Here is a 57671-nt window from a genome sequence, read left to right on the forward strand (position 1 = left end):
ATGTTTTTCTCATCTGTCCAAGTTTGTCCCAATTGGTTGGCACTATTAATTTGTGTAAAGTATTTTGTACCAATTTTCCCATCACGACCAGGATAACGCAAGTACCACAAGAACTGTGTTCCTGTTGCTTCGATTTCCAAGTATTCTCCATCCTCTTCTGGTAAAATAACACTTACAGAATCTTCTGGCAAGTCCAACATAATTTTATTCCAAGCTTGTAATCCACCTACTACCAAGAAAGTCATTACAACAGAAGGAATAATCATCCACACCATTTCTAGTGTTTCATTGTGCGCCCAATAAAGACCAATTTTTCCTTGTTTACCTTTGTATTTCCAAGCAAACCAGAATAATGCAATGTGCGTTAATACAAATACGATAAATGTAAAGAACAACGTAAGATTAAATAAGTAATCTACTTCTGGTCCATGCTTTGATGCAGCAATATTAGGTCCCCATCCTAGAGTTGTTGGGATGTAGTAGATAAAAGAAACCACACACACCGATAAGAAGGTAACCATAAATACCATTCCTAAACCAGTGTGGAACTTATTGATCTCATCTTGTTCTGCTGGGTCGTTACGTACTATAGATGCTAGTTCTCTAGCTTTTCCTACCTGCACGATAAATACAGCCAATAAAATGACACATAATGCCCCGATTGTAAATCCCATGTCTTTTATATTGTTTAAAAGGTATAACCTTTAAATTAAAATATTCATTGTTTTATTAATTACTAATAGATGCTTCTAATATCGCGTTCTATTAGTGTGCGTCTCTTTCTGGTCCGATTCCAGTATCATAATGCTCACTCTCCAAGATATATGGATCGTTTGGTGGATACAATGGTGCACGACTCAATGCAGTGAATGTTACAAATAAGAACAAGCCTAAGAAACCTAACATTGTTCCAATTTCTAGTGCTCCAGGGAAGTGTACTCCTAGCAAGAATTGAGGTTCTGCATGATGTGCATGATCTCCGTGTGCATGATCATCGTGTCCTGCTGCTGCATGACCGTGATTGTCATCATGATCGTGTCCAGCATCTGTTGTAGCATGATCGTCATGGTTATGATTGTCTGTATGTGTATCGTGATTATGCTCTGCATTTGTATTAACATCATCTCCATTGCTATGATCGTTTCCATGGTCATGGCCATGTTGATCGTCTTGATAAGTTGTTAAAACAGCTTTAGGAGCTTCGTTGATGTGGTAAGTGTTCTCACTGTGTGTATCTCCATGGTCACCATGTCCAGCGTGAGACAAGTGTTGAGCATGCTCGTAGTTATACCAAACACCAGGCTTAATCATTTGATAAAAGTCTACCCAATGTCCAATAAATACTAGTCCAGCAACAAACCCTAGTGTCCCCAATGTACGTTTAGAGTTGTTCATCATCAAGATGAAGAAAGGACCAACAAAGTTCATTAATAAATTAGCAAAGAAAACAACTTTGAATTGCTCAAAACGAATAAAGAAGTACTGAGTTTCCTCACCGTTGTTAGCGTACCAAATTAACATAAATTGAGAGAACCACAAATAAGTCCAAAATACGCTAAATCCAAAGATATATTTTCCAATATCATGCATATGCTCATCTGTGAATTTTTGTAGCAAACCTCTTCCTCTCAAGAAGATGATAAGCATAAAAGTCATAGCCATCATAGCTACCCACATAGATACGGTTACGTACCAAGCAAATAGAGTAGAGTACCAGTGAGTATCTACTGACATTACCCATTGCCAGATAACGTAAGCACTAGAAAAACCACCTATTGGCAAAAATGCTGCTGCATAGATACGGTTTTTTCTTACGTTTTCAGGAACAGGATTATCTGTTGTAACAACATAAGGAGTAGAATCCTCATTGATAGAGATTTTTCTAAACATTACAGCAAAGAAAGTCCATGCTAACACAACCACTACAGTCAATAAGTAAGCGATAGGGTTAACAAAAGCAGACTTGTGAAAAGCCAATGGATCAAAGTTCGCACTTTCTACATTTAGATAATCTTGGTTGTTCCACAAGTACAATAATTCTGTACCATTTGCGTGCATGTATATCGCTATTCCTAAGATTAAAAATAAGATAGCTCCTACCCACAAGAAGCTCATAATCGCTTCAGGGATACGTTTAAACATTGCAACCCATCCACCCCATGCCAAAGCATGTGCTGCTAAGAATAGAACTGCTGTAAATGCAATTCCTGTGAAAAACACGGAATTGTGCAAGTAATTAGTCCAAAAACGCATGTGATGCATATCCTCAGGACCACTGATGTAGGACCAGCCTAAACAGACGGCACCAATAACCATCAGTACGATGGTAAACAGCTTGGTTTTTCCGTCAAAGACAAAAGTTTCGTTGTTATGATTGCTCATTGTATATAAAAGTTATACTTGTTTTAATCTTAGATTACGCTTTATTGAAAACTAAATAAATTGTTATTGAACAATCTTTAGCTCTGTTCTTCTATTTTGTTTTTTTCCTTCTTCTGTATCATTCGATGCTACAGGTTGAGTGTCTCCATATCCTTTGTAAGACAAACGCTCTGCAACAATGTTATGATCAAGCAAATACTGGTATACAGCTTGTGCTCTTGCCGTTGACAACTCAAGGTTTTCAGTAGAATCTCCTGAATTATCTGTGTGACCACTAATTTCGATTTTCACAGTAGGGTTAGCTTCCAATAAAGCTACCAAAGTATTTAGTGTCTTTGAAGAAGCAGATTGTAATTCAGCATTCCCTGAATTGTATAATACATTGTCCAAGTTAATTTTCAAATCTTGTACATCATGATTGGCTTTCAATTCGCTAATCATAGCATTAAAAGACTCCTCTAAAGAAGGTTTTGGAGATACATTAACATTACCTGTTGGATTGTATTCTTTTCCAGCTTTAGCTGCCTGCATAGAACGAATATAGTGAATTACTTTCCAACGTTCCATTGGAGACATTTTATCAGCATGAGATTGCATCATACCTTTTCCATGCAAAATAGCGTTTAAGAAGCGACCATCTGTAGCAGTACTAAATTCCTCATTAACTAAGTTAGCAGGTTTAGCACTATATTTTCCTTCTCCCTCATTATACAACACACCATTTCCATCAGCTTCTTCACCATGACATACTTCACAGTTAATAGAGTACAATGTAGCACCGTCTGTCAAAACTCTTTCTAATTCTGCTTTAGAAGTTGGTTTAATTTCATTTTGGATGCTAGCATCTGCCATCATCATATCTCTTACTTTTTCTTGAAGAGCCACGTGAGTTTCGTCAGCAGAAGTTCTATAATCTTCTAAGTTTTGGTATTTAGAAGGCAAGTAACCACGAGCTACGGTTCCTTTCACAGGTTTACGAGGACCAGCATAAGCTCTATAAGCTTCTTCTCCATCCCAAGTATTATTATAATAATAACTACTGTAGTTTGCTTCGTATGCAATGGAATGTGACATATCTGGCATGTATTCACTACCAGTATCATCACCACCAGCACGACCACAGCTCCATAACAAAAGACTAGCCAGACCAACGGTAGCCAATGAATATATGCTTGTTAGATTTTTCATTTCTATTTCGAATTATTCTTTAGTTTTTAATATTAGATATCTTTAGTGTGAACTTCTTCTGCACTAGTTCTTTCCAATAATACAGAAAGTGCCTCTACCTCTTCTTTTGAACTGTGTGATACATCAAAAGCGATGCAAAACTTGTCGTCCGTAATTCTTGGATCTAAATATGGATTCTCAACTCCAAATCCTAATCCACATACAAGGTAGAAGGTAATAACCATTCCCACTGCTGCCATCAATACCGTAAACTCAAACGTAATTGGAATAAATGCAGGAACAGAAAAATAAGGCTTTCCACCAAAAATAATCGGCCAATCACGGGTAAATACCCAAGACATGAAACCAAAGGCTAAAGTTGTACCCGTCATTCCATACAAAAATCCTGCAATATGCAAGCGAGACTCGCTCAAGCCCAATACAGGGTCCAAACCGTGTACTGGAAAAGGAGTGTACACATCCATAATTTCAGCATCTTCTTTTTTGATTTGCTTGATTGCTGACATAAGGATTTCCTCATCATTGTACAAGCCGTATAGCACTTTTTTATTTAATACTCTTTTCATGCTTAATCTATATTTATACTAGGCGTTTGCCTAAGAGATTGCTTAATTGTTTATTTATCGTCTTTTTCAGAATCTTCTCCATCTTCAAAATTCAAATCTTCTTTGAAGTCTTCGATGGTTTTATCTTCAGGATTATCTCCTATCAATACATCTACGTCAGACTCTAAAACTGTAGACGTTTTTGTATCAGGAGCTGTTCCAGTCAAATTTTGAGGAGTTTGAACATGACCGTGTGTCATGTGCTCATCGTGATCATGGTGGTGCAAACCAGCATTGATTTCACCAGTTTTTTCTGCTACAGCAGGACCCACATATTGATCACCAGAAGATTTTAAGATAGACTTAATCTCTGCTACAGCTACTACAGGAGCGACACGCATAAAGATTAGGTAAAGTGTACCAAACAATCCAAAAGTAAATAGATAAATACCAATTTCTACCCAAGATGGAGTGTAGTAACTCCAGCTAGATGGAATGAAATCTCTTGCTAGTGTTGTTGCGATAATTACAAAACGCTCGAACCACATACCAATATTTACAACAATAGATAAAACAAATGTCCACACTAAAGAACGTCTGATTGAGCGGAACCAGAAGAATTGTGGAGAGATTACGTTACATCCCATCATCGCTGCATAAGCCCACCAATAAGGTCCCACAGCACGATTGTAGAATGCGTATTGCTCATAAATATATCCTGAATACCAAGCAACAAACAACTCTGTCAAATAAGCAACCCCTACTATTGATCCTGTCAATACGATTACTTTGTTCATCGACTCGATGTGCTCGATTGTAATATAGTCTTCTAATTTAAGGATAGATCTTGTGATAATCATCAAGGTACATACCATTGCAAATCCTGAGAAGATTGCCCCTGCTACGAAGTAAGGAGGGAAAATAGTTGTATGCCAACCAGGGATTACAGAAGTAGCAAAGTCAAATGATACAATCGTATGTACAGAAAGTACCAAAGGAGTTGCCAAACCTGCCAATACTAAAGATAAAGACTCCCAACGTTGCCAGTGCTTAGCTGAACCAGTCCATCCCATTGACAAGAAATTGTAAATTTTCTTTCTAAATCCTTTTGCACGGTCACGGATGGTGGCAAAATCAGGTACCAAACCAGTATACCAGAACAATAAAGACACTGTAAAATAAGTACTAATCGCAAATACGTCCCACAAAAGAGGAGAGTTAAAGTTTACCCATAAAGGTCCACGTGTATTTGGATAAGGAAATACAAAGAATGCCATCCACATACGTCCCATGTGAATTCCAGGGAAGAATGCTGCACAAATTACAGCAAAAATTGTCATCGCCTCAGCAGCACGGTTTACACCAGTACGCCATTTTTGACGGAATAATAATAAGATGGCAGAAATCAAGGTTCCTGCGTGACCAATACCTACCCACCATACAAAGTTAGTGATATCCCATCCCCAACCAATCGTACGGTTCAAATTCCAAGTACCGATACCAAACCATAAGGTAAAGAAAACGGCAATACCACCAAAGGCCAAAAGCCCTAAGCTACCTAGCAAACAAAGCACCCATCCCATTCCTGGTAATTGCTCCGTAGGAGAACAGATATCCTCTGTTATTTGATGATACGTCTTGCTGCCCGTTACTAATGGTGGGCGAACATTTGATACAACTGCGCTCATAAAATTTATGTTTTTATCTAAATTGTATTTATCTACTTTCTATTCTATTAATTTCTCTTACTAAGCAAAGTTTTCATCTTTGTTTACTACTTTCATTAAGTAGTTCACAGAAGAACGAACGTTGGTTTCTTCCAATGGAATGTACGCACGTTGTGTTCTTTGCAATTTATAAACTTCACTGTTTGGATTGTTGTCATCACCAAAGACAATAGCTCCAGTAGAACAAGCTTGTGCACAAGCTGGAGTTACATCAGAATCTTTTAGTTTACGACCTTCTACCTTCGCAGCCAATTTACCTTCTTGAATACGTTGAATACAGAAGCTACATTTTTCAATTACTCCACGAGTACGAACCGTTACGTCTGGGTTTAAGACCATACGAGTCAAGTTATCGTTCATGTAGTTATAACTTTCTGCATCGTCAATTCCTCTGTTCATGTCTACCTCGTTAGAAGGGAAAATATCCGCAGATGTATAATCCAACCAGTTGAAACGACGTACTTTAAATGGACAGTTGTTCGCACAGTAACGTGTACCTACACAACGGTTATAAGTCATCTGGTTTAAACCTTCTGAACTATGGTTGGTTGCTGCAACTGGACAAACATTCTCACAAGGAGCATTATCACAGTGCTGACACATCATTGGCATATAAACAGCATTTGGTGTTTCTTCATTTCCATAGAAATAACGGTCAATTCTCAACCAAGTCATCTCATGAATGTTATTCACCTCAAATTTACCAACTACAGGAACGTTGTTTTCAGCCATACAAGCTACCGTACAAGCTCCACATCCAGTACAAGAGTTTAAATCTACAGCCATTCCCCAGTGGTGTCCCATTCCGTAGAACTCCTTGCGGTCAGGATATAAACCTTTGCTATTTAGATATTGATAACCTTTGCGTTTTTCTGCTAATTCTTTTACATCCTTAGCTACTTCTTTAGCCGTAGAGTGGAAGAAAACAGAACGATCAATCAAAGCACCTTGGAAACCTTCATTATGCTCATCTACATTGAATGGCTTCTCTTCGCCAGTAGCATAAGTATGCATTTTAGTTTTTCCTGTTGCTTCATCTGTTGTTGTCAAACCATAAGTATGGTGCATTTGCACACAGGCAAACAAACCATCGTGCCCTTCATATTCTGATACAGAACCAGCACCAGCATAACTAAAGCCTTTGATAGCAGGGAACAAGTCTGTTCCTACTCCATTACCCGCCTTACCTGCTCTAGTACGTCCATATCCTAAGGCAATAGAAACAGTGTTGTCCATTTGACCAAATGTACGGAATACAGGCAATTGATAAGGTTTTCCATCTATGGTAATTGTAGCAATATCACCATCTTTCAAGTTATTCAAAGAAGTGTATCCAGAACCACCATCCCATTTTAATGGAATTTGAATGAAGTTATCCCAAGTAGTACGCATAATAGGATCTGGCATTTCTTGCAACCAAGGATTGTTGGCATGCTGTCCAGCTCCTAATTGTACACTTTCGTAGAATGTTACTTCTAGTCCATCTGATTTCTTTTGAGATAAAGCCGCAACTGCTCCAACTATACCCAAGTTACTAGGTTCTGGAGTAGGCTCTACATCTGTAGGAAGCTCTGGAGTGTTCGCATCTACGACAGGCGTTTCGATTATATTTTCAACAATTGGAGAGCTTGTTTTAAACCATCCATTGTGTAATGTATTATTCCAGAAAGATTGGAACGTCATGTAATCACTTTGAGCAGGGAACATTTTGTTCTTCCAAGTCTCTTTCATGAAATCATGATACGTAGTTGATATTCCAGCCCAAGCTAACAAAGACTCTCCTGCTTGACGGGTGCTAAACAAAGGCGCAATAGTTGGTTGAACAACATATATTTCACCTTTTTTAGGTTCAGCATCACCCCAAGCCTCCAAGGTATGGTGGTCTGGTGCTACGTATTTACATAAAGCAGCTGTTTCATTCAAGGTTAAACCTAGAGATACAGACATTCCTACTTTTGGAAGTGCCGTAGCAAAATCAGCAGCCATGCCAGGAATATCATAAGCTGGGTTAGCACCATCGCAAACGATGATTGCATTAACAGCACCACTTTTCATATCGTTTACCAAAGCTTGAACAGCAGCATCGCGCCCCAAACGTTGTTTAGAGTGCATATCTTTTGTCAAAGTCATGGTAGCATTAACAGCACCTAACATTTCGTTGATTGCATTAACGGTCATTTGGATGTTAACATCATTGATACCGCAAACGACCAATGCTTTGCGAGCATTTGCAACTAATTTTTTAGCAGTATCTTTAATTGCTTTAGGAGCTTTTTTCCATGCAAATGATGGTGTAAATCCTAATGCAGCAGCACTGTTTCCAGTTTCTTTTGCTACTTCTGTATACAACATTCCAACAGCAGCCCCCCATTCAGAAGGTTTGATCAATACTCTATGATCTGCGTTAGAACCTGTTAACGACATACGAGATTCAAATTGGATGTGCGTAGACATTGTCTTGTCTGCCCCTACTTTGATATCTTGGTCTGTTACTTTACGATTTTTGATATAATCTTTAGAGTACTCTACTGGAGAAACCCAAGTACCTAAAAAGTCTGCCTCAATTCCGACTACACACATTGCTTTATCAAAGTGGTATGCTGGAATCCAAGGCTTGTTGTACATTTTTTCGTTTGCCTCAATGATTGCAGAGTAAGAAATCGGGTCATATTGCACCAATTGTGCGCTAGGATATTTGCCTTTAAACGCTTCTACTGCTGCTTTAAAAGTAGGACTATTATTAGTATGAGAAACGATGCGAATTTGACCATTCAAACCTGCTTTAACAGCTTTGTCTAAGTCAGCCCAAGACAACATTGCCTTAGCTTCTGCTTCATTTCTTTGTTTTGTATTTTTGATTTTTTCTGCCTCTAACAACTTAGCAACATCTCCAGCCCCTTTAAGACGGTTGGTATCATATAGTTCTAAGATAGAAGCTTGACTTCTAGCACAAGTACCTCCTTCTGTAAAAGTCTTGTCTTTTTTGCTTCCAGGGTTTCCTTCAATCTTAATTGGACGACCTTCACGAGTTTTCACCAATGCAGGTAATACATCGCCCCCCTGCACAACAGCAGAAGCAAAGTAAGTCGCTACACCTGGAACAATTTCTTCCGGTTTAATTACATAAGGAATTGCCGTTTTCACTGGCGTTTCACAACTTGCTACAGTAGCAGCTGTTAGACCAAATCCCATATACTTTAGGAAATCACGACGGCTGTGCTCGCTGTTCTCTGTTCCTTCAGTATGCGCAAATTCATTTTGCTGTAGATCATTAGTAGAAATATCATTGGTTAAGTCTTCTACACTTACCCAAACTTTATTATTGTTTTCCTTCTTATTCATAGTCTTATAAGATATATTGGAAGTAGGGTCTTCCCCCCTTGTTATTGCTAATTTATTATAGAACAGGGCATCTTTTCAACAACTAATTGCTTTGTTGAAAAGATGCTTTATAAATACTGATTAGTAGTGACATTTTTGACACTCCAAACCACCAATTTCTTCAACAGTAACTCCTGTACGTTTACCGTCTTTTAGCTCATTGTGGTATTGCTCATAATATTTGTAATCAGTATAGTAAGCATTTGCTTTATTGTCGTCACCATCATAAGGTGTTTTCTTACCTGCGTTCAAACCATCGCGGAACTGAACTTCTGTTTGTCTATGACAATTGATACACCATCCCATAGACAATGGAGAATGTTGCTTCACGACATCCATTTCAGATACTTCACCGTGACAAGTCTCACATTTCACTTTACCCACAGTTACGTGTTGAGAGTGATTGAAATAAACGTGATCTGGCAAGTTGTGAATACGAACCCACTCGATTGGTTTGTTGTAAGTACCTTTTACAGAAGCCAATTGCTCATCAATCATTCTATTGACAGAAGTTTCATTTTCTTTCCACTCTTTGTCATAAGTTTTTCTCAACCATCTTCTGTATACTTCTGCTCTATCCTCATCGCTCATATCTTCTGGCAAGTAAGAGTTAGACAATGGATTGAAACCTGATGCAGCATATACTTTGATCAACTCTTTAGTACCATCTTTTGATCCTTTTTGGATGTTGGCGTGACAGTTAATACAAGTATTAGAAGCAGGAATAACAGAATGCTTAGAACGACGAGCCCCATCGTGACAGTATTGACAATCAATTCCGTTGTCTCCAGCATGGATTTTGTGTGAGAAGTTAACTGGCTGGGTTGGTGCGTAGTCTTGTTGACGTCCCAAACCAATAGCGTTGTTAACAGTAGTATAACCTCCAATTAAAACAACTACAAAAATTAGCAATTTGATCACAGAAGGTCCTAGTAAAATACCTACAACAGATTTCTCTGGAGTAACAACAGCCCCTTCATTTTGCTGAGACAAACGTGTTAAGCTATTAATATAGCGTCCCAACAAAGCAATCGCTAACAACAACACAAAAATTAAGATATAACCCAACCAAGGGCTACTCTCGTCTTGACTTGTTGTAACAACTTCACCTCCTTCTTGTCCTTCTGTTTTGTCTAGAGCACCCGATCCCTTCAACTCCACAAATTCCAAGATGTCATCAATTTGAGCATCTTCTAAAGATTCAAAGGCTGTCATGGCAGAAGCAGCCCAAGTTACCATTTGCTTAGCACGAGGATTTCCTGCCTCCGCTAAAGCTTCAGAGTTACGTATCCACTCATAGATAGCACCAGGATATTTTTTCCAACGATCCTTTGCTCCATATAGAGCAGGTCCCGTCATGTCACTAACCATGTCGATGTTGTGACAACTGGCACATTTCTCCAAAAATAGAGATTTACCATTATTTGCATCCGCCGCCATTGACCAGTTTGGCAACATTGCAATTAACAAAGTAATTGCGCAAAAGCTTAAAAGTCTTTGATATATCATTTTGTAATTTTTTTGTCAAAAAACAACTCTTGTTGTGTTTGAGGCAAAAATACAACCCACAAACCTTTTTTACAAATGTTCCTAAAAACTCTAAACTATTTAGACCCGATCTAAATAAGATTTCTTTAACTTTTGTTTAACTTGTTTGTAAGTCTTTCCTTTTGCTTAAGCTCAAACTTTAACATAAAAAGCTGATTTTCAAACTTCCTATACGTTATCTTGTTATTCTCAATATATTTTTCCAGAATCTTAACCGCTAAGTTAAAATCCTTCTCCATTTTTTCGCATTTTTTAAAAGAAAAATCAGAGAATTGTCAAAATCTATTGATTTAGTCAAAAGGATAGTTGATATTTGCAAAGCACCAAATCTATCCCCTCCCTTTAAGTGTTGTTTAGAGGTTCCTTTAACAAACAATGCGGTTAATCATTCAAAAAAAAAATAATTAGCATTTTTAGAAAAAATACGTCCCCAAAAAACCTTCTTTTTTTACAGTCAAAATATGAATAAATAAAATGTTTGAGATAGGAGCTAAAATACGGTTCAAATATACAGGAATGCTTGCCGAGATTATTGAAAATCATCAAGATGGTAGCTATACCGTATGGCTAGACGAGGAACAAGAAGATAGCATTGCTTTTGAAGATGATATTGTGCTGGACAAAGATTTTAAAGCAATCGAACAATCTGAACAGCAAAAAGCATTAAAGAAAAAGGTAAAAGGACCTTCTACTGAAGATTTATTTTACAGCAAAAAAGAGTTGGAAGATAGAAAAAGAGCTGCCCTCCGTCCCAAAAACAGAAAAGCTATCATTGACAATCTCTATGAGAATACTGAAGAAACAAACGAAGCAACTTTTATTCCTACTGCTATCATTGAACAGGCTCCAAGTAATAAAGGCTGTTTTTTGGCATTTCACCAAACGTCTAATAGCAATTATACTATTTATCTAGTTAATGATTCTCCTACCTCTTTTAGTTTCACGTTTAAGTTGTTTTTGAATCAAGCACTAGAACACGGTTTTAACAAAATCATTCCTGCCAATACTTTTTTTGCAATTGGAGAATTCACACAAGCACAGTTCAACGATGCTCCATATATAGAATTCACCTGCCCTAAGTTTGGCTTTGAAAAAATAATTAAGCTGAAATATCGTAAATTTATCCGAACAACTCAGCCAATTCCTTTGATGGGAATAAACACATATAGCTTTCTGTTATTTCATAAATTAAATCCATACACAAAAAAAAGTCATTCGATAAAAGATTATACAAACCTTCACAAAAAAGAACGGGCACAGATAATGGCACCAATTAACCGCTTATATCGTTCTTTTGATCTGATGGATGTTGCCTCTTTTGAACCAGAGTTGGATTTGCATGCGGAGAAATTAGTGAATGACACTTCTGAGTTTACGGCAAGAGAGTTGTATGAATTGCAGATACAAGTTTTAGAAGATTTTGTTGCCAAAGCGGTAGAATTTGGTCTAAAAGAAATCTTTATTATCCATGGTCTTGGCAAAGGGAAATTAAAACAAGGAGTAGACGAATTCTTGCGATTTCACGGTGATGTTAAGGCTTATAAAAATGAGTTTCACGAAAAATATGGTTTTGGCGCTACTAAAGTGCTTTTAAAAAAATAAACGTCCCTTCTTTTTCTTTATATTTTTATCGACTCACTTATCATCCATTCGGCTAAAATAGTACAAATAGAAAAAAGATATTTTCCATCTATCAAAAAAATTGAGTTGAAGAACAAACTTTGACTGGCTTATTTTTATTATTCTAAGTACAATAGGTAGAAAAGATAAGCTAATAAAATAGCTTTTTCTTGTTTGGAATAAAAAGAAAAAAATTCACATTTCCCCTTAGCCATTGTGTTCATAGAATCGTAAGTCATCCCTTTTATCGTTTTACAAACACAGTGTATAATTGCATATTATAGTAAAGAAATTAATTTTATGTATTCCCTTAATAAACGTTTATACATCTAATGAACCACTTATTTATTGTTGTTCTACTCTTATTATCGTTGACGACAATTGCTCAAGATTCTGATTATATTATCACCAAAGAAGATGCTACTAAATATGGAAAAATAGAGGGCTTGAATTTGAGTATTAGCTCCAGTGCCATTACATTTATAGATGAGCGTGGAAAAACGAGTAGGTATACTCCCAACGAGTTGTTGGAATGGCGCAAAGATGGCATTATATACCAAACAAAACTCTATCCATTCAAAAACAAGAAGCCAGTACTTACATTTATGCATCTTCTTGCAGAAAATGCAACAGGAATAAGTGTGTATGAATATGCAACTAGGTTTAATCCTAAAGGAGCTACTGATATCTTTTTAGAAAGAGATGGACAATTAACTAAAGTTCGTTTTGGTCGCTTTAGAAAACAGATGATAGAATACTTTAGTGACCGTTCAGAAATTACGGCTCTTCTCAAAAACAGAGAAGTTAAGAAAAAAGATTTATTAAACCTTGTCGAGGAGTACAATGAATTAGTTGCTAATGAATCAGATTATGATGGCACTCCCTTTGGGCAGCAGCGGACAAAGAAGAAACGTATCTGGAATTTGAATGATATGTTGCTAAGTACCGATGAAGCTGCCAAAAAATACATGGCAGCTATTAAAGAAGCAACGAAAGATATTTTAGATAAAAAAATTCAGGCAATCGAAATTGATTATGGGGTTGGTTTGTCTTTTTTTGAACAAAACAAATACGACGAAGCACTTCCTTATCTAAAAAGTGCAAGAGAAGCTATTGATGCAGAGCAAATAAAAACAGACAAATCGCCTCGCATTGCTTCTATGTTAGCAGCAATTTATTTTAGCCAACGAAAATATAATCTTGCCATTAATTATAATAGCAATGCTTTATTGCTTTGGGAGAATGGTTTATCCAATGATTCGGATGCTTTTCACCTCTACAATAGTTACATTACACAAGGGCGAATCATTCAAGCATTGAGAGCTTCTGCCTCTAATGTTGCTTGGTATGAAATGACTGTTAATGATGCTCAAAAGGATTGGGAAGAACAGTTAACGGTTCGAAACTTAGCGCCTATTGTACATGCGAGCAAACCCAATAAATCCGTTGATTATAATTTGGCATTGTTGTTTTACAAAAGTGCAGAAGATATTCTCTACAAACTGCCTAGACAAAAACAAATTGAGAAAAAAATAGACTTGCACATTTTAATTGGAAAATTATATTTTGAAGCGGGAGATTATCCTCTCTCTCAAATTTATTATGAAAAAGCCCTTGAGTCCATTGATAATTATTACAATTACAACAACCCACACCCTAGAAAAGGGGAGGTCAAACGTATTTTGAGTGAAATATATCTGGCCAATCAATTATATTCCGAAGCTTTAAATTATATCGACCAAGCTCAACACAGTCAAGTAGGAGCAGAAATAGAGATTGATTATTCTCTTTTGGATAATATCTATAAGATTCCTTTTCCTTTAGAGCTATTAAATTCAATTACCACTAAGGGGATTATTCTTTATGAAAAAAATAAGCATAATCCATCTGAAGTTGAATTAAAAAAAGTATTGGCACATTATGCTATTGCTACAGAATTACTGTATAAACTTCGGGCAATTCAACGAGATGATGAATCAAAATACCAATTAGGAACGATTACACATCGATTGAGCCAGCATGCTGTAAAAATTTGTAATACACTCTACTTAAAAACTCAAAATCAAGATTACTTGCACGAAGCGTTTTCTTATGCAGAGCTTTCTAAAAGTGCTGTACTGTTTGAGACAATACACAACCTAAACTCAATGCAGATAGCGGGTATTCCTAGAAACTTAACCGTTATGGAAAATGGCTTTAAAGTTCAGATTTCTTACTTAAAGGGAGAAATTTTTTATGAAATGCAACAGGGAAAATACGCTAATAAAGAACGCATCAAACAATTACAAAATAAGGTTGAAGCTATCTCTAAAGAACATACTATCCTATTAAAAAAATTAGAGCGAAATTATCCCGAGTACTATGATTTAAAGTATAGTAATAACAAAGGAGTAACACTTAAACAACTACAAAAAGCATTAAAAAATGATGAAGTTTTTCTAGAATATGTGGTTACAGATACCTTTGTATATGTTTTAGCAATTAGCAACCAAACCATAAAAAGCCAGTTTAAAACTCTTAAACGCCCTCTGCCTTATACTGTCAAAAAGCTTCAACATGCCTTAAGAGACAATAAGGCTGATTTGTATGCGATCCACGGTAATGCGCTTTATGAAAGTGTTATTGGGGAGTTGACCCCCTTCTTGGAAGGCAAAAGGCTTATCATTGCTCCCGATGCAGAGTTAAATTACATCCCATTTGGGGTCTTGCCGACCAATCAACCACAGTTAAAAAGTACTGGGGCTTCTATTTACAGACAAGTACATTTCTTAATTGAAGATCATCCTATTTATTACAATTATTCGGCGGGTATGTTTTTATTAAGCAAACGTCAAAGACCACACAAGAACATCCATAAATCTATTTCTACTTGGGCTCCTAACTTTACTGCAATGGAGACTATTATTAAGGATAAAGGTATTGGAGAAAAGTTGCGTCCCTTGCCTGGTGCTCAGCAAGAAGCACAGCACATAGCGGATATGTTTGCTAGTAATGCTTATATCAATAGTGCTGCCTCTGAATTACAATTTAAATCAAAAGCCCACGATTATAGTGTTTTGCACATTGCTACACATGGTGTTCTCAATGATTTAGATCCGATGTTTTCCAGTCTAATTCTGAAAAACGAAGGCTTAGAGGATGGTATTTTACATGCTTTTGAACTTTATAATATGCGACTAAATGCAGATTTGGCGGTATTAAGTGCTTGCAACTCTGGTATGGGAAAACTTGCCAAAGGAGAAGGTGTCGTGAGTATTGCTCGTGGGTTTTCTTATGCTGGTATTCCTAATATTATTATGAGTAAATGGCCCGTATCTGACTGGTCTACAGAATTGCTAATGAAGCAATTTTATAGAAATCTCAAAAAGGGAATGCCCATCGACGAAGCACTACAAAAGGCAAAAATTAAGTACTTAAATGAAAATAGAGAAAATGCCAATCTCTTAGCTCCTTTTTATTGGGGTGGCTTTGTTTTGTCAGGCAATAGCATGCCAATCAATTCCCTTAAAGATCCTGCTGCTGGTTATCTCTGGTATCTTGGTATTCTCTTAATAGCTGTAGCTCTTATTTCCTTACTAATCAAGGTTAAAGCTAAATTTTTCTAAAACTATTGTCCTTAACATCAATAGTTCGTTAAAAAACTTTATTAGCTTGATAATCAGCAAATTACATTCTTGTTGCATTTTGTGTTAAAACTTTGATTATCAAACTAATATAAATGTGCTTTTTTATCTTTTTGGTAAAAAAGTAAAAAAGCAACGAACTACTATAACATACTATTTGGGTAATATGGTTTGAAGTTTGTTGAATGCATTGATAGAATATAGAACCTCTTTTTTTAAACAATTTGTCTAATTTGTCTATATTCTTTCATTTTATAAAAATTCGTAGTTTGTTAGCCCCCTCTAGCAGCTTTTAAATGATTGACTATGCAACGTTTTCTTATCGTCCTTCTGTTGTTTTCTTTGTATTATTCTAGTAATGCTCAAGATACTATAAAGGTACTCTATGCGCAAGATTCCACTTCTATTATTCAACTGCACAACGCCTCTAAAGTAGTTTATACATTTTCTGATCCAGTCCTTTACAACAACCCAACAGAACTGCCTATTACACTACACCTTGGAGAGGCTACTATCACAGTATTAACTACTGCTCAAACGCAAACAACCGACCAAACAATAACCTCTGGAACATTTCCTTCCCGAATTTTAGACACACAACTAAAAGGGCATATCCTTTTTGGAAAAACATTGTTGCGTGCATTAGATAGTGTTGGTGTTGATTCAACGATTACCCTAAACACGCAAATCCTCCTAAAAGACAAAGTTATCACTGGTCCGTTATACCTAAATTTAAAAGGAGAGACTGGTTCTTATAAAAGATATTGGAATGAAATAGAATATTATGCGCTACTAGAAGAGCAAGCTATTGTACAAGATTCCATTCAAAAACTAACCGCAGATAATCAACGAGCCAAAGCATTAATGGATGCTAGTTACAAGTATGTAGTGGTTACCGCTAATCAAGTAGATGCCAACCAAAAGGAACTGGATAAAAAGTATAGTCAATTTAATACCAATATGGAAAGCCTAAAAAAAATAAATATGCGCATTGATGAGGCTTTCGAAAAATCCAAATCAGGGCAACAGTTAACAGAAGAAGAAAAAAAGCAAATTGCTTACTTAACAACAGATGGTAGTACTCTAAAAAAAGAACTCAAAAAACAGCCCAATGGCGCCGAAGCTTTAAAGGTTTTTGAAAAAATGTCTAAGGCTATGACACAAAATAAATCTGCTGAAAAACAATACAACAAGACCAAACAGGTTTATGACAATCAAACTCAACGATTAAAATCATTTACAAAAAGAGGACAAAAGATAGAACAACGCATCCAAACACTAAAGAAGTTGTTGGAGTTGTAAAAAGTGCTCATTATCTCGAATCACTTTTATGCTTGAAAATGCCTAAGACATCACAATTTGTCTTAGGCATTTTTATTTTTTTGCTTTGATTTACCACGAAACTAACCATAAAATAAAACCAAATAGTATTCATTCCATAACTTTATAGTTAAAATTTAATATTACATATACTAAAATTTATGAAATTTAATTTTTAGTCGTATACTTGTAATATTCAAAAACTCACACGAACTCATTGATTCTAAGTCAACTACTCCTTACCTACCCACTATTATCTTTAATCACATTAAAAATCAACACACATGAACTCCTTCAAGGTCAGAATATCCCTATGCTTATGGGGATGCTTAATTTTGAGTATGCTCTCTCTCAACGCACAAACTATTTCAACGTATCAGTTGCCACCACCTCAGCAGTTAACACCTTTGTTTATTGGACCTATTACAGGGAGTGGTATTTATTATGGTGCCACGCCCACTACGGTAGACCCCAACAAGCCTGTGATTGTCTATGTACATGGTTTTATAGATTTGAACAATGTTTGGTTTCTTCCTGGTAATGATATTTATGAAGATACTTATAATGCTCATCAAAATTGCGCTTTTGTTGCCATGACAAGAGGGCAAGGTATGTGGCAGAACGGACAACTTTTAGCACAAATGTTGGATGATATCACCCGACATTTTGGTGTTAATGATGTTGTCATTGTTGCGCATAGCAATGGAGGGAAAGCTTCAGAAGTTGCCATGATTACCCATAACCGTCGTCATAAAGTAGAACGCGTTATTACCTTAGGAACGCCTTTTTATGGCACAGAGTTAGCAAACTTAGCTGAAATGCCTGGCTTTAATTGGATCGTAGACTTAATTGGCTTGGGAGGAGGAACATCGACCTCTACTACTTACTATATGGGAGGTTATGCCCGCCCGATTTTAGACTGGCATTGGCGCAATCAACCTGGTAAATTCATCAACTTAGGCACTTGGGGATACGATAATGGCTCTAGCTTATTAAGGCCTGTCATGATTACTAGTGGTAACTTATTAAACTGGATGGGATCGGGTTCTTCTGTTGGTGGCAACGATGGCGTTACGCCGTATTGGAGTTCGGCACGTCGCAGAGGTCGCCCTCAATGGACACCAGGACATGGTAATCCTCTATCTAGATTTGACCACCTTGATGTGGCGCTTTCTAGTGCTGTTTGGAATACCATCGAACCTTTATTCATGGCACCACTTTCTTCTTTACGAGAGGATGTGACTCAAACCAATAGTGCAGAATCCGTTAATGCCACTATTTCTAGTCGTTTGCAATTTGTAGACTCTGAAGATGAGAACCGCTCGTTTACGGTAGAAAAAGGAATTAAAGACTTGGCAATGATTATTTTGCATCATTCTGCTAGTGATCAATTTACATTACAACAAATTCTTCCAAATGGCAAGCTAATTCCTGTAGCTATTGATATTAACGACATTCGCACAACATCTGATTTGATGGAAGGGGTATCAAGTTATATTCCTTTAGATCAATTGCCTGTTGGTCAGTACAAAATCAGCAGTCAAAATAAATTTGTTGCTCTTATTAATCATCGAAAAGGTGTAGAATTAGAATACAACAACCGCCACCAATTTGCTTTTGATAATCGTCCTTCTTTTGAGGTCAAACTAAATCACGCTGACCAATACGATTTATCTCAATTATCACTAAAAGCAATTATAACTTATAAGCATCATTTAGATGGCTCTCCTTTGAAAAAAGAGGTCACTACCCTCGAAGCCTTTCAGTCAACAGGAGAAGGTGTGTATACTTTGCGCCCTACAAAACTTCTAGAAAATGGTGTTTACAATATTGTTGTACAAGCACAGCATCCTGACTTTCAGAAATCATTGGTAACTGGATTTGTTGTCAATACAAAAGAAGCCATTCCTGCTAAAAAAACAAGCACCACACTTTCAGCATTATCTATTTATCCCAATCCTGCAAAAGATTTTATTCAAGTTGCTTTTGAAAACAGCCAAGAAGCACAATTGAATATATATGATATTAATGGTAGAGTTGTGCACCAATACACCTGCACAGCAATTGGACAACAGCAAATCCAATTCGATTTGAACGAATTAAAACTAAGCCAAGGTACTTATTTCTTAGAAGTTCAAATGGGAGAAGAAAAAATGACAGAGATATTTGTAAAAATGTAATCCTAGAATCGTTCGTAAAATGATAGTTTAATTTAGTTTGAAGATTAGTACTACTAATCTTCAAACTTTTTTTAGCTGATTCGCTGATTAATATTCTTAGCAGTTCAATTCATTACTCCGTTGAAACCACGCAGTAGCAGCGCAGCTAACTAAAAGCAAAGCGCTCACGCAGCAAATCGTATTAGCTTGATTATCAACTTCACTAAAAGACTAATAATCAACGGCGAAGCCCTCACACGGTAAACTAATGCAAGATACTTTTTTATATTTTTACTTCGTGAGCCTGCGGGTTCGTAAGAAAACTAAAAAACTAAGCTTGCCGAGTAGGCTTGTGCTAGTGGCACAAAAGCCCAAGTTCATGACCAGAGGGAATAATCAACAGAGTATTAAAATTAAAATAACCCTTCTATTAAGGCATCATCAGCTACATTGGGCAATGTAACTTTTAAGTTTGGATTTAAATCCATAGCACGTTGAATAGCAGTTACGGCACCTTCATTTCTAGCCCAATTTCGACGAGCGATTCCATTATTAACATCCCAAAACAACATGGACTTAAGTCGACGGTCAGCTGCTTCTGTGCCATCCAACAACATTCCAAAACCACCATTCATCACTTCTCCCCAGCCAACACCACCACCATTGTGTAGCGAAATCCAAGTTGCTCCTCTAAAAGCATCCCCAACAAAATTTTGCACCGCCATATCTGCTGTAAATTGAGAACCATCATAGATATTAGAAGTCTCTCGATAAGGAGAGTCCGTTCCAGAAACATCGTGATGGTCTCTTCCTAAGACAACAGGACCAGATAACCGACCGTCTTTGATGGCTTGGTTAAAGGCTTCTGCAATACGGATGCGCCCTTCGCTATCTGCATACAAAATACGAGCTTGTGACCCAACGACCATTTTGTTCTCTTCTGCCTGCTTTATCCAATGCAAATTGTCTTCCATTTGCTGGCGAATATCATCAGGTGCATTGTCTAACAATGATTCAATAACTTCTGCCGCAATTTTATCAGTCATTTGCAAGTCTTCTTTTGTTCCAGAAGCACATACCCAACGGAATGGTCCAAATCCATAATCAAAACACATCGGTCCCATGATATCTTGCACATAAGAAGGATACTTAAAATCAACTCCGTTTGCTGCCATTACATCTGCTCCTGCACGAGAAGCTTCTAACAAGAAAGCATTTCCATAATCAAAAAAGTAAGTTCCCTTTTCGGTGTGTTTATTAATGGCTGTGGCATGGCGACGCAACGTCTCTTGTACCTTTTCTTTAAAAGCATCTGGGTCTGAAACCATTAATTCATTGGCTTCCTCATAACTTAGGTCTGCTGGATAATACCCACCAGCCCAAGGATTGTGCAAAGAGGTTTGATCCGATCCCAAATCGACATAGATGCCTTCTGCTTCAAACTTCTCCCAAACATCAACCACATTGCCATCATAAGCAATGGACACCACTTCTTTCTTTTCTTTTGCTTGACGTACTCTAGCACACAATTCATCCAAATCACTAATTACTTCATCGACCCATCCTTGCTCGTGGCGCTTGTAAGTCGCTGCTGGATTTACCTCTGCTGTTACCGAAATCACGCCTGCTATATTTCCAGCTTTGGGCTGGGCTCCCGACATACCGCCTAAGCCTGCTGTAACAAATAATTTTCCAGTCGTTCCTTTGTCGTCAATTTTTCGGCAACCATTTAAAACCGTGATTGTTGTTCCGTGGACAATTCCTTGTGGTCCGATATACATGTAAGACCCCGCTGTCATTTGTCCATATTGAGTAACCCCTAACGCATTAAACTTCTCCCAATCATCTGGCTTAGAGTAGTTAGGAATCATTAGACCATTGGTCACGACTACTCTTGGAGCATCTTTGTGAGAAGGAAACAATCCCAAAGGGTGCCCCGAATACATGACCAAAGTTTGTTCATCCGTCATCGTTGCCAAATACTGCATGGTCAATAAATACTGCCCCCAATTTGAAAAAACGCCACCATTCCCTCCATAGGTAATCAATTCATGCGGATGCTGCGCAACAGCAGGATCCAAGTTATTTTGAATCATCAACATAATAGCTGCCGCTTGCTGGCTTTGGCAAGGATAATCTTGAATCGGTCTAGCATACATCTCGTAATCTGGACGAAATCGATGCATATAGATTCTTCCATATGCCTCTAATTCTTGGGCAAACTCAGGTGCTAATACACGGTGTTGTTCTTTTGGAAAATAGCGCAATGCATTGCGTATCGCCAATTTTTTTTCTTCTTCCGTCAAAATATCTTTGCGTTTAGGAGCGTGGCTTACGGTATTGTCTAACGCTTTAACTGGTGGCAAATCACTTGGAATTCCTGCTAAAATTGCTTGTTGAAAGTCCGTCAAATGGTCAATCGCATTCATAATATTTTGATTTTAGTTTGTGCTGAATTAATAGTAAGATACTAGACATTATCATGAATGAAATAGTATGCCTACAAAAACATCTTTCTCTAATTGACTTCGTCAAAGGCTCTACTTCATAACTTATAGCTATGAGTTTGCGCTTGTCCTTGTCCTTCAAAAAATCTTGCTTTTTCGACAATACAACTCTATTCATGGTCATGTCTACTAATTTCTAGTGTTTGATACCTCAAATATAAGGAGTCCCAAGCTAGGTTTAAAAAAAGCATCCAAAAAATGCCCCCCTTATTAGTTTTAGTATACTTAAGAGTCTTTTTTACTACTAACGCACGATTGATTATTGGGAAACAAAAAAAGTTAGAAAAAAAATGAACGCATCCAATGTTCGTGTGTATAAGGAAGCGATTTTAATTTTTAGAGGGCTCAAAAGTAAAACTATAGCCTATTATTCTTAATTGTATGTTCTCATGAAAACCTTCAACTGCTTTTTTATACTTTGTTTTTTATATTCTATCGTCACCCTTGCTAAGCCGCCACAAAAAATTTATAGCATCACACGTCAAAACTTATCGGCAGAATACTACTTCAAACAAATTAATCTTTGGAAGCAAGAAATAGAAAAGAATCAACATAACCACGATGCTTGGTTCAATTATTTTATGGCCCATCAAGTACTCTTAGAAAAAGGAAGTATAAGTACAACAGACTTACAAGCAATAAACGAAGCGCTACAAAAAGCTTTGCCTGCATCTTTTGAAGCCAACTTTGCCCAATACGTCGTCCAAAAAGACATTCAGTTCTTACTCAAAGCTTTTGATTTGGCTCCTCACCGTTATGAAACATATCCTGATTTAATTCAATATTATAAAATCAGCTTCCAAGATGAAAAAGTTACTGATTTATGCCAAAAGTGGCTTGCTTCTGGCGAGTACTCTAGTGGTTTGCTGCATTGGAACTACAATGTTTTAGTAGGTTTGTCTAAAAATGCTATTTTACTAACAGAAGGCGACAACTATACGCACCCTTTATGGCTTTTGCAACATGGCAAAGGACTACGTCAGGACATACACGTTTTAAACTTAGAATTACTAACTCAACCTGATTATAGGAAGACTATTTTTGAGCAGTTAGAGATTCCTATGCTTATTTCTAACGAAAAACCTGCTATTGTTCGGCATTTATCACAAGTTCATTTGAATTACCCATTGTACCTTGGCATTAGCATTTCCAAAGGTTTGATCAAAAACTATGAAGAAGAACTCTATATTGTTGGCTTGGCTTTTAAACATAGCCCCAAGGCTTTTGACAATATTAGCACCTTAGTTGATAATTATGAGCAGCATTTCTTATTAGATTATTTAACAACTCCCCTTTACTACGACATTAGTCAAGACATTGTTCATCAAACGAATGTAAACTACCTTCCTGCATTTTTAATTTTGCACGATTATTATCAAGAGAATAATGAGTGGGACAAAGCCACCCAAATTAAAAGCTTAAGTTTAAAAATAGCGGATGCAGCACAAAAGGGAGACGACTTAAGAGCTTATTTGGACAACAACTTTCAATCTGGAAAATCAAAAACCATGATTGAGATTTCTCATAAAGACATTGAAGAGAACTTCGAACCCTTGGATTACAATTTAAACCTATATGCAGGGGTTACAGAGGTTACCAATGAAGTGTATGAATTATTCTTAACAGATTTGTTAAAGCGTAAGGAGTTTGATCAATTACAAGCTCATAAAATATACAAGACAGACTGGCGTAGTTACTTGCCAACAAAATTTCAAAATCTCCCCGAAGAACGCTTGTACCTACATGGTTCTCCAGATGATCCTGATGCTCCCATTCAGAATATTAGTTACGAATCGGCAACTGCATTTTGTGACTGGTTAACGGCTATTTATAATAATATCGAGCATAAAAAAAAGAAATTTAAACGGGTTCGTTTTAGACTACCAACGGAAGAAGAATGGATGTTAGCAGCCTCTACTCTTAGCCCTAATGCAGATACTACTGTCGTGTTTAAGGAATACCAATACTCTTGGGGAGGTCAATTTGTAAAAAATGCCCAAGGTTGTTTCTTGGCTAATTTTAATACCAGCAACTCAACAGCAAAAGATCCTAAAGACCAAGGAAGCCCTGCCTTGGATGGTGCCTTTTTTAGCTTGGTGGCTGATGCCTATTTCCCCAACAATTATGGCTTGTTTAATACCATTGGTAATGTTGCCGAAATGGTTCAAGAAAAAGGAATCGCCAAAGGGGGTAGTTGGTATCATGCTCCTGAAGTTTCTACCATACATCATGTGCAAACTTATACCGAACCTCAACCTTATATTGGGTTTCGAGTTTTTATGGAGGTATTAGAAGAAGGAACTCAAGATAAGATTCGTAAAGGTATGATGGGTCCTCCCAACACCCTACACCTTAAGGGCAACTTGTATATGGATGAGAGTGAAATCACCAATATTTCTTGGTTAGAGTACCAATATTGGATGAAGCAAAATGAAATTAACAAATATGAAACGACTCAATTAGACACAACGGTATGGATCAGTTTGGGTAGTCAGTATGCTTCCTTTCAGAAACTTTATCATACACATAGGGCTTATGCTGATTTTCCAGTTGTTGGAGTTAGCCATCAACAGGCTATTGACTATTGTCAATGGCGTTCTAAGGTAGTCAATGAAATGTTGGCGTTGAATCCTAGCAGTCAAAAGAAGTTTGGAAAAATTTTGTATCGCCTACCTACTCAAAAAGAATGGGAATATGCCGCAAGTGGAGGGTTAGACAAAAAAGATTTTCCTTATGGTTATAATACGTTAACAACTCCCAAAGGAGGTAAAAAAGTTTATCTAAGCTGGTCAAATTCAGAACATAGCAAAGACTCAACGGCTACCGCTAACGCTTATAGTTTTACTCCTAATGGAAAAGGTTATTACAATATGATTGGTAATGTTGCCGAAATGATTCAAGAAAAGGGAGTCGCCAAGGGAGGTAGTTGGATTCATACCCCCAATCAAAGTAAGATTAGCAATCAATTATCTTATGATGTGCCTAGTCCTTGGTTGGGTTTTAGATGCATTTGCGAAATTGGCTTGTAAAACAAACGCTATTTGCCTCCAATTAATCATTTTCAATAGTTCGTTGAAACCACGCAGTAGCAGCGTAGCTAACTACTACATTTTAAGACACTCACAATTTACCTTATGTGCACACAAGAAAACCATAACCATTTTGTACTCCTGTTCTTGGCACTGCTTCTTAGCAGTGCTGGGATACAGGCACAACAAAAACAATTTTTTAGCCTCAAAGGACAGTTGATTAATTCTGACAAAGATCCTATTGAAGTAGGCAATGTTCTTGTCCTCAATTTAATAGATTCTTCTTTGATAAAGGGAACCTATATTTTAGATGGCACCTTTGAACTAGAAGGGCTTTCTACTCCCAATTTCTTGGTAAAACTAACCGCATTAGGGTACACAGATACGATTTTCAATGTCCAAACTGACCTTAAAGAAGGCCTATTGGATTTAGGAATTTTGTCACTTAGTTATGATAATAACTTAACTATGATAACGGTAGAATCTACCGTTCCAACCTTTAAGTCTGAGCGAGGAAAAGTAATTGTCAATGTAGAAAAATCTATGTTGAGCAATAGTGGAACTGCCCTTGACGTTTTGCATCGTTCTCCCAAAATAATTGTCAATTCTAAAGATGAAGTTCAAGTATTTGGCAAAGGAGCTCCTATCTTGTTATTAGATGGGCAGCCCGTCACCGTTCAAGAACTCAAAACAATTCCTTCTACTGAAATCAAAGAAGTGGAAATCATCAAAAATCCATCGGCTCGTTACGATGCTGCTGGGCGGGCAGTTATTAATATTATTACTCGCCGACAAAACATAGAAGGTTACAATGGTAGAGCCTTGGTAAGGTTAACCCAAGCTCGTTTTTTCGGTGCTTTTGGCAATCTAAGTTTTAATTATAAAAAGAAAAAATGGTCTGTTGGACTTAGTTATGCGTTTAATTACGATAAAGACTGGGACGCTAATAATTACATCCGAACATATCCAACCAACGGAAAGGATACCATGCGCATGTTGAACAATATCGAAAGCATACGAACAATACCACAAGGACATTACTATCGTTTTAAATTAGGCTATAGACCTGACTCGATCAGTATCTTGGGGCTTCAGTATCGTGGCTCCTTTGGGCTGCACAACTCAACCATCAACAACGACAACCAAATCACATTGAACCATCATCCGTTTAATACGATTGCAGCGATTACAACGGGTTCGTCTAGTTCTATGAATAACTCTGTTAATCTTAACTATACTAGAGACTTAGATACTCTAGATAGTGAGATTTTCATAGCAAGTCAATATTCTAATTATACTCGCAATGGGTTGGACAAAATTAACCAGCAACAGCAAATGCCTCTAGACACCCAATACAATGCTTATCAAAATGGTTCTAATAGCAATATTCATATTTTTAATGGGCAAATAGATTTCACAAAAGGGTTTAAGAATCAAATTAGGCTTGAATCTGGGATTAAAAATGCTTTTATTATGAATAATAGTACCATTAGTTTTTTAGAGCAAAATAGTAGAGGAGAATGGGTTAGGGATAGTAGTTTTAGCAATGGTTATCGTTATAATGAAAATATATTGGGCATTTATAGTCAGATAAATTGGGAAAATGAAAAATGGTTTGTAGAAGCGGGCATCCGTGCAGAATGGACAACCTTACAAGGTTTTTCTAAAATAGAAGAACGCCCAATCTTAGGTCGCAATTATTGGCATGCGTTTCCAACGGCTTCTCTTAGTTATAACATCTTAGAAGATTTGACAACCTCTATTAGTTACACCACTAGTATTCAGCGTCCTAGCTTTGGGGATTTAAATCCTTTTGTCGATTTTATTGATCAATACTCGACCGAGACAGGTAATCCTTACTTAATACCTGCTTACACTCATTCTGCTGAATGGGCATTGACTTATATGGAAATGGCGTCCTTAGAGTTTGAGTTTGCCCGTACGTTTCATCACATGGATATTTTTATTGACAAAGTGGGCAACAACTTTAATATTATTACCAAGAATTATGACAAAGTAGACCAAATCAATGTTTCGCTCAATCTACCTTATGAGAATAAATGGTGGACAACCTACAATGCATTGGGTTTTAGTTATACTACATTACAATATGACAAAGGAAATGATTTACTAAATTATAGCCGTCCCATGTTTTATATTTACAGTTATAATGCCTTTAGAATTCCTAAGGTATTCAATCTAGAAATTACTTTTCAATATGTCTCTGGTGGCGCAGAAGGTTATTTTAGTTTTAATCCTTTTTACGAATTAGGGGCTAGTATTGAACGCAAATTTTTAGACGACAAGTTATCCATTCGACTATCTTTTAGCGATATATTATATTCTTACAGGGAGAGTGGTCGGTCTTTGGTCAGTAATTTTAACATCAATTATCACAACCGTTATAATACGCGTTATGCTCGTTTGGCGATAAGTTATAATTTTGGAAAATTGAAAGCTCAAGGTCTAAAAGATCGTTCTGTTAACCGTTCTGAAATAGGGCGAATTAAATAAAAGCTTCATGTTCTTTAAAACCAATTATCAACAGTTAAAAGATGAGGCATTGATGCAGCGAATTGTGAAAGGGCAATCAAAGGCTTTTGATGAACTGTACCATCGTTATTATGAAAAAATGTACTATTACTTTTTTCGGATGCTAGGACAGAATGCTGCCAAAGCGCAAGATTTTGTTCAAGACATGTTTGTTAAATTAATCGAACAACCTGAAGCCTTTGACTCTAATCGAAAGTTTTCTACTTGGATTTATACAATTGCTTCAAACATGTGCAAAAACGAATACCGCCGAAAAAGCAACCGTTTCTCTAATTTAGACGATTGTGAAACCATTCCTAGTCGAGGGCAAACCATCCCTCTGCAACTGGATCAAAAAATCTTTAACAAACACCTAGAATTGGCCATTGAGCAATTAAAACCCAAGCACAAAATCTGTTTCATTTTACGTTATCAAGAAGAACTAAGTATTCAGCAGATTAGCCAAGTTTTAGACTGTCCTGAAGGAACCGTAAAATCTAGATTACACCATGCCCTAAAACAACTGTCCAAACAATTAGCTATTTTTAATCCCCAAGCACATCAAAACAAAGAAGCTTTATGAATGATAACTACGAACAACTAGAGCAATTGATGCTTCAAAAAGACTTTGAAGATTTAAGCCTTGATGAACAACAGTATGTGCAGCATTGGATGTCTCCTCAGATTTACCAGCAACAACGCCTTATCTTAATAAAAAGCAAGCAAATCTTGTCGCAAAAGAAACCTTTGGATGGAAATACATTAGAAGATTTGCAAGCACGTTTTAAAGCTAAACACCAACCGCAGCAACAGACTCCTACAAGTATTCCGATCTATCAAGCCATCTTAGCAGCCGTTTTGGTTGGAATTATAGTTGGGTGGTTTCGCCCTGTTACAGAAACTGTTCTAAAAAAGGAGGTTGTTTATCTTCCCAAAGTAGATACCATTATCCAAGAAAAAATAAGGATTCAAGAAAAAATAGTCTACCGAACCAAAATCGTAGAAGTCCCTATTTTAAAAATAGATACCATCTATGTCCCCACCCTTGATAAAACGCATTTTTATCAAGAAAAAGATACATCAACTATTTTTGCCAAACAGCACTCAAAGGGTAAATCCATCCGAGAGATGGGAGATCTAATGAATTTTGTTGTTGGAGCAAACTAGCAACAACCTGCTATCAATGACCGCTCTGCTGGTTTTAAGAGGAAGCAGAAAAGCTCTTGCAGGATTTGCGCAATACCAAAGAAGCGGGCAAAATAACTTTCTGAGGTTTTAAAGAAGTAGTAGTTGATGAGTTAATTTGTTGTAACAATACTCGAACAGCCTCATCGCCCATTTTTTCAATCGGTTGAGCAACGGCTGTTACACCACAAAACTTGAATACATCTATATCATCATAGCACAATAGAGCAATATCTTCAGGAACTTTTATGCCGACCTGATTCAAATGCTCAAGACAAGCTTTTCCAATTCGATTGTTAATTGCATAAATTGCTGTAATTGGGTTTGTCTTATGCAGCATTTTTTTGAGCGAAAGTGCCACTTGATGTTCAATATCATCAAAAGCGATCTCACAAATATTGGCTGTCTGGATAGGAATATTTGCCGCAACCAAAGCATCTTTATATCCCTGTTCACGGTCTTTGATAGTACTTAAATGAGCTGGCGAAATAGTCAACAAACCTATTTCTTGATGATTGGAAGCCAATAGATGCTCTATAGCTCTCTTTGAACTGTTGTAGTTATCTACAACAATGGCATGCGTATTTAATTGGGGAACTTCTCGATCTATCAATACAAAAGGATATTCTTCTTTCTGCATTTCCTCCAACACAGTACTTTCTTGAAAAGTTGTTGCCAAAATCAATCCATCTACTTGCCGACCACGCAGCATTTGAATCAACTCTTCTTCTCGTTCGGGGCGTTCATCCGAACTACAGAAAATTAAATGATATCCTAATTTTCTCAAGTTCTCTTCAATTCTACGCGCTATAGTAGCATAAAAACTATTCGAAATATCGGTTACGATCAATCCTATCGTATTTGATTTTCCTGTTCGCAAGCCTCTAGCAATAGAATTGGGCTTGTAATTCAGTTCTTTTGCTTTTGCTTTTACCTTTTCTTGTGTTATGGGACTAATTCCATGTTGGTCTCCTTGTCCATTCAGAACCATAGAAACCAATGTCCTAGATACACCTAATGCTTGGGCTATATCAATAAGAGCAACTTTCTTTTTCATATCAATACGAATCAGTTTAAAATAGTTCGTACAAAATTTTGAAGGGAACCAACACTAACGATATCGAATATGATCATCGTCATTAAGCATATTTTTTACCCGCTCTTTAAGAACGATATTAATTAGCTCTGTATCGGAACTTTTTGTAGACTTGCTATCTTCAATTTTGTGTTCTGCAAACATATAATAAACTGTCCTAAAAAACAAAAAGACAACAAAAGGAGCAAAAAGAAAAATACTAGCTAAAGTTGCTAAGAGACCTTTATACAATTCTTCTTGATACAATTGATAAATCATTCGAATGATCTTAGAAACTAAATCTCTATTGGCAACCAACAAGATGATGGTCACGATAGGAATTAACATAGCAAATAAAATGCGAAATAAAATAATTGCCATAACAACAATAGCGACCACACTAACTATCGATTTCCATTTTTCTGGTGGTTTTTCGTTTCCATAATACTCTTCAACTTCCATTTTTATTTTTTTATAATTTTATACTTTTATCTAAATTATTAATATCTAAAGATTTCTAAGTTTTCAACAAGGAGACAAAAGAGATGGTTCTAAAAATCAAGGTAAATTTAGACTTATGGCTGCTTCTTTGAGACCAGATTATCAATACAACTCATTTTGCTCTACCTAAAAACATTGTATAGAAGGATATTTTATCTATTTTAAGAACAAAATTCCTTTTAATTGCATTAATAATAATACAAAAGATCGATAAAATGAGTTCCAAAATTTTAAACCGTTTAGTTGTATTCTTATTTTGGAATTGCAAGAGTCATTAAAAACGTCGCGTTATGAATCATCAAGAAGAAACAAACAACTATAATATAATGAAAGTTATTGGCTTGGGTATACTAATGATTGTTATGCTCATAGCTCTTTTTAACAAAAAAGACGATGCTAGTGTCTTTGGCATTCCTGGCAATACTATTCAAAAAACAGATACCACAATTACTCAATAACCTAAAACTAAAATCTTATGCGACATAATGAGGACGATTTATTGGAGTCTTATGAGGACAATGATGCTGAATATGACTTCTTTCAAGAATCAAAAGAAAATACAAACAATGTAGCCTATGGTTTAGTTATGCTAGGTTTCTTAGTTGTATTGGGAATTAAATTTGTCATGAGTCTAACAGATACCAGACCAGATGTAAATGCAATTATAATGCGACAAGTGAAACTCCTTAAAATTGCCGAACAAGCTACTACAACCGAAGAAGCACAAGCCGCTATGATTGAATACGACAGTTTGGCGAGAGTGTTAGATTTAATGGAAGAAGAATCGCTCTAGTTATAGTCAACATCCCTCAAAAAATGAGTACTAGCACCAACGTTTTCTTGCGATAAAGTTGTCGCCAAACCTAAGAAGCCTCTCTAAATAATTTAATTTAGAGAGGCTTCTTATTTTTTATTAGTTGCGATACGATTCTAAGGATTATATTTGCTGATACGCTGTGTACGCACAATGTTTCCATTAGCATCTCTCATACGTACCATATACATTCCTTTAGGGAGGCTACTAACATCATACTTTGCACCAGCATGATTAACCGAGTAATGTTCCATTTTTCGACCAACTACATTATATATTTCTATCAAGGCAACTCTATTGTAGTCATCTTTGATATGGATATAGTCTATTGCTGGATTTGGAAAAACTTTAGGAACAGTTGTTTCTTTCGAAAAATCATGAATAGCAGTATGTGTTCCTTGAGCAGCAGCACTGAATGTAATTATTTGTTCGGTTCCTACTTCATCTGATACATCATAAAGATGTACCTCTATATTCCCCATACCTTGTTTTCCATTGGGTCGAAAAGAGATTTTAAAATCATGCAACACTTCATTAGGTTCTAATTTAAAAGTACGTTTATTTACTAAAGAAGTATAACACTGATGGTCACATACAACCGCTTCCCATCCTTCAGACAAATTGGATTTCTTTACTTCCCAACTAAGTTCTATTGTTTTGGAAGTTAAGTTTCGAAGCACAACAGATGGGCTTACTTCCTTATCGATTTGCCCCTGCTTAGTAGCATAAGTAGCCGATACGTGGAAGCTACTTTGCCCTTGTAAGAGGAGTGCAACCAAAAGAAATGTAGTTATTAGTATAGTTTTTAACATAGGCGTTCTTTGATTTTGTCAAGCGTTTATTATTCTCTATGTGCTATTAGTATAAATTCTTACCACTTTCAACAGATTAATATTGGAGGGGTGTTGATGGAAGATAAGATAGTGGGTAGAATTTTACTTATTATTTAATATATGCAAATATCGTGTAAATTTAGATTTTTTATCCAAATATTTTGCCTTTTTTATTGAAAAGGTCAAAATTTAATCTATAAATAACTCACTAGAACTGAACAGTTCACAATCATTAAAAGTTCAATAACGATAGCAGATGCCACAATATTGAACAAAATAGAACAGAACATTACACTCATAATCGATTTTGGAGTAAAATTTTATATTTCAGAATATTGTTTTGTCATAAGTTCAACTTACCTAAAAAAATTACACAAATTAGGTTGTTTTTTAGAATTACTTTTTTAACTTTGGTGTAATACAACTTATGGACATTCTTTAATATCTTCATGTATTAATAAATCTAACTTTAGAAACGTTTTAACTTTAACAATAGTAAATCAAGTCTTATGAAAAAATTTTTATTATCAGCACTATGTGCTTTATCTACAACCGCACTTGTGCAAGCTCAAATAGCTAAAAAACCGCTTGTTGAACACTTTACACAGGCATCTTGTGGACCTTGTGCTTCTCAAAATCCAACAATGTACAATACATTGAATAATTTTGGTACAGCCAACTACACTAAGATTACGTATCAAGTATCTTGGCCTGGTACAGATCCAATGAATGCAGAATACCCTGCTGGTCCAAATGATAGAAGAAATTACTATAGTGTTTCTGGTGTTCCAGATGCATCTTTGAATGGAGGAGCTACAGCTGCACCCAATACAGCCATTACTTCCTCTACATTATCAAGTGCTGCTGCACTAACGACTCCATACGAAATAAGAGTTAACCAAACATGGACAAGTGGTACAAGTGTTGATGTGAATGTTGTTATCAAAAATGTAACTTCTGCTGCAATCGCAGATGCTGATAGATTCCACTTGGCAATGGTAGAAGAAAACATTACATTTGCATCTGCTCCTGGTTCTAACGGAGAAACAGCATTTTTCTATGTAGTACGTGACATGTATGATGCAAGTACTGGTAGCTCATCTACAGCTGGTGCAACTATTGGATCAATTCCTGCTGGAGATTCAATTACGTATACACTTACTCTAACGCCTCCTTCTTATATCAGAGATTTAAACCAAGTAAGTTTTGTTGGTTTTGTACAAAACAACGGTACTAAAGTAGTACACCAAAGTGCGAAGAGTGCAGCTGGTAACGTTCCTGGTTTGTTGAATGTTGGTGCTGCTGCTAACTCTACTGTTGGTGCTGGTTACTGTAATTATAACTTTACACCTTCTGTAAACTTTACTAATAATGGTGCTATTCCTGTTACTTCTGTAACAGCACAGTATACTATCAATGGTGGTACTCCAGTTTCTGAAACCTATACTGGTAACTTGACTTCTGGTCAATCTACTGCTATTACATTCCCAGGAGCAACATTGGCTGCTGGTTCTTCTAATGTAGAGTATACCATTACAGATGTTAACAATGGTGGTACTTATAGCCAAGGTCCTGTAACTATGGCGCCAGAAAGCTATAGCAAATTGCCTACAACTGCTGCTGCGGCACCTCTTACAGAAGGTATGGAGTCTGCTCCATTGACTTCTGGAACAGGATACTCTCGTACATTGGCAACAGGTATTTTTGATGCTGATGCTAGTATTCCAGAAGCAAGTTTCTCTGTTTTGGATGGTCCTACATACAACTATGGAGCAATTGGCGGTATGGCTGCATCTAACAGAAGCATCCGTTTCCGTTTCTTTGGGATACAATCTGGTTCTATGAGTGTTGTTATGAACAAAGTAAACTTAGGTGCTGGTTCTGCTGTAAGTTTTGACCATGCTTACCGTCAATACTCTAGTGAAAATGACCGCTTGGAAGTAGAAGTTTCTACAGATTGCGGTGCTACTTGGACTACTGTTTGGAATCAAGCAGGTTCTGCTCTTATGACTTTGCCAGCATCACAAACTCAATTTGTTCCTTCTGCTGCTTCTGATTGGAGATCAACTACTGTTGATTTAACTGCTTATGACAACACAAATGATGTTGTTATCCGTTTCAAAGGTACTTCTGCTTATGGTAACAACTTATTCCTTGACAACATCAATATCGCAGATGGTGTAGTTAGCGTAAACAATGTTCAAAAGGAAGCTGCTGAAGTTCGCATTATGCCTAATCCTGTAAGTAGCCAAATGACACTTGAGTTTACTATGGAAAATACTGCTGATGCTAATATCAACATCGTAAATGCATTAGGTCAACAAGTACAACAAGTAGCAAATGGTTCTTTCAGTGGAACAAATGTTCTAGAAGTAAATACTAGTGAATTAGCTGCTGGTGTATACTTTGTAAATATCGTAACAGAGCAAGGAAAAACTACGAAGCGTTTTGTACGTCAATAGTCTGTTCTAGTATATAATCAATTTTAACCATTGATTTTAAGAGGATGAAATGAATCATTTCATCCTCTTTTATTTTTATAAAAGAAAGTTCCTTCTCTCTTTTCACTTGCAAAAACCAACTATTTAGTTTAATCTTGTAAGTAGATGTTAAAGTATATGGATATATGGTAATTTATTCATAACTTTATATCTCTAATCAATTGATATTTTCCGTATAAAAATTTAAAATTAAAATTCTATGAAAAAGATACTTGCAGCTTTGACTCTTGTCGCCCTAATTTTTACTGCTTGTACAGAAGAAACTAAAACTCCTGTAACGGTTAGTTTATCTAAAACTTCTGCTACTGAATTAGGCTTAGCTAACAGTCACAGCCACATGAAATTCAGCGTTAGCAATTCAACAGCTAACGAAGCAACAATCCAATGGGAGCGTGTAGAAACAGCTGCAGTTACTGGATGGACTTACAGTGTCAATGGTAGCTCAACTGCTTCTGGTACATTAACAATTCCAGCAAATGGTTCTGTGGAGATTACTTTCATGATTATGCCAAATGGCAACGCTGGTGTTGGTACTGGAATGTTAAAATTCTATGATTCTGAAGATAAAACACTTACAGAAAAAGCATTCAACTACAGCTTAACAACAGTTACTCAATACTTTGAAATCATTACAATTGATCCAACTAGCCAAACAGTTAGATCAACAGATGGAGATACTGACTATAAAATGAAAGTATACAATCCCAATACTGCTGATATTACCTTGAACTGGAACTCAACAAAAGGTGCAAGCAATCCATCCAACTGGATTATAAATGTTTGCGATCCTACAATCTGTTTCCCTCCTAACGTTGTTAGCAATAACTTCGCTGTTCCTGCTGGGGATTCTGTCGACTTCAAGTTTACATTTAACCATGCCTCTACTGCTGGTAATGGAACTGCAACAGCTAATTTCTATGTAGCTACAGATAGTGCCGCTAGTTTGGTTTCTCAAATGGTAACACATACTGTTCAATAAAATAGAATTTCTATTTAGAAAAAATGAGCTATTCCGGCAATCGGGATGGCTCATTTTTTTTCCATAAAATTATGGTGGTGAATTATCTCTAGATAAGCATGTACAACATCTAGTTAATAGTCTATCAGTAGCAATGTTTTAGATGCTTGTTTAATATAAGATGGGGTATACAATTGTTTTATTCTATCCCCTTATTTTCTTGCCATGCCTTTATCCTTTTATCAATTTCTTTTTTCGGAAGTCTATTATTCAATTGAAATAATAAATCCATTTTTTCAGCAGCATCAGTGAAAGAGAGCAATTCTTTTTCTACAAGTTTATCAAAAATGTAAATAATACCTCGAACTTCTATTCCATTTTTCTTTGCTTGTTTCCTCAGTTTTCCGTCGCCAGTAAGTAATGTTCCCATTAGTTTTTTGCTATAGTACCAAACAGAACAATCTTCAAAACTAAGACCATTATTATCATCCAAAAGACTTTGAATTCCCCGATAATCTTCATTATTTATAGTTTCTATTATAATCAAAGATGTATCGTCTTTAAGTTTTTGAATGGCTTTTTTCTGTTCATCATTAATTTCACTGTACACAAAATCAGTAGTGTATAGCTCAAAGTCCAACTGTGAAAACTTTTCCAACAGATCAAGTTTAGCTAAATCAATTAATATGTTAGCATCGTTTATTACTATTTTCATGTTTCTAGGACTAGATTAATGCATAATTCTCTTTAATACTTTCAATACTTTTATTAAGAAGAGAAGAAGCTTTACTCATTGAAATATCTTCTTGAGCTAGTGCCCTATAAACCAACTGTTTAAATCTAAATGACTTTTCTGGAGTTTGAAACCTCGAATGGTAAATAGTTTTCTTTAAGCTAGGATTGAAATTAATTTTCTTATAAAATTGTTTATGATACTCTTTAGGTAAAACACCTAATTCTACAAGCCTATATATGATAGCAGGTATACTGATACCATATTTTTTCTGAATAGATACTAATTCAGTAAAACTGATGTGCTTTCTCTTTCCTCCAAATTCATTGATTAACATTTTCCTTGGTAATAAAAACTCTGAAGCAAAGCGATGACAAAATTTTTCTTCTTCAGCCAATTCACAACGGGGTATTTGAAGCAATAAATGACCTAATTCATGTAATAAGGTAAATCTTTTTCGTTCAACAGGAAAATTTCCATTAACTACAATTACTGGATATTTATTGTCTATATAAGTTGCTAACCCATCAAATTTATCATCTGCATCATATATTTCGATAATTTTTATTTCTTTATCCTCTAAAAGTTGTATGATATTATAAATAGGATCTACACCAATACTCCAACTGTTTCTCAAAGAGAGAACAACAGCTTCTATATCTAATATAGAATTTATTGTTTTATTCGAAATAATATTATTAAAGGATGAGTCAATGCCTAAAACACTTTCAATCCAAAGATAATTTTCTAGTTTTATTTTGATTTGCTCTTTAAGAGAGTTTTCCTTTTTGGCACTAAAACTAGATTTTTTTCTAAAGTTAACTTCTCCTAATTCAATTTTAAAAGAACGAAAAAAGTAGTCAACTTTTTGATCAAACAGCTTAGAAAGGCTTAGTAACTTTGAGCTAGGAGGAATAGAAACTCCATTTTCATATTTACTAACCATTTGTTTTGAAACACCAAGCTCATCAGCTACATTTTGTAGAGAAAGCCCTTTCAATTTTCTAGCACTTTTAATTCTATATCCTACGATATTTTCCATGTATATTGTATTTTCAGTTGACAAAACTATAATAATATACGAAAAAGTCAACTAAAAGTTAAGTTTCTGTAGTATTTTCGCAACAGCTCAAAAACAAAAAATCGGTAGAAAAAACTTTCCTACCGATTTATCAATTAAAACTATCTATTAGAGAATCCTTTCTTCATAAGTATTCCTAAAGCTCAATAACAGAACTTCTAAAGCGGAATAAAAAAGAAAAGCCCCCTATCCTTCTTGCTCTAACAAGCCATTGAAAAACTCAATAAAGTTCGGAATAGTCATGGCACCTTTATCGCCATCTTCTACCCCTTGCATACGAACAGAAACGGTCTCTCCTTCTACATCATTCCCCCCAACGATCAACATAATAGGCACCTTTTTCACTTCCGCATCTCTAATTTTGCGTTTCAGGGTTTCGTTTCTATCATCCATATACCCTCTAATGTCCTGAGCCTCCAATTTGTTTTTCACTTCATTGGCATAGCTGACAAATTTATCAGAGATTGGTAAAATGGCGTATTGCTCAGGTGTTAACCACAATGGGAATTTCCCTGCTGTATGTTCTATTAAAACGGAAATAAAACGTTCCAATGAACCAAATGGCGCACGATGAATCATCACTGGGCGATGTTGAGCATTATCTGCTCCTGTATATTCTAACTCAAAACGCTCAGGCAAGTTATAATCTACCTGAATCGTTCCTAGTTGCCAAGAACGTCCCAAAGCATCACGAACCATGAAATCCAATTTAGGACCATAAAAAGCAGCTTCGCCTAATTCTGTTACCGTCTTTAAATCCAATTCTTGAGTTGCCTCTATAATTGCTCGTTCAGCAGCATCCCAATTTTCATTTGAACCGATGTACTTCTCTGGTTTTTCTGGATCACGCAAGGAAATTTGTGCTGTAAAATCACTGAAGCCCATCTTACGAAAGACCAATAACGTCAAATTGAGCACTTCAATAAATTCATCTTTTAGTTGATCTACTGTACAGAACAAATGAGCATCATCTTGAGTAAAACAACGTACTCTAGACAAACCATGCAACTCACCACTTTGCTCATAGCGATATACTGTCCCAAATTCTGCGATTCTTAACGGCAACTCTTTGTAAGAATGCGGTTTGTGCGCATATATTTCACAATGATGAGGGCAGTTCATTGGTTTGAGCATAAACTCCTCCCCTTCCTTAGGTGTACTAATTGGTTGAAAACTATCTTCTCCATACTTCTCATAATGCCCAGAAGTAATGTATAGATTTTTGTGTCCGATATGAGGAGTAGTTACCAATTGATAACCACGCTTAATTTGTTCTTTTGTCAAAAAGTCCTGCAATCTATTTCTTAGGGCAGTTCCCTTAGGCAACCAAATTGGCAGACCTGCTCCAACTTTTTCAGAAAACATAAACAGCTCCAATTCTTTTCCTAGCTTTCTATGATCACGTTGTTTAGCTTCCTCAATCATCTCCAAATACTCTTTCAACTCTTTTGCTTTTGGAAATGTAATTCCATAAACACGAGTCATTCTAGCATTTTCTTCATTGTTTTGCCAATAAGAGCCAGATACCTTTGTCAATTTGATAGCTTTGATAAAACCAGTATGTGGAATATGTGGTCCACGACACAAATCGGTAAATCCTCCTTGTTTGTAAAAAGTAATGGTTCCATCTTCCAACTTTTCTAGCAATTCCAGCTTGTATTCGTCTCCTTTCTCTGTAAAGTATTGAACAGCATCACTTTTACTAATCGGCTCTCTTAGGTATTCATTTTTTTGGCGCGCCAATTCTAACATTTTTTTCTCAATAGCTTCAAAATCATTGCTAGATAAAGTTCGATCTCCCAAATCTATATCATAATAAAAGCCATTTTCAAGAGAAGGACCAGCCCCAAACTTAACCCCAGGGTACAAGGCTTCCAATGCTTCTGCCATTAGATGTGCCGAAGAATGCCAAAAAGTAGCCTTGCCATCATCATCACGGAAGGTTAACAATTGTATTGCTGCATCATTTTCAATAGGACGAGTGGCATCCCATACTTCGCCATTTACTTTTACAGATAATACATTGCGTGCCAAGCCTTCACTAATTGATTTGGCAATGTCTAGTCCAGTTGCTCCTGACTCATACTTACGAACGCTGCCATCAGGAAGAGTAATGTTAATCATTTTGATTTTTTTTGTTCCCCAGTATATTATAATACTTCGTGGCTTTTTTCATTTTTTACAAAAAATAAAAAACACCCTTACATCAATTTAATTATCAACCTTTTAAAGCGCTTAGCAATAAAAGCACATCTTGCGGATAATTCAACTGATTCGATTTACTCCGTAGGCGCTTTACTTTTAGTTAGCTGTGCTGCTACTACGTGGTTTTCACGAAGTAATGATATTGGAGAATAGTTATAAATAAATTAATAGAAACCGCTTTGATCTTTCCCCAAATACAAACATGGTTCTTGATCATTGCTTTCAATTGCCCAAAATAGGGAAATTATTATAATACACAACCACTCTTAAGCCATTTAAATTCAATAAATATGAGTTTTTTAATCTTAATTTTTTTCTTGTAACTTACACTCCAAACCCAACATAGGTTTTGTAGTTGGTCAAATACGGATTTTAAGGCTCTGTATATTCATTAATTTTTTTTGAACCATCTAATTTAGTCTTTGGGTGCGACTATATTTAATTTAATTAACAATGACTATTCAAGATAATTTCAATCCTCCTCAAAAATCAATTGCAGTACTGCCTTTTGTCAACATGAGTGCCAATCAAGAAAACGAGTACTTTAGTGATGGCATGACCGAAGAAATTATCAATGCCTTGGCAAAAATCCCCAGCTTAAAAGTAACTTCTCGTACTTCTTCTTTCTTCTTCAAGAACAAAAACATTCCTATCGGTCAAATTGGGAAAGAATTAAATGTTTCCATTATTTTAGAAGGCAGTGTTCGTTTGGCAGGTAACTTAATGCGCATTACAGCTCAATTGATTGATGTTAGAGAGGATTTTCATTTTTGGTCTGAGACCTTTGATCGTTCCACAGATCATATTTTTGCAGTGCAAGATGAAATCAGTTTGTTAATTGCCGATAAGTTGCGAGAACATTTAGGGCATTTTGACATCAAAGAACACCTAATAGATGCTCCAAACCTCAGTACTAAGCATTATCAAATCTATTTAAAAAGCAGGTATTACATTTTAAAGATGACTGCTGTAGGGATCAACCAAGGTGTTAAAATGCTTCAAGAATTGTTAGCAACTCAACCACATTTTCCACAAGCATATTTAGGAATGCACTTGAGCTATACGTTACTAGGAACCATTGGGCTAATCCCTGCTAATGAAGCTTTTTTGAAAGGGCAACCCTACTTAGAAAAAGCGATTGAATTATCCCCCAACTTAGCAGAGTGTCAGCTGCATTTAGCTTGGATGAGTTGTTTGCGGGAATGGAACTTTCCTCAAACCTATGTTCATATCAAAAAAGCATTGGACACCACTCCTACTGTCGAAGCATACCAAACAATGACATCTATTTTAGTGGCAGAAGCGAAATTTAAAGCTGCGCTTCACTACATAGATACAGCTTTACAAATAGACCCTTTTTCGGGGATCAACTATCATTTAAAAGGATATATTTTCTACGCTCAAGAACATTACGAACAAGCCATAACGCATTTCCAAAAAAGCCTTCATTTCAATCCTAATTCCTCGGTTTCTATTTTGTATTGGGGGCAAGCCCTTTTATTAATGGGAAAATATCAAGAGGGCATGGCTTTCTTTGAAAATAGACCCAACGACAAAACAGGAGACATACAACGTCTAGGAGGCATCACATTAGCACATGCTGCCATGGGACATCGAGCCCAAGCAAAAGAAGGGATAAAAAAACTAGAAGCACTTCTAGAAACTGATTTAATAGATCGTGCATCCAATTTACTTATTATTTGCCATGCTATGTTGGGCGAACAAGAAATGGCACTTCAGTATATCGAACAAGGCGTACAGCATCGTTTGCCTATGATGATTTATTTAAATATCGAACCTTGCCTAAAAGATCTTCGAAAATCGCCTCGTTTTCAAGCCTTGATGCAAACTGTCTTAGGGCAGCCTGTTGTTGTAACAGAAACGAAGAAAAAATATAAAAAGTCTTCTTTGAGTGAAGCAGAAAGCCTGTACTATTATAACAAACTTCAACAAATCATTTTAGAAGAAAAGCCTTTCTTACAAGCAAATTTGAGTCTTAGAGAGTTAGCTCAAATGCTCCAAATTCACCCCAATAAATTATCAGAATTGCTCAATGAGAAAATTGGTAAGAATTTCTCCGAATTTATTAATTATTATAGAGTAGAAACATTTAAAAAGTTAGCTCAATTACCCGAAAACAGTCACCTTTCCTTACTAGGACTTGCCTATGAGAGTGGTTTTAATTCTAAAACAGCTTTTAATACTTTTTTTAAGAAAGAAACAGGAATGACTCCTAAAAACTATTTAAAACAATCTTCATGACCTTGGTTCTCACCAACTAATTTTTAGGCAATTCGTTCGCATTTATAATCTCGAACGATTGCTTTTTCAAACTCCACTACATTTGTGTTATCAAATTTACTTACAAAAAATAGTATCATGACAAACACAACTATGAAAGCAATTGTCTGCCATCAATATGGAGGTCCCGAAATTTTAGAATATACAGAAGTTGCCCTACCTAAATTACAAGACAATGAAATTCTTATTCAGATTAAAGCAACGGCTGTAACGGCAGCTAGTATTTTTATGCGAACAGGAAAACCTTACTTTGGAAGACTATTTACTGGTCTAACCAAACCCAAATTAGCAATTCCTGGTACTGACTTGGCAGGCGAGGTGATAGCCATTGGAAAATCAGTTCAACAATACGCAATTGGGGATAAAGTAATGGCTGCTACAGATTTAAACTGTGGTGCTTACGCAGAATACATTTGTTTGCCAGAAGATAGTCTGGTTGTCAAGCAACCACACAATATGACCGCAGCTGAAGCCACAGGCATGATTGACGGTGCCTCTACCGCCTTATCTTTTTTTAGAGATACAATACAATTAAAAGCAGGGCAAAAAGTCTTAATTAATGGGGCTTCGGGGAGTATCGGTACAGCAGCCGTGCAATTGGCAAAATACTTCGACACAGAAGTAACAGCAGTTTGTAGTGGCAAAAATGAAGCCCTAGTTCGTTCTCTAGGAGCCGATTTTGTCATTGATTATACTCAAAAAGATTTTACCAAGCAACCTACAAAATACGATGTCATTTTTGATACCGTCGGTAAGCTTAGTTTTTCTAAGAGTAAAAAAGCACTAAAGCAACAAGGCGTATTTTTAACTCCTGTGCTATCTATGGCGGGTATGATGCAGATGCTCATAGGTAACCTCTTTCGTCAAAAGAAACTCAAATTCTCGGCTACTGGACTTCGATCAGAAGCACTACGCAAAAAAGATTTGTTGTTTTTAAAAGATTTAATTGAAGCGGGGAAACTGAAAACCGTTATTGATCGAGAATATACTTTAAGTGAGATGCAAGCAGCCCATCGTTATGTCGAAACAGGGCATAAAGTTGGCAATGTCGTCGTTGTATTTAAATAATGATTCTAAGACAAGTCTTTCTTAATATACCTTTTTAACTTTTTCTAACTAAAAAACCTATCCATCACTCCAACTTTTCTCTTTTGTCGATAATTTTCTATCATACATCCCATTTATTCTAAAAAATGAACTTCTAATCCCCTTTCTAATGTATATAGCTATACTTGGTATCATAAAAAAAACAAACTACTGCTTTGTTCAATTATTTTTTAACGAAATATTTTTTTCTCAAAATGGACTTACAAATTTCTCCCTATCCTGGCTCATTTCTTCTTGCAAAAATGAATCCTTCAGAAAAAATTATTACAGAAAAGGGAGTGCTAATTTCTTGTAATGGGAGATACCACCAAGAAAATAAAATCGAAGCACGAGGTGTTAAAAATTGGTTGGCAACAGCTTTTGGTAAGAGTCTGATTTATAATATGTATACGGCTCAAGAATCGGTTCAATTCATATTTGCCCCCAAAAACAATGCAGAACTATTTTCTTTAGATATTAATGCTCAATGCCCTGTTTTATTTGACCCTCAATCGCACTTTGCTAGAACCACTGGTTTGGATATTGAACTTGCCAAACAAGATTGGAAAAGTGCGCTCAACGATGGTCTAAAATTACGTACAAAAGGTAAGGGAAACTTAATCTTAAAGGGACATGGAACCATCTTAGAGCAAACTATTAACACACAGAAACCCATCTATATAGATGAAAGTGCTTTGGTAGCTTTTGAAGCATCTCTTAGTCTAAAAACAATTTCTAAAAGCATTAAAGAGACCCTAACTAGTGGCGAAGGATTTTTGTGCCAAGTAACAGGAAGTGGCAAAATATGGTTGCAAACTCGTACAGCTGGAGAGAGTTCTGGCGGAAGCGGCGTGGTCAGCAATCTATTTTAATTAACATCCTATTTTTTATCATTTTTTTACTTCAATTAATCTTATTTACCTTAAATGAAACGAACATTTATACTAACCATTCTATGCCTAACAACATCCATTCTTCAAGCGCAAACCCCTCGCATTATTAGCAAAAACAAAGTTGATTGGAAACAATTTCCGAAACTATATACAGATATTAACAAAGAGCAATTTATCAAACCTTTTAGTGCTCTTTCAGAGGTTGATGTCGAAGAAATAACCTACTGGAGCGATAGTTTAAAAATTGAAGCCTTTGCCGCCATCCCCAAAAAAGAAGGGAAATATCCTGTTATCATCTATAACCGAGGAGGAAATAGGGATTTTGGAGCCTTGCAACTGCTTAAGGGAAAATTTAAATACCCTGTGGCTTACTTTTTTACGCAATTGGCAAAAGAAGGGTATATTGTCATTGGGTGTAACTACAGAGGTTGTGGCAAAAGTGAAGGAAAAGATGAATTTGGTGGAAACGATGTCAATGATGTCTTGAACTTAATTGAGGTATTAAAAGAAATTCCTCAAGCCGACGTTTCTCGAATTGGTATGTATGGCTGGAGCCGTGGTGGCATGATGACCTATCTTGCGCTAACTAAAACCAATCAAATCAAGGCAGCAGTAGTAGGTGGAGCTCCTACCGACAATATGGCTATTGAGCGCCCTATGATGGAAACGGGTGTCTATGCTGAATTAATCCCTAATTACTGGAAAAACAAAGATGTTGAACTAAAAAAACGCTCAGCTTGCCATTTTGCTGAACAGTTTTCTAAAGAGGTTCCTATTTTAATTCTACATGGTAATGCTGACTGGCGTGTAAAATCTACACACGCTTTAAAGCTTGCCTTGGAATTAGACAAGTACCGTGTTCCATATCGTTTAAAAATATTTGAGGGAGGAGATCATGGTTTGGGTGCTTTTAGACCAGAGGTTAATAAAGAAGTTTTATCATGGTTTGAGCGATTTTTAAAAAACAACGAACCTGTTCCCAATATGGTATCTCCCAACAAAGAATAAAAGCGTCTGGTATTGGAGTGTATAGCACTACTTTTATTCAAAAATAAAGGAAGAAGAGATGGTAGGTAAACTACCATCTCTTTTTTTAATTTGTTTTACTTACAACAATTGGGGATGCAAAAAGTACCTTCTCCTTTGCAACAATCTTGCTGATTCGTACAACAATTAGGCACACATTCACTTTGCCCACAACATGATGTATTGTTCTTTGCTGCAAAGGCGGTTCCTATTGCTAATAATAATGTTGTTCCAGTGATCAAATAAATTGCTTTCATAATAAAAATTAGTTTGTGTTGTTCTTTCAACAACCTGTTTTGAATTAAATAACAACTTACTAGACGACAATTTTTGAGAAAGACGCAATTGTTATTTTTTTCTTCTAAATTTTTATTTGTAGCTTTAACCGCTATACACGATGCTGTGTTTTAGCAAATTATTGAATTGAATAACTTATAATATTCTTACTCTATATGCTAATTGAATCAGATATCAAATTAGGTTTTAAAGACGTCATGTTTCGACCTAAACGCTCCACTCTAAAATCTCGATCAGAGGTTACTTTGCAACGTGAATTTTCTTTTTTAAACAGTCGCATCTACTGGAAAGGTGTTCCTATTATTGCTGCCAATATGGATACTGTAGGAACCTTTGAGATGGCACAAGCCCTAAGTCAAGCACAGTTAATTACAGCGATACACAAACATTATACAATACAACAATGGGCAAATTTCATGCAACATAGCAGCCCTTCTATTGTTGACTATATTGCTGTTAGCACTGGAACTGGAAAAAAAGATGCTGAAAAGTTAGATCATCTTTTGCAAGAGCATACTGCCTTAAAATTTATTTGCATTGATGTTGCCAACGGTTATTCTCAGCACTTCGTAGATTTTGTAAAAAAGACTAGAGACAAATACCCTGATAAAGTAATACTTGCAGGTAATGTTGTCACAGGGGAAATGGTAGAAGAATTGCTGCTCTCTGGTGCCGATGTAATTAAAGTAGGTATCGGTCCTGGTTCTGTCTGTACAACTCGAGTTAAAACAGGAGTAGGCTATCCACAACTTTCAGCCGTTATTGAATGTGCAGACGCTGCTCATGGATTGGGTGGACAAATTATTTCTGATGGAGGCTGTAAAATTCCAGGTGATATTGCCAAAGCTTTTGGAGGAGGTGCCGATTTTGTAATGCTAGGTGGTATGCTAGCTGGTCATGATGAGAGCGGAGGCGAGACGGTTACAGAAGCCGATAAATCTTTCAAATTGTTTTATGGAATGAGTTCGGAAACTGCCATGAACAAACATTCGGGTGGTGTAGCAGAATATCGAGCTTCTGAAGGAAAAACAGTCAAAATTCCTTATCGTGGTGCTGTTAATGCGACTGTTCAAGATATTCTAGGGAGTTTACGCTCTACTTGTACTTATGTCGGAGCCAGAAGGCTAAAAGAATTGACCAAACGTACCACGTTTATACGAGTACAAGAACAACACAATACTATTTTCTCCAAGTAGTTGTTTTATGCTAACTTCAGAATATGAAGTTCTAACTCGTTCCAATATTGAATGCTTCTTTTGACCTTGAAGCATTCAATATTTTTTTCCTATAGTTTTCTATATCATCAAAATCAAACTTCCCGCCATTACGACCATTCCCAAAACAACACCATATATCGACAAATGATGTTCTCCATACTCTTCTGCTGCAGGTAATAATTGATCTAAAGAAATAAAAACCATAATTCCCGCAACCCCCGACAAGAGAACTCCCATTAAAGTTTCATTCAGATAAGGCATCAAAATAAAGTAACCTAAGATTGCCCCTAAAGGCTCTACAACTCCTGACAAGAAAGAATAACCAAAAGCTTGTTTGCGATTCCCTGTTGCGAAATAAATGGGCATAGAGACAGCTATTCCTTCTGGAATATTATGAATCGCAATGGCTATCGCTATTGTCAACCCTAATTCTGGATCGTCTAAAGCGGTTACAAAAGTCGCTATTCCTTCTGGAAAGTTATGAATAGCTAAAGCTAGTGCCGTTAAAACCCCTATACGCATTAATTTTTTGGGATCTGGCGCCCCTTCTTCTACCAATTCTTTTTCCTTTAGCCCTGTAGAAAATTCATGTGGATTTTCTGCCTCAGGAATCAGTTTATCAATAATCGCAACCACCAACATTCCTACAAAAAAAGCAATCACTCCGTAGGTAGTTCCTAATTTTTCATCATTATGATAAGCTTCTGTTAATTTGATGATCGCTTCTGGCAAAATTTCTATAAAAGAAACATATAGCATCACTCCTGCTGCAAATCCCATTGCAAAAGTTAATAATTTGGTGCTTTTATCTTTTACAAAAAAAGCAATGGCACTACCAATTCCTGTTGCCAATCCAGCTAAGATAGTTAGCATAAAGGCGATTTGTACGTTTTCTTCCATAGATCACACAAGGCAATTAGATTTAACTAACAATATTTTTAGACAAATCTAAAAATATTGTCAAATATTTCAAAACTCTTGAGCAAATAAATAACGATACTCCTTGGGATGCAATTAACTGAGCCTAAAAAAACAAGAGGTTTTTTCTAAAAGAAAAAACCTCTTGCCAATTGCTCTCAACGGAAGCAATAAATATTGAAAAACTATTTGTTTAATTGCTCATAACCTACAACCAACTGTTGGTTAATATCTATTTGAGAATCCGTCAACTGCTTATTCAAAGCATACAAATCTTTTAATTCTAAACCGTATAATTTAGAAATTTCATACAATGTCTCTCCTTGTTCCACTACATGAATGGTTGTTTTGGTATTGGCAACAGGATCCATTTTAATCAAAGGATTTTTACTTTTGCTAGGAACTGATCCATCATCAACAACCTTTAAGGCTTGATTCAAGCCTAAAGCATATCCTTCTAGATTATTAATAGCCACTAAACGCTGTATCGAAATGTTGAACTTCTCTGAAATAGTATATAAGTTTTCTTTTTCTTTTACCAAGTAAATTCCACCAGGTAACAGTTCGTTAGCCAAAGCCGTACTCGCTGCATTAGTTGTATTTCTTGATTCCGTAGGATTCATTGGCTCTTTAGCAGTTGGAGCAACTGGCTTCGATATTGGCTCAATAGAGCGTGCCGTAAAACCTCCTAATTTCTTTGACAACCACAACCTTTTCTCTACATCAGACATTCCTACAGTATCTTCAATAATAGGTCGGCTTGTCGCCACAGGAACTTCAACAACGGTAGGTACTGTTGTGACAACAGGTGTATTGCAACGCTGTGCAACAAATGTTGACAAAGGAATATCATTGATACGCTGTAATGCCAATTCTCCTTGAGAAGTGTAAATTCTATCGACCCCTACGGTAGAAACAACACTTAAATGTTTGATTGGTGTTTCTACATGGCGACTAACAATTTTGAATTGATAACTAGCCAAACAAGAGTTGGTGCCTTTCTTCTCAAAAAACACATTCCGTTCTTTATTGGTTTGTTTATTTAAAATTTCTCCTGGTTTGGATACTAAGTAATCGTATTTAAAACCATAAGTAGGATCATCATAAACAATACCTGATTGGTTTTCTGTCAAAGTGGATACAGAACGAATTTCGTATAAAACATACTTTGATCCCTTTTCTACCACCATATAAGCCATCTTTTGGTTGGAATTGATTGCATCCATTAAGACTGCCGATATCTTAGTACGATCTTCGCACATAAACGGTTTCACAGGAATCTCATTCACAACTTTTTTATTTAAATTTAACGGATCTTTCTGTACTCTAAATATTGCTTTTGTGGCATCATTAATCGAAATATAATAATCGGTATAAGCAATATCGTGAAAAGTATTTACACGTTCATAATCAAATTTTTGCATACAAGCTGGATCATAAAAGAAGTACACAGAAGATTGTGCATACGTTACAGCTGTTGTCAATAGCAAAAGTAAAAACGTGTAAGTATAATACGTAATTTTCATAAGTAAACTATTGGGTTAAATAAATTGATACAATAATGTATTTACAATTGTTCTATCTATTGTCTTGTTATAATTTGTTAAGCCTTAGGCAAGATTTTTTCATACTATAATGTCGATTAAAATTATCACTTATAATCTACTGTTTACAAAACAGTTACTTTCAAAAGTAATACCAAACCAAACCCACCTAAAACCAAACCTGCTAGTCTTCTAACATATAAGAAGTGATGTGCCTGCAATTTATTGCGAATGGTTTTGGCCAAGTAGATTTTTAAACAATCCGTCAAAATTACTACTGACATCACAGCAATGTACAATGCTGCCGTTGCTCCTCCTATATAATTGCTATTAATTGCAAAGGCCATCAACCCCATCCAAAAAAGCAGTGGTGTTGGATTAATGGTATTAATCAAAAAGCCTTGCAAAAAGTAAGCAAAATAGGCTTTCTTAGATACTTTGTAATCTACAATCTCTACATCATCTAACCCCTTGGTAGACACAGATTTTGTCAACAACAAACCTGCTCCAAACAACAACAATAAGCATCCTCCTATTGTTCCACTATACCACACAAAGGTCGCTTGTTTAACCTCATCTGCAATAATCTCCTCTACCCAAATTGCCCCCCAAAAAGCTAGAAAAATATACAGCAAATCACTCACCCACTGACCAAGGGCTAATGCAAATGCTGCCTTAAAGCCATGCTCAACTCCTAATTGTAGCATGGTAAAAAATATTGGTCCTACAAATACACTTAATATCAGCCCTGCTAATGCTCCCTCCAATATTGCACTTACTATCATTTTTTTGTTTTGATTCTCTTTTATAATAGTCCATCTAATACTTTGTTACTATAAAATTATAGTAGTTAGCTACGCTGCTACTGCGTGGTTTCAACGAACTATTGAAATTAATAACAAATACATAAATATTGGGCACCGCAAATAAATGCGTTATTACTCTTCTAAAAATGTTCCCCTTCTAACACATACATCCCAAAGTATCTAAATGCGCTTCATAGAATTGCTCGCTAGCGAATTAAAAAACTGATATAGAATCCTTTATTTTTTAATAAAAACTCATATGAGTTATTAAGATACCGTTGTTTGCCAATGCCAAAATTTTGGATACAATATGCACAAAAAATATGAAAGCAACTGACTTTAGGGTCAAGTTCTTGCTTTAGTTGTATACGATTATAACCATCAATGGTTGTATAAATCGTTGATTTTATTAGTTCAATGTCTTGCAATAGAAGTTCTCTAATTTTATACTTCTTTTATAAAAAATATAAAAAAGCACCTTATATCAAAAGAGCTATTTCTCTACAACTAGAAGCAAATAATTGTTATAAATAAGCTTCCAAATAAGCATTAAACTGCTCTAAATTCAGCCCAGATCCTCCACAAACTAAAACCAAGATAGTATCTAGGTTTTGAATCACATCTAAATTATGGTACACTGCCGACAGAGCTGCACCACAAGCAGGCTCTACCAAACTCCCTGTATCGTTCAAAAATGAACGACAAGCTTCTAGTGCCTGTTTATCACTAACCGCACAAGGAATTACGTCGTGCGCCAATCCATATTCAAGTGCTCGTTTGGCAACCCGTTTGGCTCCCAAAGAAGAAGCAATAGACGCTATCTCATCCAATGTAACCAATTGTTGTTGCTCCAATGATTTTTTCATAGAAGCAGCGCCATGAGTTTCAGCAGTAATAACTTGAGTAGCATTCCAATTATTGCGTAACACTCCTTCCATCACCCCACAAAAATAACCTCCACCTCCTACAGCCACAACAACGGCATCGGGTGGTGCCATTTGGCTATCGCATTCATCAATAACAGATGCATGCCCAGCCCAAATGGTTGGATGATCAAAAGGTGGGATATAAATTGCCTTTTCTTTTTTTACCAAACTCTGTGCAAAAACGTTGGCATCATTCCAAACGTCACCAAATACCCTGACGGTTGCTCCTAAACTCGAAATTTTGGTTTGCATAGACATTTTTGTGGTTGTTGGCACAACAACGGTTGTTTTTATTCCCATTTTCCAACCTGCATACGCTGTTGCCAATCCTGCATTGCCTCCCGAAGCTATTACCAAATGCTCGTAGCCTTCCTCTACGGCTTCTTGACAACGCTTTCCTATCCCTCGTATTTTAAATGATCCCGTTGGTTGATGGCAATCCATTTTAAAATAAATTTTTTTATTCAATTGGCTACTCAAGCGATGGGCATAAAACAAAGGTGTTTTGGTATGTAATGTTGTCGTCATTTTTATAATATTGATCGTAATTGTAGCAGACAAAATATCCAATTAAAAACTAACTTTACTTCGTGGTTCCCATAAAGTAGCAACGAACCGAACTATGCGAGCTCATGACCACAGGGAGTAACAAATCCAGCTTGCTGGCTCATAACCACAGGGAGTAACAAAGCTAAGTACAAAACTAAAAGACCTACTTATAATAGAAATCCGCTTACAAAAACAAGCTACTTCCTCCTTCAAGTTCTTAAGTTCTCTGTAAAATAACACGATTAAGAATGAAAGAGTACAAAATATAGAGAATTCATAAAAGAAATAGACTGTTCCTCTATATAAGAACAGTCTATTTTTAAAATAGTTTCACTTATCGCCCCATCCATTTTTGATTAACAAAAATTTAGACAATAAATTTTTTAATATATTTAACAGATCACACACCTTCCTTTAACACTCGCTACCAAGTCATTAAAGTGGTTTTTTGAATTGATCTTTCGAGGTGTACAAAGTCATCATTTTACTTGGTCGGTCATTGCAGGTAAACTCCCCCATGTGCCAATCCAAAGAAAGCCAATACAATCCCTCTTCATCTATATTTGGTTCTAGTTTTTTATATTGATCGTTATACTCTTGACGAATGATCTTAACAGCACGCTCCCACTCTGGCTTTCCTCCAATCAAAACCTCAGCCCACGCATGACCACCACCACTACAAAAACCACCCATAATTCTAGAAATCCCCCCAATCGCCTCAACACAAGAAGCATTTAAAATGGAGAAATCATCACAGTCTCCAGCTAATCCCAATGCAATGGTTCGGTTGGCAGGGGAATAGTAATCGTTTCGGATCATGGTTGGGTCACTAATGTATTTCCAACTGCTTGCCAGATACTTGTGCATAGCACATATTTGTTGAAGCCCTTCTTTACCTGGTAATGCCATCATTCTATCATAGTAAGCCCCTTGCTTCTCTTTTACCAATGAAACGGCAAAATCTCGTACACAAGGTTGATTAGGAACTACTGCTGCTGGGATAGACTTTACTTGCGAGCCACTGTCCCTAGATCCTGCACACCACTCATATTCTTTTAATTCCGCTTCTTGCGCTTCAATCAGCTGCTTGTATTGCTCGTTTTGTGCTTTCAGCTTTTCTAATACCTCCTCCTCACTTTCTAATTTATTAATTTTTTCTTGCAGGTCTTCCATTTTTGCAATCTTCTCTTCTTCTGTCAAACTCTGATCATCTTCTACCTCTTCCACATACTTTTGAACATTTTCTTGTTGCATATATTTGGCATCAATCATTCCTCGTAAGGACTCCATACCTTGATTCATGGAGATATTGAATGTACTGTTATTCGGAAAAAGCCCAACATGATTGCTTCCTATTAAAAAGCCTAATGGTAGTATTAACAAAACTAGTAATTCAACCTTAAAATTAATCTTTTCAACAAAGGAAAGTACCATTCCAACTAACAATACAAATACGCCTGCTAGTAAGTTCAGTTTTAAATTGGATAAAAAATCAACCTTAGATGCTAAGGTTTGAAACCAATTCAAAAAGCCAATTTCTACAGCTGTAGAAATCAATAAACCACCAATTATAAAACTTGTGAAGGTAGCACTAAAATTCTTTCCTCCTCCCAAGACTGCCATTAAACCAATCATGCAAAAAGCAATAAAAGTTAAAACAGATGGATCGCCCAAAGCACCGATTTGGCTGCCTAAAAAATCAATAGGAGCAGTATTTCCAAAAGTATAAAATATAACTGGTGTTAACAGCATCAAACCAAATACACCAATTCCTGCAAGTATTTTCTGACCAATATTCATAAAGCAAAGAATTTATTTAAAAGTAAAACTTCTTTTTAAGATAGTAATATTATCAAAACCTTAAAAAAATAAATCTAGTTCCCGTTTTAAATAATAATTTCCATTCTTTGAAAAATAAAGTCCATTGGTATTGAACTGCTTAGAATTGGATATAGTGCTATTCGAAAAAATTTTAGTTGGATTGTTCTTCTTCTTTGTACAAACCTCGATAACCACCAGTAATTCTTCCTCGTTTTGCTTTTATGTTATCTCCGATTTCTAATTGCTGCCACCAAGACAAAGGAATTTCCTCAATATGTTCTTCGTTTTTTTCATCTTGAACAATGACAGTGTAAGTCCCCGTACGTCCAGCTTCTCTCAAAGATGAACTGGTTCTTATATGCATGGCATTTCCCCACGTAGGGCTGTGGTTTTTATCTTGTGTAACGATAGGACTAATCGAAAACCAGCGATCAATTGAATATCGATATTTGGTTTGATAGACAGGCTCATCTCGGTAGATAGGTTCTTCGTATTCTACCTGATAATCTTCATAAATAGTTCGAGTACAGTATTGATCTTCAAAATAGCCATTGCCCAAATCTTTTTGCCCACAAACATACTCCTCACTTCCCACGGCACGTTGCTCTGTTCTCGTTCTAGTTTCATAATGATCTAATACTTGGTCATAATGATGAATCGCCTGAAAAGAGCTAATTATTTTTCCGCCATTAGGAATAGACCAATCCTCTTCTTGAACATTTCGTTTTTCTTCTACTAAGATACTTTGTTCCCACTCAAAGCCCTTTACCGTAACCTCTACGGTTTTATTAAGTGCCAACAAAACCAATAGCCCCACAATCCCAACAATAATTCCCAAACCAATGAAACATCCTTTTTTACTTGTAGGTGGTGTCGCTATTGCTTCTTTTTCTTTGAGTTTTGAGAAGTCTTTTGTACCATCTCCTGAGCGGGGTACATCTGCTGTAGTATAGGTTTTTACAGCTAATTGCTTGTCTGCCTCGGAGCGAGGATTTCCACAATCTTTACAAACCTGAACATCATTAGGGTTATTTTGACCACAAAAAGAACAACGCCAATCAGCACCTGCCTTTGCTCGGCGGATAACTTCAGGATCTTGAACAATATCTTTTTCTGCCGCCATATAGAATTTCACATTCTTAGGGCGGTCTGCTCCGCAGTTCGGACACTCTGTTTTAGGTCCTAGCACACCTTTATAACCACAAGTTGTACAATCCCATCTACCTACATGTATTGCCATAAGAATTTCCTTCTAAATAAATCAACGTTTGTTTTCTAATCTTCGCCCCAATATACCCAAATAATATTCGATAAAGTTGCAGTGCTCAAATCACCATTACTTTATGAGAACTAGCGCTGCAAACTAAGTAAATCGTATCAGTTTAATTATCTACAGGACAATTAAACTGATACAAAGATGCTCTGTCTGTGCAACAAAGCCCAATTACATTTATTTTTTATCCAAACAAACCTCCCAAATCGCCCATACCAGGAGGCAACAACTTAGCCATCATTGCTTTAGACTCCTCTTGTTCCTTAACAGCAGCAGCGGCAATAACTCGATTAGTTGCCTCTAGAATTAAATCTTCCAATTGCTCTTTATCTGTTAAATCCAAAGAAGGGTCAATGCTTACATCTAGTATTTGGCGAGCAGCATTCGCCTTAATTTTTATCATTCCGCCACCTGCTTCTCCTTCAACAATAATAGCTGTTAAAGCATCTTGCATTTGCTTTTTCATTTCCTCCATTCCTCCAAACATAATCTTATTTTTTTATGTGTTAATAAATTATCAATTTCAATCTCTAACCACTACTAAAACAAGGAGCAGTTACAACTAGTACAATCCCATTTCCATTCGTTGAGCTTTCTTTTCTCAACCTTATTTAACGCCAATTACTGGTAGCATCTACGCCATCTTTCTCCAAAAAATCTCGCCACATCTTAAACCGATCTTCTGAATAGACAGGCAGTTCATCACTATACGACCAATCCGTAATCCAAGTTACTGGAGCGGTTGCAGAATAAGGCACTAAAGCGTAATTTAGTGTCGTATCATTGACAAGTTGAGGCGCTCGATTGTTCACAGACTTCCATACTTCCATTTTAATAATTGGATTTTGTACACCACCTTCTTGCACTCGATCTCTAATAAAATGCGCAAATCGCAAAAAGGACTTAGGCGTACGACGCATTTTTCGATATTGCCGATAGTTGATGTATTGATCCAAAGCAATTGGCAATTCTTCTCCCGTTTCTGGCACCACAACCTTCATTCTCCAAGCATCAACGGTATCAATTAACATCATTCTCCAAGCAAATAAATGCCCTTCTCCTGTCCATGAAGGATCTCCCTTGTATAGAAAATGACGAAACGGCAACGTCAATTGAAAAGCAAACCAAATACTTAGAAAAATAAGACTTGCTTTCTTGGGGCTAAATGTGGTCTTGTTTCGATCTGACAATTCCTGAAATCCATTCCCTCTAAAAAACAAATGTACTAAAATTGGGTAAGAAATTAGTTTGATGTATAAATTGGTCCCTTTAAATAAATCCGAAATAAATAGACCATACCCAATTCCTAACATCAAACCAACTGCCAGTACTGCTTTAATAAGTTGATTTTTGTGATAATGCTCATACAACTTTTCTGCCCAATTAGGGGCAAAAAATATAGGTGTGCTTGCTAACATAATAGTCGGAAAATCGCCAATAGACCAAGTAAAATCATTCATGGTATGAAAGGCAACAACAGGCAGCAAAGCCCATCTCCTCCAGCGCTTTGACAAAAGGAAAAAAGCAATGGTTAAATCAAAAACTAAACCTGCATAAGAAATAAAATAGGCCATTTCTGTTGACCGCATCAATGGTTGTAAGGAAGTCGGGTAAAAAGTAGAGGCATCCACCAACCAATACTGCATAGGGAAACCTGCCAACCAATCGTAATGCAATTTAGCGATTCCTCCATAAAAATAAACAATCGCTATTTGCCAACGAAAAATCAAAACTTGCCAATAAGGAACTGTCCGTTCTTCTTTTGTAGAAACGGCTCCCCACCGATCTGCATCTACAATACAGAAAAAGAACAAAAATATAGATACTAAATAAAAGTGATTGTTATAGTGTCCCTTATCTACCAAAAAAATGTAGGTCCAACTCAAAAAAGTTAGCATTGCATTGAGTCGATAATGAATACCCAAAGCAAATAAAATACAGGAACCTATGGCTCCATAAAAGAACACATCTAACCAATAACGTGGCATAAGATGTATCCAATGAAAAAAATCATAGGTGTTGTAAAATTCCGATGGTTCTAAATAATTGACAAAATATTCGTGAAAATTCACAAAATCTTCCAATAAAATAAAACCAAACAAAAGCCTTAGTATCCCTAGAGATGAGGCACTTACTTCTTTAAATAATATGGAGGTATCTGGTAGTTTCATAGGTTATAAAACTAATATTTTATTGTATAAAAATAAAACTTTAGCTAATTTGGAGATATAAAAACAGATACAATTTTGGAAAAACAACAATCATATCGTTCGTGGATACTCTTAGGATTAGGTCTCTATTTATTAATAGCCCTATCCAATCACATTTCTGTTGCGGAGGGGCAATTAGGCTATTTTCTTAGAGAAGGCGCCATCTTTTGGCAACAAGGCGACGTTTTATTGTCTAATAGTTTGAGTTATACGACTCCAGAACACCCCATACAAAACAATCATTGGTTGGCAGCAGTTATTTTTTATAGTATTCATCAAACAATTGGTTTTGCAGGCTTACACCTACTCGTTGCCCTACTTTATGCCATACTTTTTGTTTTTCTATTTCAAACTTTATCTGTAACAACAGTTTACTATCTCGTAAGCCTCTTAATTGGCGGGCTAGCAATTCCACTATTTGCGACGCATAATATTGTAGACCCTGTTTTATTTTCGCATCTATTTTCGATGCTCTATTTTACCATAGTGTACCAATATTTAAGTGGTCAAAAAAACAGTTCTTGGCTATATTCATTACCTTTCCTACAAATTATATGGGTTAATTCGCATACTTACTTTTTTATTGGTTCGATAGTACTATTCTTGGGTTTTATACAAACCTTCATCTATCAAAAAGAAAAGTCGTCCCCTTTACTCATCGTCACCCTTCTTTCTTTGCTTACTTCCTTGGTACATCCTCAGTTTATCAATGGTATGATAGGAGCCTTTAGAGTTGCTTTCTCATCTAGTGAGATTTTACCAATATGGGAACGTACCACATTAGATGCTTATTGGCTTAGTCATTCATATATTTTATTGTATGCACTTATTCTTGGTACTCTTGTGTTATTGGGTGGTATCCTATTGGGCAGTAAAATTAAAACTATTCCCCTTCCATTTTTCTCATTAAGCTCGGTGGCACTCTTTCTTTTTTTCGCTTTTTGGAACAATCAACTCATTTTATTAGCAGGCATCGCTTGGCTTATTGTTTCCTTTCCAATTGCAAATTATTACCAACAAAAGCAAGTTGAAAAAAATATAAAAGACTTTTTTTTACAATACAATCCTCCTGTTTTATCTCTTTATCTTTTAATTCCCACCTTTTTAGTAGCTGGTTTTTATCAACCTATTCACAACTTTGGATATGGATTGAGAGAGAACGAAACAGAAGCCGTTGACTTTATCAACCAAGTTGGTGTTCAAGGTCCGTTTTTTCACAATACGGCAATCAGCGGATTGATGGCTTATGGACTAAAAGAAACACAACCCCTCTATGTTTCTAGTCAAGCATTGGCACACCCAACAAGTTTTCTAACACAACAATATTTCCCTCAGATTTTAGATCCTGTTTCATGGA

The 57671-nt window shown here is 36.2% G+C and carries 41 protein-coding genes (2 of these 41 only partly in view); 18 read left to right on the plus strand and 23 right to left on the minus strand.

Annotated elements, in window-relative coordinates:
- The 7 genes from CG11_RS07535 to CG11_RS07565 form a co-directional block, all read right to left on the minus strand.
- A protein-coding gene (locus CG11_RS07535; protein ID WP_052594710.1) for a cytochrome c oxidase subunit II crosses the window boundary here: on the minus strand, positions 1-674 show its start. 793 nt of this gene lie to the left of the window's left edge; 674 of the gene's 1467 nt are visible here — the first part of the coding sequence; it begins with the start codon at positions 672-674; its stop codon lies off the left edge, out of view.
- 91 nt (positions 675-765) lie between these two features.
- Entirely contained in the window at positions 766-2382 is a 1617-nt protein-coding gene (locus CG11_RS07540; RefSeq protein ID WP_081909492.1) for a hypothetical protein, read from the minus strand.
- A 63-nt stretch (positions 2383-2445) separates the two neighbouring features.
- Positions 2446-3570, minus strand: coding sequence for an OmpA family protein (locus CG11_RS07545; protein WP_052594712.1), 1125 nt, complete (start codon positions 3568-3570; stop codon positions 2446-2448).
- A 32-nt stretch (positions 3571-3602) separates the two neighbouring features.
- On the minus strand, positions 3603-4136 hold the full coding sequence (locus CG11_RS07550) for a DUF3341 domain-containing protein (RefSeq protein WP_052594714.1): 534 nt from the start codon (positions 4134-4136) through the stop codon (positions 3603-3605).
- A gap of 50 nt (positions 4137-4186) precedes the next feature.
- A complete protein-coding gene (gene nrfD / locus CG11_RS07555; protein WP_081909493.1) occupies positions 4187-5803 on the minus strand; it encodes an NrfD/PsrC family molybdoenzyme membrane anchor subunit in 1617 nt (538 codons plus the stop codon).
- Positions 5804-5863: 60 nt separating this feature from the next.
- Positions 5864-9184, minus strand: a complete 3321-nt coding sequence (locus CG11_RS07560) for a TAT-variant-translocated molybdopterin oxidoreductase (protein ID WP_052594719.1) — start codon at positions 9182-9184, stop codon at positions 5864-5866.
- 120 nt (positions 9185-9304) lie between these two features.
- Positions 9305-10732 carry a c-type cytochrome gene (locus CG11_RS07565; protein WP_052594721.1) on the minus strand — a complete coding sequence of 476 codons (1428 nt, stop codon included), beginning with the start codon at positions 10730-10732 and terminating at the stop codon, positions 9305-9307.
- Positions 10733-11245: 513 nt separating this feature from the next.
- Between CG11_RS07565 and CG11_RS07570 the strand changes: the two genes are divergently transcribed.
- The 4 genes from CG11_RS07570 to CG11_RS07585 all read left to right on the plus strand — a co-directional run bounded on the left by CG11_RS07570 (position 11246) and on the right by CG11_RS07585 (position 19514).
- Positions 11246-12373: a Smr/MutS family protein gene (locus CG11_RS07570; RefSeq protein WP_052594725.1), complete on the plus strand. Its 1128-nt coding sequence runs from the start codon at positions 11246-11248 to the stop codon at positions 12371-12373.
- 350 nt (positions 12374-12723) lie between these two features.
- Positions 12724-15996, plus strand: coding sequence for a CHAT domain-containing protein (locus tag CG11_RS07575; RefSeq protein ID WP_052594726.1), 3273 nt, complete (start codon positions 12724-12726; stop codon positions 15994-15996).
- 324 nt (positions 15997-16320) lie between these two features.
- Positions 16321-17316, plus strand: coding sequence for a hypothetical protein (locus CG11_RS07580; protein WP_052594728.1), 996 nt, complete (start codon positions 16321-16323; stop codon positions 17314-17316).
- A gap of 302 nt (positions 17317-17618) precedes the next feature.
- Complete coding sequence (locus CG11_RS07585) at positions 17619-19514, plus strand: T9SS type A sorting domain-containing protein (RefSeq protein WP_081909494.1); 1896 nt, start codon at positions 17619-17621, stop codon at positions 19512-19514.
- 392 nt (positions 19515-19906) lie between these two features.
- Here CG11_RS07585 and CG11_RS07590 read toward each other — a convergent pair whose 3' ends face one another.
- Positions 19907-21922 carry a urocanate hydratase gene (locus tag CG11_RS07590; RefSeq protein ID WP_052594738.1) on the minus strand — a complete coding sequence of 672 codons (2016 nt, stop codon included), beginning with the start codon at positions 21920-21922 and terminating at the stop codon, positions 19907-19909.
- Between the two features lie 467 nt (positions 21923-22389).
- On the opposite strand from CG11_RS07590, the gene CG11_RS07595 reads away from it, so the two are divergent.
- The 4 genes from CG11_RS07595 to CG11_RS07610 all read left to right on the plus strand — a co-directional run bounded on the left by CG11_RS07595 (position 22390) and on the right by CG11_RS07610 (position 28728).
- Positions 22390-25029 (plus strand): SUMF1/EgtB/PvdO family nonheme iron enzyme, encoded by a 2640-nt coding sequence (locus CG11_RS07595; protein WP_052594739.1) that lies wholly within the window; start codon positions 22390-22392, stop codon positions 25027-25029.
- A gap of 105 nt (positions 25030-25134) precedes the next feature.
- Positions 25135-27543 (plus strand): TonB-dependent receptor, encoded by a 2409-nt coding sequence (locus CG11_RS07600; protein ID WP_052594740.1) that lies wholly within the window; start codon positions 25135-25137, stop codon positions 27541-27543.
- 7 nt (positions 27544-27550) lie between these two features.
- A complete protein-coding gene (locus tag CG11_RS07605) occupies positions 27551-28144 on the plus strand; it encodes an RNA polymerase sigma factor (protein WP_052594741.1) in 594 nt (197 codons plus the stop codon).
- A complete protein-coding gene (locus CG11_RS07610) occupies positions 28141-28728 on the plus strand; it encodes a hypothetical protein (protein ID WP_052594747.1) in 588 nt (195 codons plus the stop codon). The genes CG11_RS07605 and CG11_RS07610 overlap by 4 nt, the downstream gene beginning before the upstream one ends.
- Before the next feature lie 34 nt (positions 28729-28762).
- On the opposite strand, the gene CG11_RS07615 is transcribed toward CG11_RS07610, so the two are convergent.
- The gene (locus CG11_RS07615) at positions 28763-29803 is read right to left on the minus strand and encodes a LacI family DNA-binding transcriptional regulator (RefSeq protein WP_052594748.1); all 1041 of its coding nucleotides are present in this window, start codon (positions 29801-29803) and stop codon (positions 28763-28765) included.
- Between the two features lie 54 nt (positions 29804-29857).
- On the minus strand, positions 29858-30283 hold the full coding sequence (locus tag CG11_RS07620; protein ID WP_052594749.1) for a hypothetical protein: 426 nt from the start codon (positions 30281-30283) through the stop codon (positions 29858-29860).
- A gap of 329 nt (positions 30284-30612) precedes the next feature.
- Here CG11_RS07620 and CG11_RS30145 point away from each other — a divergent pair, with 329 nt between their 5' ends.
- Entirely contained in the window at positions 30613-30780 is a 168-nt protein-coding gene (locus CG11_RS30145) for a hypothetical protein (protein WP_156039690.1), read from the plus strand.
- Between the two features lie 17 nt (positions 30781-30797).
- A complete protein-coding gene (locus tag CG11_RS07625; protein WP_052594750.1) occupies positions 30798-31115 on the plus strand; it encodes a hypothetical protein in 318 nt (105 codons plus the stop codon).
- A 137-nt stretch (positions 31116-31252) separates the two neighbouring features.
- On the opposite strand, the gene CG11_RS07630 is transcribed toward CG11_RS07625, so the two are convergent.
- A complete protein-coding gene (locus CG11_RS07630) occupies positions 31253-31948 on the minus strand; it encodes a T9SS type A sorting domain-containing protein (RefSeq protein ID WP_052594751.1) in 696 nt (231 codons plus the stop codon).
- Positions 31949-32478: 530 nt separating this feature from the next.
- Between CG11_RS07630 and CG11_RS07635 the strand changes: the two genes are divergently transcribed.
- Positions 32479-34431 carry a T9SS type A sorting domain-containing protein gene (locus CG11_RS07635; RefSeq protein ID WP_052594752.1) on the plus strand — a complete coding sequence of 651 codons (1953 nt, stop codon included), beginning with the start codon at positions 32479-32481 and terminating at the stop codon, positions 34429-34431.
- Between the two features lie 238 nt (positions 34432-34669).
- Positions 34670-35449 (plus strand): hypothetical protein, encoded by a 780-nt coding sequence (locus CG11_RS07640; RefSeq protein ID WP_052594753.1) that lies wholly within the window; start codon positions 34670-34672, stop codon positions 35447-35449.
- 178 nt (positions 35450-35627) lie between these two features.
- Here CG11_RS07640 and CG11_RS07645 read toward each other — a convergent pair whose 3' ends face one another.
- The 3 genes from CG11_RS07645 to thrS all read right to left on the minus strand — a co-directional run bounded on the left by CG11_RS07645 (position 35628) and on the right by thrS (position 39366).
- Entirely contained in the window at positions 35628-36143 is a 516-nt protein-coding gene (locus tag CG11_RS07645; RefSeq protein WP_052594754.1) for a hypothetical protein, read from the minus strand.
- A gap of 10 nt (positions 36144-36153) precedes the next feature.
- The gene (locus tag CG11_RS07650) at positions 36154-37203 is read right to left on the minus strand and encodes a helix-turn-helix domain-containing protein (RefSeq protein WP_052594755.1); all 1050 of its coding nucleotides are present in this window, start codon (positions 37201-37203) and stop codon (positions 36154-36156) included.
- Positions 37204-37428: 225 nt separating this feature from the next.
- A complete protein-coding gene (gene thrS / locus CG11_RS07655; RefSeq protein ID WP_052594760.1) occupies positions 37429-39366 on the minus strand; it encodes a threonine--tRNA ligase in 1938 nt (645 codons plus the stop codon).
- A gap of 534 nt (positions 39367-39900) precedes the next feature.
- Between thrS and CG11_RS07660 the strand changes: the two genes are divergently transcribed.
- From CG11_RS07660 to CG11_RS07675, 4 genes are all read left to right on the plus strand, one after another.
- Positions 39901-41709, plus strand: coding sequence for a helix-turn-helix domain-containing protein (locus CG11_RS07660; protein WP_052594761.1), 1809 nt, complete (start codon positions 39901-39903; stop codon positions 41707-41709).
- A gap of 117 nt (positions 41710-41826) precedes the next feature.
- Positions 41827-42816, plus strand: coding sequence for an NAD(P)-dependent alcohol dehydrogenase (locus CG11_RS07665; protein WP_197043795.1), 990 nt, complete (start codon positions 41827-41829; stop codon positions 42814-42816).
- 233 nt (positions 42817-43049) lie between these two features.
- Positions 43050-43706 (plus strand): AIM24 family protein, encoded by a 657-nt coding sequence (locus tag CG11_RS07670; protein WP_052594762.1) that lies wholly within the window; start codon positions 43050-43052, stop codon positions 43704-43706.
- Between the two features lie 54 nt (positions 43707-43760).
- Positions 43761-44735: a S9 family peptidase gene (locus tag CG11_RS07675; protein WP_052594763.1), complete on the plus strand. Its 975-nt coding sequence runs from the start codon at positions 43761-43763 to the stop codon at positions 44733-44735.
- 95 nt (positions 44736-44830) lie between these two features.
- Here CG11_RS07675 and CG11_RS07680 read toward each other — a convergent pair whose 3' ends face one another.
- Positions 44831-45010: a hypothetical protein gene (locus CG11_RS07680; RefSeq protein ID WP_156039691.1), complete on the minus strand. Its 180-nt coding sequence runs from the start codon at positions 45008-45010 to the stop codon at positions 44831-44833.
- A gap of 195 nt (positions 45011-45205) precedes the next feature.
- Between CG11_RS07680 and CG11_RS07685 the strand changes: the two genes are divergently transcribed.
- Positions 45206-46246 carry a GMP reductase gene (locus tag CG11_RS07685; protein WP_052594767.1) on the plus strand — a complete coding sequence of 347 codons (1041 nt, stop codon included), beginning with the start codon at positions 45206-45208 and terminating at the stop codon, positions 46244-46246.
- Positions 46247-46345: 99 nt separating this feature from the next.
- Here the strand turns inward: CG11_RS07685 and zupT are convergent, their stop codons facing one another.
- The 8 genes from zupT to CG11_RS07725 form a co-directional block, all read right to left on the minus strand.
- Positions 46346-47167 carry a zinc transporter ZupT gene (gene zupT, locus CG11_RS07690; RefSeq protein WP_052594769.1) on the minus strand — a complete coding sequence of 274 codons (822 nt, stop codon included), beginning with the start codon at positions 47165-47167 and terminating at the stop codon, positions 46346-46348.
- A 203-nt stretch (positions 47168-47370) separates the two neighbouring features.
- Positions 47371-48711, minus strand: a complete 1341-nt coding sequence (locus tag CG11_RS07695; RefSeq protein ID WP_052594770.1) for a LysM peptidoglycan-binding domain-containing protein — start codon at positions 48709-48711, stop codon at positions 47371-47373.
- Between the two features lie 143 nt (positions 48712-48854).
- Positions 48855-49514, minus strand: a complete 660-nt coding sequence (locus CG11_RS07700) for a LysE family translocator (protein ID WP_052594772.1) — start codon at positions 49512-49514, stop codon at positions 48855-48857.
- Between the two features lie 545 nt (positions 49515-50059).
- The gene (locus CG11_RS07705; RefSeq protein ID WP_052594774.1) at positions 50060-50989 is read right to left on the minus strand and encodes a pyridoxal-phosphate dependent enzyme; all 930 of its coding nucleotides are present in this window, start codon (positions 50987-50989) and stop codon (positions 50060-50062) included.
- A 456-nt stretch (positions 50990-51445) separates the two neighbouring features.
- A complete protein-coding gene (locus CG11_RS07710) occupies positions 51446-52810 on the minus strand; it encodes a transglutaminase domain-containing protein (protein WP_052594776.1) in 1365 nt (454 codons plus the stop codon).
- A 172-nt stretch (positions 52811-52982) separates the two neighbouring features.
- The gene (locus tag CG11_RS07715) at positions 52983-54071 is read right to left on the minus strand and encodes a hypothetical protein (protein ID WP_052594778.1); all 1089 of its coding nucleotides are present in this window, start codon (positions 54069-54071) and stop codon (positions 52983-52985) included.
- Positions 54072-54288: 217 nt separating this feature from the next.
- Entirely contained in the window at positions 54289-54591 is a 303-nt protein-coding gene (locus CG11_RS07720; RefSeq protein ID WP_052594780.1) for a YbaB/EbfC family nucleoid-associated protein, read from the minus strand.
- A 124-nt stretch (positions 54592-54715) separates the two neighbouring features.
- Entirely contained in the window at positions 54716-56275 is a 1560-nt protein-coding gene (locus CG11_RS07725) for an HTTM domain-containing protein (protein WP_052594782.1), read from the minus strand.
- 75 nt (positions 56276-56350) lie between these two features.
- Here CG11_RS07725 and CG11_RS07730 point away from each other — a divergent pair, with 75 nt between their 5' ends.
- Positions 56351-57671, plus strand: partial view of a hypothetical protein gene (locus CG11_RS07730; RefSeq protein WP_052594787.1) — the 5' portion only. The gene runs 212 nt beyond the window's last position; the window shows 1321 of its 1533 coding nt (coding positions 1-1321); its start codon is at positions 56351-56353; the stop codon falls past the right edge of the window.

Source organism: Aureispira sp. CCB-QB1 (assembly GCF_000724545.1).
In the GTDB taxonomy this organism is placed as follows: domain Bacteria; phylum Bacteroidota; class Bacteroidia; order Chitinophagales; family Saprospiraceae; genus Aureispira.

Coding starts and splice junctions, on each gene's coding strand:
- CG11_RS07575 (WP_052594726.1), top strand. CDS start 12,724: ATGAACCACTTATTTATTGTTGTTCTACTCTTATTATCGTTGACGACA.
- CG11_RS07540 (WP_081909492.1), bottom strand. CDS start 2,382: ATGAGCAATCATAACAACGAAACTTTTGTCTTTGACGGAAAAACCAAG.
- CG11_RS07545 (WP_052594712.1), bottom strand. CDS start 3,570: ATGAAAAATCTAACAAGCATATATTCATTGGCTACCGTTGGTCTGGCT.
- CG11_RS07600 (WP_052594740.1), top strand. CDS start 25,135: ATGTGCACACAAGAAAACCATAACCATTTTGTACTCCTGTTCTTGGCA.
- CG11_RS30145 (WP_156039690.1), top strand. CDS start 30,613: ATGAATCATCAAGAAGAAACAAACAACTATAATATAATGAAAGTTATT.
- CG11_RS07620 (WP_052594749.1), bottom strand. CDS start 30,283: ATGGAAGTTGAAGAGTATTATGGAAACGAAAAACCACCAGAAAAATGG.
- CG11_RS07595 (WP_052594739.1), top strand. CDS start 22,390: ATGAAAACCTTCAACTGCTTTTTTATACTTTGTTTTTTATATTCTATC.
- CG11_RS07580 (WP_052594728.1), top strand. CDS start 16,321: ATGCAACGTTTTCTTATCGTCCTTCTGTTGTTTTCTTTGTATTATTCT.
- CG11_RS07570 (WP_052594725.1), top strand. CDS start 11,246: ATGTTTGAGATAGGAGCTAAAATACGGTTCAAATATACAGGAATGCTT.
- CG11_RS07605 (WP_052594741.1), top strand. CDS start 27,551: ATGTTCTTTAAAACCAATTATCAACAGTTAAAAGATGAGGCATTGATG.
- CG11_RS07660 (WP_052594761.1), top strand. CDS start 39,901: ATGACTATTCAAGATAATTTCAATCCTCCTCAAAAATCAATTGCAGTA.
- CG11_RS07700 (WP_052594772.1), bottom strand. CDS start 49,514: ATGATAGTAAGTGCAATATTGGAGGGAGCATTAGCAGGGCTGATATTA.
- CG11_RS07675 (WP_052594763.1), top strand. CDS start 43,761: ATGAAACGAACATTTATACTAACCATTCTATGCCTAACAACATCCATT.
- CG11_RS07550 (WP_052594714.1), bottom strand. CDS start 4,136: ATGAAAAGAGTATTAAATAAAAAAGTGCTATACGGCTTGTACAATGAT.
- CG11_RS07610 (WP_052594747.1), top strand. CDS start 28,141: ATGAATGATAACTACGAACAACTAGAGCAATTGATGCTTCAAAAAGAC.
- CG11_RS07665 (WP_197043795.1), top strand. CDS start 41,827: ATGACAAACACAACTATGAAAGCAATTGTCTGCCATCAATATGGAGGT.
- CG11_RS07645 (WP_052594754.1), bottom strand. CDS start 36,143: ATGAAAATAGTAATAAACGATGCTAACATATTAATTGATTTAGCTAAA.
- CG11_RS07630 (WP_052594751.1), bottom strand. CDS start 31,948: ATGTTAAAAACTATACTAATAACTACATTTCTTTTGGTTGCACTCCTC.
- CG11_RS07590 (WP_052594738.1), bottom strand. CDS start 21,922: ATGAATGCGATTGACCATTTGACGGACTTTCAACAAGCAATTTTAGCA.
- nrfD (WP_081909493.1), bottom strand. CDS start 5,803: ATGAGCGCAGTTGTATCAAATGTTCGCCCACCATTAGTAACGGGCAGC.
- thrS (WP_052594760.1), bottom strand. CDS start 39,366: ATGATTAACATTACTCTTCCTGATGGCAGCGTTCGTAAGTATGAGTCA.
- CG11_RS07720 (WP_052594780.1), bottom strand. CDS start 54,591: ATGTTTGGAGGAATGGAGGAAATGAAAAAGCAAATGCAAGATGCTTTA.
- CG11_RS07685 (WP_052594767.1), top strand. CDS start 45,206: ATGCTAATTGAATCAGATATCAAATTAGGTTTTAAAGACGTCATGTTT.
- CG11_RS07670 (WP_052594762.1), top strand. CDS start 43,050: ATGGACTTACAAATTTCTCCCTATCCTGGCTCATTTCTTCTTGCAAAA.
- CG11_RS07585 (WP_081909494.1), top strand. CDS start 17,619: ATGAACTCCTTCAAGGTCAGAATATCCCTATGCTTATGGGGATGCTTA.
- CG11_RS07650 (WP_052594755.1), bottom strand. CDS start 37,203: ATGGAAAATATCGTAGGATATAGAATTAAAAGTGCTAGAAAATTGAAA.
- CG11_RS07715 (WP_052594778.1), bottom strand. CDS start 54,071: ATGGCAATACATGTAGGTAGATGGGATTGTACAACTTGTGGTTATAAA.
- CG11_RS07640 (WP_052594753.1), top strand. CDS start 34,670: ATGAAAAAGATACTTGCAGCTTTGACTCTTGTCGCCCTAATTTTTACT.
- CG11_RS07615 (WP_052594748.1), bottom strand. CDS start 29,803: ATGAAAAAGAAAGTTGCTCTTATTGATATAGCCCAAGCATTAGGTGTA.
- CG11_RS07710 (WP_052594776.1), bottom strand. CDS start 52,810: ATGAATATTGGTCAGAAAATACTTGCAGGAATTGGTGTATTTGGTTTG.
- CG11_RS07625 (WP_052594750.1), top strand. CDS start 30,798: ATGCGACATAATGAGGACGATTTATTGGAGTCTTATGAGGACAATGAT.
- CG11_RS07695 (WP_052594770.1), bottom strand. CDS start 48,711: ATGAAAATTACGTATTATACTTACACGTTTTTACTTTTGCTATTGACA.
- CG11_RS07725 (WP_052594782.1), bottom strand. CDS start 56,275: ATGAAACTACCAGATACCTCCATATTATTTAAAGAAGTAAGTGCCTCA.
- CG11_RS07680 (WP_156039691.1), bottom strand. CDS start 45,010: ATGAAAGCAATTTATTTGATCACTGGAACAACATTATTATTAGCAATA.
- CG11_RS07565 (WP_052594721.1), bottom strand. CDS start 10,732: ATGATATATCAAAGACTTTTAAGCTTTTGCGCAATTACTTTGTTAATT.
- CG11_RS07635 (WP_052594752.1), top strand. CDS start 32,479: ATGAAAAAATTTTTATTATCAGCACTATGTGCTTTATCTACAACCGCA.
- CG11_RS07560 (WP_052594719.1), bottom strand. CDS start 9,184: ATGAATAAGAAGGAAAACAATAATAAAGTTTGGGTAAGTGTAGAAGAC.
- zupT (WP_052594769.1), bottom strand. CDS start 47,167: ATGGAAGAAAACGTACAAATCGCCTTTATGCTAACTATCTTAGCTGGA.
- CG11_RS07705 (WP_052594774.1), bottom strand. CDS start 50,989: ATGACGACAACATTACATACCAAAACACCTTTGTTTTATGCCCATCGC.